The 49,674-nt window shown below is 63.2% G+C and carries 62 protein-coding genes and 1 pseudogene; 39 read left to right on the top strand and 24 right to left on the bottom strand.

Annotation, left to right across the window (positions count from 1 at the left end; translation table 11 throughout):
- Positions 1–68 precede the first annotated feature (68 nt).
- Together FV242_RS15915 and FV242_RS15920 are read right to left on the bottom strand one after the other, a co-directional pair.
- A complete protein-coding gene (locus FV242_RS15915) occupies positions 69–614 on the bottom strand; it encodes an alpha/beta fold hydrolase (RefSeq protein ID WP_246692725.1) in 546 nt (181 codons plus the stop codon).
- 356 nt (positions 615–970) lie between these two features.
- Positions 971–1,888 (bottom strand): LysR family transcriptional regulator, encoded by a 918-nt coding sequence (locus FV242_RS15920; RefSeq protein ID WP_147939581.1) that lies wholly within the window; start codon positions 1,886–1,888, stop codon positions 971–973.
- A 129-nt stretch (positions 1,889–2,017) separates the two neighbouring features.
- On the opposite strand from FV242_RS15920, the gene FV242_RS15925 reads away from it, so the two are divergent.
- Positions 2,018–2,872, top strand: coding sequence for an alpha/beta fold hydrolase (locus FV242_RS15925; RefSeq protein ID WP_147939582.1), 855 nt, complete (start codon positions 2,018–2,020; stop codon positions 2,870–2,872).
- 714 nt (positions 2,873–3,586) lie between these two features.
- On the opposite strand, the gene FV242_RS15930 is transcribed toward FV242_RS15925, so the two are convergent.
- Positions 3,587–4,492: a LysR family transcriptional regulator gene (locus FV242_RS15930; protein WP_147939583.1), complete on the bottom strand. Its 906-nt coding sequence runs from the start codon at positions 4,490–4,492 to the stop codon at positions 3,587–3,589.
- Between the two features lie 141 nt (positions 4,493–4,633).
- Between FV242_RS15930 and dctA the strand changes: the two genes are divergently transcribed.
- Entirely contained in the window at positions 4,634–5,971 is a 1,338-nt protein-coding gene (dctA, locus tag FV242_RS15935; RefSeq protein WP_147939584.1) for a C4-dicarboxylate transporter DctA, read from the top strand.
- Positions 5,972–6,044: 73 nt separating this feature from the next.
- Complete coding sequence (locus FV242_RS15940) at positions 6,045–7,208, top strand: mandelate racemase/muconate lactonizing enzyme family protein (protein WP_147939585.1); 1,164 nt, start codon at positions 6,045–6,047, stop codon at positions 7,206–7,208.
- A 105-nt stretch (positions 7,209–7,313) separates the two neighbouring features.
- On the opposite strand, the gene FV242_RS15945 is transcribed toward FV242_RS15940, so the two are convergent.
- Complete coding sequence (locus FV242_RS15945) at positions 7,314–8,153, bottom strand: hypothetical protein (protein ID WP_147939586.1); 840 nt, start codon at positions 8,151–8,153, stop codon at positions 7,314–7,316.
- Positions 8,154–8,342: 189 nt separating this feature from the next.
- Here FV242_RS15945 and FV242_RS15950 point away from each other — a divergent pair, with 189 nt between their 5' ends.
- Both FV242_RS15950 and FV242_RS15955 read left to right on the top strand, forming a co-directional pair.
- Positions 8,343–8,588, top strand: a complete 246-nt coding sequence (locus FV242_RS15950) for a hypothetical protein (protein ID WP_246692726.1) — start codon at positions 8,343–8,345, stop codon at positions 8,586–8,588.
- Between the two features lie 30 nt (positions 8,589–8,618).
- Positions 8,619–9,014, top strand: a complete 396-nt coding sequence (locus tag FV242_RS15955) for an NUDIX domain-containing protein (protein ID WP_147939587.1) — start codon at positions 8,619–8,621, stop codon at positions 9,012–9,014.
- A 67-nt stretch (positions 9,015–9,081) separates the two neighbouring features.
- On the opposite strand, the gene FV242_RS15960 is transcribed toward FV242_RS15955, so the two are convergent.
- A complete protein-coding gene (locus FV242_RS15960; RefSeq protein WP_147939588.1) occupies positions 9,082–9,381 on the bottom strand; it encodes a hypothetical protein in 300 nt (99 codons plus the stop codon).
- Between the two features lie 338 nt (positions 9,382–9,719).
- Between FV242_RS15960 and FV242_RS15965 the strand changes: the two genes are divergently transcribed.
- The 3 genes from FV242_RS15965 to FV242_RS36085 are packed head-to-tail and all read left to right on the top strand — an operon-like array spanning position 9,720 to position 11,362.
- Complete coding sequence (locus FV242_RS15965) at positions 9,720–10,745, top strand: hypothetical protein (protein WP_246692727.1); 1,026 nt, start codon at positions 9,720–9,722, stop codon at positions 10,743–10,745.
- A gap of 15 nt (positions 10,746–10,760) precedes the next feature.
- Positions 10,761–11,237, top strand: a complete 477-nt coding sequence (locus FV242_RS15970) for a molecular chaperone DnaJ (RefSeq protein WP_147939590.1) — start codon at positions 10,761–10,763, stop codon at positions 11,235–11,237.
- Positions 11,237–11,362 carry a hypothetical protein gene (locus FV242_RS36085; RefSeq protein ID WP_281407072.1) on the top strand — a complete coding sequence of 42 codons (126 nt, stop codon included), beginning with the start codon at positions 11,237–11,239 and terminating at the stop codon, positions 11,360–11,362. Before FV242_RS15970 ends, FV242_RS36085 begins: the two co-directional genes overlap by 1 nt.
- A gap of 58 nt (positions 11,363–11,420) precedes the next feature.
- Here the strand turns inward: FV242_RS36085 and FV242_RS15975 are convergent, their stop codons facing one another.
- Positions 11,421–12,674: an NAD(P)/FAD-dependent oxidoreductase gene (locus FV242_RS15975; RefSeq protein ID WP_306440308.1), complete on the bottom strand. Its 1,254-nt coding sequence runs from the start codon at positions 12,672–12,674 to the stop codon at positions 11,421–11,423.
- A 498-nt stretch (positions 12,675–13,172) separates the two neighbouring features.
- Between FV242_RS15975 and FV242_RS15980 the strand changes: the two genes are divergently transcribed.
- From FV242_RS15980 to FV242_RS15985, 3 genes and pseudogenes are all read left to right on the top strand, one after another.
- Positions 13,173–13,805 (top strand): recombinase family protein, encoded by a 633-nt coding sequence (locus FV242_RS15980; protein ID WP_147939591.1) that lies wholly within the window; start codon positions 13,173–13,175, stop codon positions 13,803–13,805.
- A gap of 565 nt (positions 13,806–14,370) precedes the next feature.
- Positions 14,371–14,688: a hypothetical protein gene (locus tag FV242_RS34585; protein WP_187278445.1), complete on the top strand. Its 318-nt coding sequence runs from the start codon at positions 14,371–14,373 to the stop codon at positions 14,686–14,688.
- Positions 14,689–14,731: 43 nt separating this feature from the next.
- Positions 14,732–14,893 (top strand): annotated as a pseudogene (locus tag FV242_RS15985) (helix-turn-helix domain-containing protein); the annotation flags it as partial.
- Between the two features lie 121 nt (positions 14,894–15,014).
- Here FV242_RS15985 and FV242_RS15990 read toward each other — a convergent pair.
- Positions 15,015–15,728 carry a GntR family transcriptional regulator gene (locus tag FV242_RS15990; protein ID WP_147939592.1) on the bottom strand — a complete coding sequence of 238 codons (714 nt, stop codon included), beginning with the start codon at positions 15,726–15,728 and terminating at the stop codon, positions 15,015–15,017.
- A gap of 154 nt (positions 15,729–15,882) precedes the next feature.
- Here FV242_RS15990 and FV242_RS15995 point away from each other — a divergent pair, with 154 nt between their 5' ends.
- Genes FV242_RS15995 through pyk form a run of 4 tightly spaced genes read left to right on the top strand, consistent with a single transcriptional unit; the run spans position 15,883 to position 19,998 of the window.
- Positions 15,883–17,181, top strand: coding sequence for an MFS transporter (locus FV242_RS15995; protein ID WP_147939593.1), 1,299 nt, complete (start codon positions 15,883–15,885; stop codon positions 17,179–17,181).
- Positions 17,182–17,225: 44 nt separating this feature from the next.
- On the top strand, positions 17,226–18,305 hold the full coding sequence (locus FV242_RS16000; RefSeq protein WP_147939594.1) for a tartrate dehydrogenase: 1,080 nt from the start codon (positions 17,226–17,228) through the stop codon (positions 18,303–18,305).
- A 39-nt stretch (positions 18,306–18,344) separates the two neighbouring features.
- Positions 18,345–18,533, top strand: a complete 189-nt coding sequence (locus FV242_RS36335; protein WP_368732196.1) for a hypothetical protein — start codon at positions 18,345–18,347, stop codon at positions 18,531–18,533.
- 52 nt (positions 18,534–18,585) lie between these two features.
- Positions 18,586–19,998, top strand: a complete 1,413-nt coding sequence (pyk, locus tag FV242_RS16010; RefSeq protein ID WP_147939595.1) for a pyruvate kinase — start codon at positions 18,586–18,588, stop codon at positions 19,996–19,998.
- A gap of 890 nt (positions 19,999–20,888) precedes the next feature.
- On the opposite strand, the gene FV242_RS16020 is transcribed toward pyk, so the two are convergent.
- A complete protein-coding gene (locus FV242_RS16020; protein WP_147939597.1) occupies positions 20,889–21,179 on the bottom strand; it encodes a GapR family DNA-binding domain-containing protein in 291 nt (96 codons plus the stop codon).
- A 188-nt stretch (positions 21,180–21,367) separates the two neighbouring features.
- Here FV242_RS16020 and FV242_RS16025 point away from each other — a divergent pair, with 188 nt between their 5' ends.
- Positions 21,368–21,769, top strand: a complete 402-nt coding sequence (locus FV242_RS16025; protein ID WP_187278439.1) for an STAS/SEC14 domain-containing protein — start codon at positions 21,368–21,370, stop codon at positions 21,767–21,769.
- 136 nt (positions 21,770–21,905) lie between these two features.
- Complete coding sequence (locus FV242_RS16030) at positions 21,906–22,199, top strand: hypothetical protein (protein ID WP_147939599.1); 294 nt, start codon at positions 21,906–21,908, stop codon at positions 22,197–22,199.
- 16 nt (positions 22,200–22,215) lie between these two features.
- Here FV242_RS16030 and FV242_RS16035 read toward each other — a convergent pair whose 3' ends face one another.
- Positions 22,216–22,398, bottom strand: a complete 183-nt coding sequence (locus FV242_RS16035) for a hypothetical protein (protein ID WP_147939600.1) — start codon at positions 22,396–22,398, stop codon at positions 22,216–22,218.
- Positions 22,399–22,693: 295 nt separating this feature from the next.
- On the opposite strand from FV242_RS16035, the gene FV242_RS16040 reads away from it, so the two are divergent.
- The 10 genes from FV242_RS16040 (at position 22,694) to FV242_RS16085 (ending at position 28,276) form a co-directional block, all read left to right on the top strand.
- Complete coding sequence (locus FV242_RS16040; RefSeq protein WP_147939601.1) at positions 22,694–23,416, top strand: cache domain-containing protein; 723 nt, start codon at positions 22,694–22,696, stop codon at positions 23,414–23,416.
- A gap of 39 nt (positions 23,417–23,455) precedes the next feature.
- Positions 23,456–23,698 (top strand): hypothetical protein, encoded by a 243-nt coding sequence (locus FV242_RS16045; RefSeq protein WP_147939602.1) that lies wholly within the window; start codon positions 23,456–23,458, stop codon positions 23,696–23,698.
- A 244-nt stretch (positions 23,699–23,942) separates the two neighbouring features.
- Positions 23,943–24,152, top strand: coding sequence for a hypothetical protein (locus FV242_RS16050; protein WP_147939603.1), 210 nt, complete (start codon positions 23,943–23,945; stop codon positions 24,150–24,152).
- 179 nt (positions 24,153–24,331) lie between these two features.
- A complete protein-coding gene (locus FV242_RS16055) occupies positions 24,332–25,663 on the top strand; it encodes an MFS transporter (RefSeq protein ID WP_187278444.1) in 1,332 nt (443 codons plus the stop codon).
- 136 nt (positions 25,664–25,799) lie between these two features.
- Complete coding sequence (locus tag FV242_RS16060) at positions 25,800–26,687, top strand: amidohydrolase (protein ID WP_147939604.1); 888 nt, start codon at positions 25,800–25,802, stop codon at positions 26,685–26,687.
- Between the two features lie 192 nt (positions 26,688–26,879).
- Positions 26,880–27,035, top strand: coding sequence for a hypothetical protein (locus tag FV242_RS16065; RefSeq protein WP_246692728.1), 156 nt, complete (start codon positions 26,880–26,882; stop codon positions 27,033–27,035).
- 4 nt (positions 27,036–27,039) lie between these two features.
- On the top strand, positions 27,040–27,225 hold the full coding sequence (locus FV242_RS16070) for a hypothetical protein (protein WP_147939605.1): 186 nt from the start codon (positions 27,040–27,042) through the stop codon (positions 27,223–27,225).
- Between the two features lie 6 nt (positions 27,226–27,231).
- Positions 27,232–27,432, top strand: a complete 201-nt coding sequence (locus FV242_RS16075) for a hypothetical protein (RefSeq protein ID WP_147939606.1) — start codon at positions 27,232–27,234, stop codon at positions 27,430–27,432.
- Between the two features lie 9 nt (positions 27,433–27,441).
- Complete coding sequence (locus tag FV242_RS16080) at positions 27,442–27,681, top strand: hypothetical protein (protein ID WP_147939607.1); 240 nt, start codon at positions 27,442–27,444, stop codon at positions 27,679–27,681.
- Positions 27,682–27,964: 283 nt separating this feature from the next.
- Positions 27,965–28,276, top strand: coding sequence for a hypothetical protein (locus FV242_RS16085; protein WP_147939608.1), 312 nt, complete (start codon positions 27,965–27,967; stop codon positions 28,274–28,276).
- A 170-nt stretch (positions 28,277–28,446) separates the two neighbouring features.
- Here FV242_RS16085 and FV242_RS16090 read toward each other — a convergent pair whose 3' ends face one another.
- Positions 28,447–28,725: a hypothetical protein gene (locus tag FV242_RS16090; RefSeq protein ID WP_147939609.1), complete on the bottom strand. Its 279-nt coding sequence runs from the start codon at positions 28,723–28,725 to the stop codon at positions 28,447–28,449.
- A 171-nt stretch (positions 28,726–28,896) separates the two neighbouring features.
- Here FV242_RS16090 and FV242_RS34590 point away from each other — a divergent pair, with 171 nt between their 5' ends.
- Positions 28,897–29,040 (top strand): hypothetical protein, encoded by a 144-nt coding sequence (locus FV242_RS34590; RefSeq protein WP_187278440.1) that lies wholly within the window; start codon positions 28,897–28,899, stop codon positions 29,038–29,040.
- A gap of 89 nt (positions 29,041–29,129) precedes the next feature.
- Here the strand turns inward: FV242_RS34590 and FV242_RS16095 are convergent, their stop codons facing one another.
- Complete coding sequence (locus FV242_RS16095; RefSeq protein ID WP_147939610.1) at positions 29,130–29,603, bottom strand: CYTH domain-containing protein; 474 nt, start codon at positions 29,601–29,603, stop codon at positions 29,130–29,132.
- A 174-nt stretch (positions 29,604–29,777) separates the two neighbouring features.
- Positions 29,778–29,921, bottom strand: a complete 144-nt coding sequence (locus tag FV242_RS34595) for a hypothetical protein (protein WP_187278441.1) — start codon at positions 29,919–29,921, stop codon at positions 29,778–29,780.
- Between the two features lie 706 nt (positions 29,922–30,627).
- Between FV242_RS34595 and FV242_RS16105 the strand changes: the two genes are divergently transcribed.
- Entirely contained in the window at positions 30,628–31,197 is a 570-nt protein-coding gene (locus tag FV242_RS16105) for a fasciclin domain-containing protein (protein ID WP_147939612.1), read from the top strand.
- 66 nt (positions 31,198–31,263) lie between these two features.
- Here FV242_RS16105 and FV242_RS16110 read toward each other — a convergent pair whose 3' ends face one another.
- Both FV242_RS16110 and FV242_RS16115 read right to left on the bottom strand, forming a co-directional pair.
- The gene (locus FV242_RS16110; protein ID WP_147939613.1) at positions 31,264–31,524 is read right to left on the bottom strand and encodes a hypothetical protein; all 261 of its coding nucleotides are present in this window, start codon (positions 31,522–31,524) and stop codon (positions 31,264–31,266) included.
- Between the two features lie 306 nt (positions 31,525–31,830).
- Positions 31,831–32,067: a hypothetical protein gene (locus tag FV242_RS16115; RefSeq protein WP_306440309.1), complete on the bottom strand. Its 237-nt coding sequence runs from the start codon at positions 32,065–32,067 to the stop codon at positions 31,831–31,833.
- 217 nt (positions 32,068–32,284) lie between these two features.
- Here FV242_RS16115 and FV242_RS16120 point away from each other — a divergent pair, with 217 nt between their 5' ends.
- The gene (locus FV242_RS16120) at positions 32,285–32,761 is read left to right on the top strand and encodes a heme utilization protein (RefSeq protein WP_246692729.1); all 477 of its coding nucleotides are present in this window, start codon (positions 32,285–32,287) and stop codon (positions 32,759–32,761) included.
- Between the two features lie 419 nt (positions 32,762–33,180).
- On the opposite strand, the gene FV242_RS16125 is transcribed toward FV242_RS16120, so the two are convergent.
- Together FV242_RS16125 and FV242_RS16130 are read right to left on the bottom strand one after the other, a co-directional pair.
- Positions 33,181–33,426, bottom strand: a complete 246-nt coding sequence (locus FV242_RS16125; RefSeq protein WP_147939614.1) for a hypothetical protein — start codon at positions 33,424–33,426, stop codon at positions 33,181–33,183.
- A 988-nt stretch (positions 33,427–34,414) separates the two neighbouring features.
- On the bottom strand, positions 34,415–35,344 hold the full coding sequence (locus FV242_RS16130) for a class I SAM-dependent methyltransferase (RefSeq protein WP_147939615.1): 930 nt from the start codon (positions 35,342–35,344) through the stop codon (positions 34,415–34,417).
- 459 nt (positions 35,345–35,803) lie between these two features.
- On the opposite strand from FV242_RS16130, the gene FV242_RS16135 reads away from it, so the two are divergent.
- The 4 genes from FV242_RS16135 (at position 35,804) to FV242_RS16155 (ending at position 39,267) form a co-directional block, all read left to right on the top strand.
- Positions 35,804–36,475: a class I SAM-dependent methyltransferase gene (locus tag FV242_RS16135; protein WP_147939616.1), complete on the top strand. Its 672-nt coding sequence runs from the start codon at positions 35,804–35,806 to the stop codon at positions 36,473–36,475.
- 936 nt (positions 36,476–37,411) lie between these two features.
- Positions 37,412–38,191 (top strand): Crp/Fnr family transcriptional regulator, encoded by a 780-nt coding sequence (locus FV242_RS16145; protein ID WP_147939618.1) that lies wholly within the window; start codon positions 37,412–37,414, stop codon positions 38,189–38,191.
- On the top strand, positions 38,188–38,448 hold the full coding sequence (locus tag FV242_RS16150) for a hypothetical protein (RefSeq protein ID WP_147939619.1): 261 nt from the start codon (positions 38,188–38,190) through the stop codon (positions 38,446–38,448). Before FV242_RS16145 ends, FV242_RS16150 begins: the two co-directional genes overlap by 4 nt.
- A 66-nt stretch (positions 38,449–38,514) precedes the next feature.
- Entirely contained in the window at positions 38,515–39,267 is a 753-nt protein-coding gene (locus FV242_RS16155) for a Crp/Fnr family transcriptional regulator (protein WP_147939620.1), read from the top strand.
- A gap of 100 nt (positions 39,268–39,367) precedes the next feature.
- On the opposite strand, the gene FV242_RS34600 is transcribed toward FV242_RS16155, so the two are convergent.
- Complete coding sequence (locus FV242_RS34600) at positions 39,368–39,511, bottom strand: hypothetical protein (protein ID WP_187278442.1); 144 nt, start codon at positions 39,509–39,511, stop codon at positions 39,368–39,370.
- Between the two features lie 103 nt (positions 39,512–39,614).
- Positions 39,615–40,286, bottom strand: a complete 672-nt coding sequence (locus tag FV242_RS16160) for an SOS response-associated peptidase (protein WP_147939621.1) — start codon at positions 40,284–40,286, stop codon at positions 39,615–39,617.
- Between the two features lie 806 nt (positions 40,287–41,092).
- On the opposite strand from FV242_RS16160, the gene FV242_RS16165 reads away from it, so the two are divergent.
- Complete coding sequence (locus tag FV242_RS16165) at positions 41,093–41,326, top strand: hypothetical protein (RefSeq protein ID WP_147939622.1); 234 nt, start codon at positions 41,093–41,095, stop codon at positions 41,324–41,326.
- 96 nt (positions 41,327–41,422) lie between these two features.
- Here the strand turns inward: FV242_RS16165 and FV242_RS16170 are convergent, their stop codons facing one another.
- Positions 41,423–41,641, bottom strand: a complete 219-nt coding sequence (locus tag FV242_RS16170) for a hypothetical protein (protein WP_187278443.1) — start codon at positions 41,639–41,641, stop codon at positions 41,423–41,425.
- A gap of 274 nt (positions 41,642–41,915) precedes the next feature.
- On the opposite strand from FV242_RS16170, the gene FV242_RS16175 reads away from it, so the two are divergent.
- The gene (locus FV242_RS16175) at positions 41,916–43,157 is read left to right on the top strand and encodes an ABC transporter substrate-binding protein (RefSeq protein ID WP_147939624.1); all 1,242 of its coding nucleotides are present in this window, start codon (positions 41,916–41,918) and stop codon (positions 43,155–43,157) included.
- 600 nt (positions 43,158–43,757) lie between these two features.
- On the opposite strand, the gene FV242_RS16180 is transcribed toward FV242_RS16175, so the two are convergent.
- From FV242_RS16180 to FV242_RS16190, 3 genes are all read right to left on the bottom strand, one after another.
- Positions 43,758–44,045, bottom strand: a complete 288-nt coding sequence (locus FV242_RS16180; RefSeq protein WP_246692730.1) for a hypothetical protein — start codon at positions 44,043–44,045, stop codon at positions 43,758–43,760.
- A gap of 123 nt (positions 44,046–44,168) precedes the next feature.
- Positions 44,169–44,414, bottom strand: a complete 246-nt coding sequence (locus FV242_RS16185; RefSeq protein WP_147939625.1) for a hypothetical protein — start codon at positions 44,412–44,414, stop codon at positions 44,169–44,171.
- A gap of 655 nt (positions 44,415–45,069) precedes the next feature.
- Complete coding sequence (locus tag FV242_RS16190; RefSeq protein ID WP_147939626.1) at positions 45,070–45,702, bottom strand: PAS domain-containing protein; 633 nt, start codon at positions 45,700–45,702, stop codon at positions 45,070–45,072.
- 111 nt (positions 45,703–45,813) lie between these two features.
- Between FV242_RS16190 and FV242_RS16195 the strand changes: the two genes are divergently transcribed.
- Positions 45,814–46,116, top strand: coding sequence for a hypothetical protein (locus FV242_RS16195; RefSeq protein WP_147939627.1), 303 nt, complete (start codon positions 45,814–45,816; stop codon positions 46,114–46,116).
- 272 nt (positions 46,117–46,388) lie between these two features.
- Entirely contained in the window at positions 46,389–46,814 is a 426-nt protein-coding gene (locus FV242_RS16200) for a VOC family protein (protein WP_147939628.1), read from the top strand.
- A 513-nt stretch (positions 46,815–47,327) separates the two neighbouring features.
- Here FV242_RS16200 and FV242_RS34605 read toward each other — a convergent pair.
- A complete protein-coding gene (locus FV242_RS34605) occupies positions 47,328–47,498 on the bottom strand; it encodes a hypothetical protein (protein WP_187277566.1) in 171 nt (56 codons plus the stop codon).
- An 18-nt stretch (positions 47,499–47,516) separates the two neighbouring features.
- Complete coding sequence (locus FV242_RS16205) at positions 47,517–47,696, bottom strand: hypothetical protein (protein ID WP_147939629.1); 180 nt, start codon at positions 47,694–47,696, stop codon at positions 47,517–47,519.
- Positions 47,697–47,930: 234 nt separating this feature from the next.
- Here FV242_RS16205 and FV242_RS16210 point away from each other — a divergent pair, with 234 nt between their 5' ends.
- Entirely contained in the window at positions 47,931–49,553 is a 1,623-nt protein-coding gene (locus FV242_RS16210; protein WP_147939630.1) for a hypothetical protein, read from the top strand.
- Positions 49,554–49,674 lie beyond the last annotated feature (121 nt).

Raw genomic sequence — 49,674 nt, forward strand, 5'->3', positions numbered from 1 at the left:
TCCCGGCGAAGCGGGCGGGCAGGTGCGGCATGGGGCGTCTCTGGCGAGGGACACCACCAGCCTATCCATCAAGCCCGCTTCGTCACCCAGCGCGTTCCACGGCCGGTCGAAATGGCCAAAGTCGAGCTGAGGGGCGCCCAGGTCGCCTCGCCGAGCCCCTCTAGATAGGCGTTGCCGTTCTGGGACACGATGCCGGCGATGCGGTCGGGATGCGCGAGCGCCAGGTTCCAACCCACCGGAGCCCCGTAGTCGAAAGTGTAGAGGCGGTAGCGCCGGAGGCCGAGGACGTCGACGAAGGCCTCGATCGTTCGCGATAGCGACGCGAAGTCGTAGACGTAGCCGCGGTCGTCCGGGACCACCGTGAAACCGAAGGACGGGAGATCCGGCGCGATCAGGCGAAACCGGTCCGCGAGCCTCGGCATGAGATGGCGGAAGTAGAAGGACGAATTCGCGAAGCCGTGCAGCAGCAGGAACACCGGGGCGTCGGGCCGGCCGGCCTCGCGATAGAAGACGTCCACGCCGTCGGCCCGGACCGTGCCGTGGCGGACCTCTGCGACCTCGGCGGGCCGCGTTTCCGCCGCGACGGCGCCGACCGGGCCTAAGCCTGCCGCCATGACGCTGCCGGCGAGAAGACTCCGCCGCGTCGCCCTGGAACGCCCGTCTTGGAATGCCGTGTCCTGTCTCATCGCTCCACTTGCATATGTGCGGGCCGGGGAACGTCCGGATTGCTCGCCTCGCGACCGCGAATGTCGCGCACGTCGAGGCGGATGCACCGGCCTTCGCCGCGAGCCCTCCGACCGTGCCGCGGCGTTCAGGCTCGGGACCGGACAGTGTGATCACGATGAACTCTCTCGGCACTCGCTAGAACACGGAGTTTGCGAAACTCAGCCTTACTTAATTCGAGAGGGATGTGGCCCGGCCTTTTCTTACCCGGCGGACGCTCGTCCCAAGCCGGCGCGCGCATCGGCCTTCATGGGGGTGGGATAACGGCACCCAGCGACGCGCGCATGCGCGGCGTCGCGAAGTCGAGGAATGCCCGCAGCTTGAGCGGGAGGCGGCCATGGCCGACATGGACAACGCTGACCGGGACGGGGGCGAGCTCGAACGACCGCAGCACGAGGACCTGCCGCCCGGCGGCGACCAGGGGTGCCGCTTGGTACGACAGCACCTGCGTGAGGCCCACGCCGGCCGCCGCCGCGTCGAGCGCCGCCTCGGCCGTGTTGACCTGCAGACGCGACCGCACCCGGACCACTTGGACGGCCTTCCGGTCGGACGTGGCGAAGTGCCAGGCCGGGCCGGCGGCCAGGTCGCTGAAGGTCACACACGGGATCTCGCCGAGGTCGGATAGCGTGTGGGGCGTCCCGTGGGCGGCGAGGAAGTCCGGACTGCCGCAGACCACGCGGGTGACCGTGCCAAGCCGCGCCGTCACCAAGTCGCTGTCCGGCAGGTGCGAGATGCGGACCGCTAGGTCCACGTGATCCTCCACGAGGTCCAAGGCCCGGTCGGTGAGGATCAGGCGCACGGTGATGTCCGGGAACCGGGACAGGAACGCCGAGACCACCGGCAGGACGTGCAGTCGCCCGAAAACCAGCGGGGCCGTCATCGTCAACGCGCCGCGGGGCTCGGTGTACTCGCCCTTGACCGCACGCTCGGTCTCCTCGACCTCGCCGAGCAAGCGTCGGCACGCCTCGATGTAAGCGGCCCCCGCGTCGGTCGGAGTCAGCTTCCGGGTGGTGCGGACGAGGAGCCTCGCGCCGAGATGGGCTTCCAGGTCCGCGATCTTGCGGCTGACGCTCGGCAGGGGGGTGCCGAGCCGGCGTCCGGCGGCCGACAGGCTCCCGGCCTCCACGGCAGCGACCAGCAGGCTCATGGCCTCCAACCGGTCCATCGCACCCTCTCGTTTTCAGCAGCGGTAACTCTCGGATAGGTCAGATTATCCCGCAGAGTGCAAGTCGGTATCCATGCCTCACCGACTGCGTGCAGCACGGGCTGCATCGCCGGCACCGGAGGGCGAACGATGACCCAGACCACCTACCGCACCGTCGACATCGACGGCCTCAAGGTCTTCTACCGGGAGGCCGGCGACCCTGCGAAGCCGACGCTCCTGCTGCTGCACGGCTTCCCCTCGTCCGGCCACATGTTCCGCGACCTGATCCCACTGCTCGCGGACCGCTTCCACCTCGTCGCCCCCGACCTGCCGGGATTCGGGCTGTCCGAGATCAAGCCGCGCGCCGCCTTCACCTACACCTTCGACGCGCTGGCGAAGGTCATCGGCCGCTTCACGGAGGTCATCGGATTGAAGACCTACGCGCTCTACGTCTTCGACTACGGCGCGCCCACCGGCTTCCGGATCGCCATGGCGCATCCCGAGCGAGTGACCGCCATCGTCTCGCAGAACGGCAACGCCTATGAGGAAGGGCTGAGCGAGGGCTGGAACCCGATTCAGCGTTACTGGCGGGACCAAAGCGACGCCAACCGGCAGGCGCTGCGCGAATTGCTGACCCCGGCCTCGATCCGCTGGCAATACGAGCACGGCGTTCCGGACACCTCGCTGGTCTCGCCCGACGGGAGCGCCCTCGACGCGTGGTACATCCAGCGGCCGGAGGTCGACGAGATCCAGCTCGACCTGTTCGGCAACTATGCCAGCAACGTGGCGCTCTACCCCGACTTCCAGGCCTATTTCCGCACGCACCGCCCGCGGCTTCTGGCGATCTGGGGGCGGAATGACCCGTTCTTCCTGCCGGCCGGTGCGGAGGCGTACCGGCGCGATATCCCGGATGCCCAGATCCGGTTCCTCGATACGGGGCATTTCGCCCTGGAAACGCATACCAACGAAATCGCCGAGGCCATCACGGAATTCCTCAAGGCCTGAAGTGGAGATTGCTAGGGGCCCGCGACAGCCTGAATGACGGAAGGTACAGAAGGACCGGCCGGCCCTGACAGGGCGGCCGTTCTTTCGAAATCTGCTTGATGCAGCAGGAAGCCATGAGAGACTTCCGCTTTCAAGCGACGTCCTATGGCCGGGGAATGTCCGGTGTGGGCGCATTGCGGAACGTCCGGTTTCGGGGGAAGCGTTTCGGGTTGGTGAGATCTCACTCTGACAGTGACGTGCCGGGTTGCCGCCGGGCCTTAAAAATTATCTCGCCACCTCAATGACATAGGTGTTCGCACTTTTATTCAGACTGGCGCGCCAATTTTCCAATATAAATCAATGACTTGGCTGAGGGGTGGTTAGCCCCTCAGGACCTTTTGGCGTCCGGTGTGCCAAAGGTGTGACAAAGTGATCGTGCCGACGCGGGGCACCGGGGGGGGGGCGTTTTAGCCCCGACTCGCTTGCGAAACTTGACACCTGCAATCGGCCAGCGGATTCGCGCAGCCTGGAATACCGCTTGGCTAAGCGTAGCTGTTCGAGCGGCGATCGAAATTCGCCCTCTACGTTTTCGGAGCCACCGCTGAAAAAACGCCACTCCACGACGCGATCGGGGCATGGGGCCGGAGGTGGCGGCCGACACGCGTGGTGCGGGGCGTGCGGTTTTCTTGAAGCTGGCCGTCGCCTCTAAGAACCACGGCCAGTCGTAACGTACGCTCAAATCTGGTTCGCGAGCAGATTGCTCCAGAGATCGTCAGCGGCCCGATTGCGCCTCTCACGCGACCGGAACAAGCGGATCTCGATCGCGATGTCGAAGTCGTCCGATCCGGCACGGATCAAGCGCCCCCGCGACAATTCATCCTCCGCCAGCGTGCGCGGCAACCACGCGACGCCTTGTCCCTGTCGGGCCATCGTCATCAGAGTCGCGGCCAGATGTGAGGTGATCACCGTCTCCATGTCGGCGGTCTGGCGTCTCCCGGCTGGGTGGGCCGCCAGGATGCGCCCGAGGCCCGACGCTTGACTGTAGGCGAGGTGGCGGATCGGCTTGGTGTCCCGTCCCGGCATCGGCCACAGGGGAGATCCATCCGCGCCGGGCGCGCAGAGGGGGATCAGCACATCCCGGCCCACTTGGAGACTCGGGTAGCGATCGGGATCTAAGCGCATCGGCGCGTCAGCGTGGTAGTGGCACAGCAGAAAGTGCGCCTCGCCGCTGAGCATGATTTGTTCGCAGGCTTGCAGGCTGTCGGAGCTTAAGCTCAGCCCGCCGAGCGCTTCGAACGACATGTGACGGCGTATCCAGCCGGGAAAGAACGTGAACGAGATCGCGTGGGTGGCTGCGATCGACAGATCTGTCGTCTCCTGATCGCCCGCTGCGCGCGCCCCACGTCGCGCCTGCTCCAGGTCGCGCGCGAGGTCCGCCGCGAGGGGCTGGAAATAGGAACCTGCCGGTGTGAGTGCCGCGCCTTGGCCCCCGCGCAGGAATAAAGGCGTACCGACCCAGTCCTCCAGCGCCCGAATTCGGCGGCTGAAAGCCGGTTGCGTAACGTTCCGGGCCTCCGCCGCGCGCGAGAAATTCTTCTGCTCGGCCAGGACCAGGAAGTCCTTGAGCCAGTCGAGGTCCATGCCAATGCCGTCCGCGCATAGCGTGATCCGAACATGGCATTGGCCGACTCGCGGTGTCCAGCCGTATGCCGCCTCCAAGCTCCCGAACGAGGAGCCGACCGCTCTGTGGTCCAGCGCGTGAATATCGGGAGGATTATTGCGATGAAAGAATGGCTCAGCCGCCTTTACATTCAGGTCTTCATCGCAATTATTCTGGGCGGTCTGATCGGTTTCTTCCTCCCCGATGTCGGTGTCACCCTGCAACCGCTCGCGGACGGCTTCATCAAGCTGATCAAGATGCTGCTTGCGCCGGTCATTTTCGGCACGATCGTCGTTGGCATCGCCAAGATGGGCAATCTCAAGGAGGTTGGCCGGATCGGCGTGCGAGCACTGATCTACTTCGAGGTCGTCTCGACGTTGGCTCTCGTGATCGGCCTCATCGTCGTCAACGTAATGCAGCCCGGCGTCGGCATGAACATCGACGCCTCGCATCTGAACGGTAGTTCGATAGCGGGGTACGCCAAGGCGGCCGAGGCTCAGCCCGGCCTCGTCGGCTTTCTGATGGACATCATCCCGACCACGATGGTGGACGCCTTCGCGAAGGGCGCCATGCTCCAGATCATCCTACTCTCGGTGCTGTTCGGCCTTGCTTTCATCCAGGCCGGTGAGCGCGGCAAGGCGGCGGTCGCCGTCATCGACAGCGTCCTCGACGGACTGTTCCGTATCGTCGCGATGGTCATGCGTCTTGCCCCGATCGGTGCTGGTGCGGGCGTCGCCTTCACCATCAGCAAATACGGTCTCAGCACGGTATGGTCGCTCGCCTACCTGATGTTGGCTGTGTACGTCACCTCGGCCATGTTCATCGCCGTGGTGATCGGCTCCGTCTGTCGCTGGACCGGCTTTTCGCTCGTCAAGGTACTTGGCTACTTCAAGGACGAGATACTGATAACCTTCGGGACTTGCTCGACCGAGGCCGTCATGCCCCGGATGATGGCCAAGCTGGAGCGCCTAGGCTGCGAGAAGTCCGTCGTCGGGCTGGTGCTGCCCACTGGTTACACCTTTAACGCGGACGGCACTTGCATCTATCTGACCATGGCGGCGATCTTCGTCGCCCAGGCGACTAACACCCCCCTCGGCATCGGCGACCAACTCGTGGTCCTCGGGGTGCTGCTCCTGACCTCGAAGGGGTCGGCGGGTGTGGCTGGTGCGGGCTTCGTGACACTCGCGGCGACGCTATCGAGCATCCACACCGTCCCTGTCGCCGGTCTCGTCCTTCTGCTTGGCGTCGATCGCTTCATGAATGAGGCGCGTGCGGTCACCAACCTAATCGGCAACGCCGTGGCGACGATCGCCGTGGCGAAGTGGGAGGGCGCCTTCGATCTCACCAAGGCCGAGAACGCTTACCGCAACCGGGCAGCCGTCGCCGCCGGAGACATCATCCTCAAGACGGAAGCCGAGCGCGCTGTGCCCGCTTCTAGGGGCGCCGTAGGCGCGCACTAACGCCGACCATCGGCACCGTTACGGGCGAACCACCCCCTACCCTCTCCAACCCACTCAACACAGGAGAACGACCATGCGCATCGTTGACGTTTGCGAAATCACCAAGCCGATCTCGTCGCCCATCCGCAACGCCTACATCGACTTCACGAAGATGACCGCCAGCCTCGTTGCGGTGGTCACCGATGTGGAGCGTGATGGCCGCCGGGTCGTGGGCTACGGCTTCAACTCCAACGGCCGCTATGGTCAGGGCGGCCTGATCCGTGAGCGGTTCAAGGGCCGCCTCTTGGAGGCCGACCCCAAGGGCGTTCTGAATGAGGCGGGCGACAACCTCTGCCCCCACAAGCTCTGGGCGGCGATGATGACCAACGAGAAGCCCGGCGGTCATGGGGAGCGCTCGGTGGCTGTCGGCACCCTCGACATGGCGATCTGGGATGCCACGGCCAAGATCGCGGGCAAGCCGCTGTTCCGGATGCTCGCCGAGCAGAAGGGCGTCGAGGCGAATCCGCGCGTCTTCGTCTACGCGGCGGGTGGGTACTACTACCCCGGCAAGGACTACAGCGCCCTGCGCAAGGAGATGCGCGGGTATCTCGACCGCGGCTACAGCGTGGTCAAAATGAAGATTGGCGGTGCGCCGATTGAGGAGGATCAGCACCGGATCGAAGAAGTTCTCAAGGAGATCGGCTCGCAAGCGCAGCTTGCGGTGGACGTAAACGGCCGCTTCGACCTGGAGACCGGCATCGCCTACGCGAAGATGCTGCGGCAGTATCCGCTGTTCTGGTACGAGGAGATCGGAGACCCGCTCGATTATGCGCTCCAGGCCGCCATCTCCGAGTTCTATCCCGGACCGATGGCGACCGGCGAGAACCTGTTCTCGCACCAAGACGCACGCAACCTTCTGCGCTACGGCGGCATGCGGCCGGACCGGGACTACCTCCAGTTCGACTGCGCCTTGTCCTACGGCTTGGTCGAGTATCTGCGCACCTTGGAAGTTCTTGCGCAGTTCGGCTGGTCGCCCTCGCGCTGTATCCCGCACGGTGGGCACCAGATGTCACTCAACATCGCCGCCGGGCTGGGGCTCGGCGGCAACGAGAGTTACCCAGACCTGTTCCAGCCCTACGGCGGGTTCCCGGACGGTGTGAAGGTCGAGAACGGGCACATCGTCATGCCGGAGCTTCCAGGCATCGGTTTTGAGGGGAAATCGGATCTGATCAAGGTGATGCGCGAACTGGCTGAGTGAGGGATGTAAGGCCGGGTTGGATCAAGCGACCTCGCCCGGCCCTTCGATGCGCCTTGTTGGGCGGCCATCTTTGCAATGAAGCGCCCGCACCATGAGCGCCACCGCTCAGTGCCTCGACCCGGTAGGTTGAGAGACCTCCGCCTCGAACGCGAGCGCCCGATCGAACAGCGGGGCCGTGCGGTACTCGCGCACATAGCTCCACGCGAAGGATCCCGGCTCACCGACCCTGCGCGTCTCCAGCAGGCCGAACCATGTCAACGGCCGCAGAATCCGGCCCTCGAAAGCGAAGGCGAGGAAGTCGGGTGCCGTCTCTTCCGCTGCCGCATCAAGCACGGTGCAGACCGGCAGCAGATCCCCGACGCTGCTCCATTCACGTGCCGCCGCCGACAGACACCAGAGCACGAGGCCAACGTGATCCTGCGGCCAGCCATTGATCGGCACGCGGTCCAGCGAGCCGAGGTCGAGCCGCCAGAACACCAGCGCGAACAACCGCCGGAAGAGTTCGACGCTCCGGTCCTCCAACGCGAGATCCTGCCCGACCTTGGTGGCGAGCAGTTTGCGCTCACGGCGGCGGAAGATTTTGGCCGCCTGTGCGATCAGGCGGGTGGTCTCGATCGGCATCACGTCGGCCTCGTTGAGGACCTTGTTGACGGCCAGCACTTCAGTCTTGTCGTAGTCTGGCCAGACGAGATTATCGAACAAGGCGCGTGTGTCGGCGCGCGATAGGGCACGTTTGGCAGTCAGCGTCAGCCCGCTGTTCGCCTGCGCGTGGGCGATCATCAAGCGCAGCGTCGCCAGCAACGGCATCTCGGCAGCGCTGATCGCGTCGAGATTCGGCCCCAACCGAATTGCAGGAGGTGGGCCGCCGTCAGGCCGCGCGAGCAGTCCCGCAACACCGGACCGCGTGAGAAGCGACCACGCGGGCAGAGGCTCGATTTTCATCATCGGCCAGCTTCTGTCACCGCGCCCCACCACAGACAAGATTCCGTCAACCACAAGTCGATATTGCGGGCGAAGACGCATGCCGGTCGGCCGTCGTCTCACGACAGGGCTCAGCCCTTAATCGTTCTTGCAATCAGGGTTCGTGAAGCGTGCCAACGGTCGCGTAGCGAACCCGCATCAGGATTATCGCCCGTGAACTTCACTGTCATCGCCCGCACACAGTCGAGCGAGACTATCTTCCACCACGCCTCACTCCTGAATGCGATCTCTCAGGGCATGAGCCTGAGCGCCTCAGGCAAGGCCGATGTGCGGATTGCAGATGGGGACGGCCTTTCGAGGACACCTGCGGAACTGTTCCGGCGCATGTTCGGCGGAAACAGCGTCGAGAGAGCTTGCGACCCTGTGACCTCGTCTATTGCTGAACCTATCGCCGCGTAGAACGTCTCCCGTTCGGCAGGGCGCCTGATCATGGGCAACTATGACAACACACCGACTGTCGTCGTTGTCCTCGTGCCGATCCGAGGCGGCCTACTGATGATCCGCCGCGGTGTTGCAGACGGGCATGGCGAACTCGCGTTGCCCGGCGGCTATCAGATGCGCGGAGAGACATGGCAGGAGGCAGGCGCGCGTGAGGTCTTCGAGGAAACCGGCGTGCGCATCGAGGCCGATCGCCTGAGGCTGCTTACAGTCGTAACGACACCAGATCGACGGCAGAATCTCCTGTTTGGGCAAGCGCCGCCCGTCGAACATGAAGGCTCGTTCGCCCACGATGGCGAAGTGCTGGAGGTGGTCATAATCCACGAGCCGGTGCGCACCGCCTTTCCTCTGCACGACGAGATGGTCGAACGCTTTTTCCAGCGTTAGCAGGCGGCGACAGCCGAAGACTTGAGCGGCTGACCCGCGGCGCAGTTTCCCGCTCACAGTTGTCCCATCACCGGTTTCTGAAGCTGTTCTGCAACGCCTGCTGCGCCAGAAGCGAGACCGCCATACGCCCTCCCCAACTTCCGCCGAATCGTTCGCCATGCTTGGCACGAAGCTGCGCCAAAACGGCTGCCCGGACGCGTTCGTGATTTAGTTCGACGTGGCGCCGCCAGAGCGCTTGCTCGACGGCCCGATGGTACTCAGCGCGAACATCTAACAGCGGCAAGCGTGCTTCACGACGTAGAACCTGCCGTCGTAGAAGATCCGAGAAGATCGCCCCGCGGTCGATCTTCGGCAGAGTGTTCTGCATGCCGCCGAACGCCTTTATCCTAACGGTCGATGTTCCCACTGAAGCGAATGAAATCTGAACCTCGTTCAGAGCAAGTACGTTGCCTGACAGCCGCAACAAGAGATCTACGCAATAGACCGCAGCGTCTCACCAAGGGGTATGTTCTCGATTTTAGTCCGATATCATGTTATCCAAAGGCAATGCTGCTATCCCAAGAAGCTGATCTGACGACTCGGGATAGAAGGCCGCCGGCCAGACCCTACACCGGCTGGGCACTCGATCGTGTAGTCGGTCTCGATCGAGATACGCCAAGTTTGCTGGCAGCGAGCTTCTGCTTCGGAGCACAGCGGCGGCAGGCGATGTTTCTCGTCTTGGCGCTCGTCGAGATCCTCGGCATCGATGAGATCGCCAGCCACCTGCGCTCCTCGGCGATCACGCCGAAATTTGGAGCCGCGACTTCCGCGACGGTCGTCGGTCAAACGATCCTCTCTGTCCGCCGACCTCGTGATCTGGTCAGGACGATACTTGCCGGTCCACCGGTTGGTCTGCTCGGAACCCTTCGGCGATTTGGGCCTGATCCGGTCGGAGAGCCTCGTGTCTACTACGACTGTGCTCGCATGTACCTCTCGAAGGATCCGGCCGACCGGCAGCGTGTAAAGGTCTTAGGCCAGATCGCCGGTAACCTTGTTGGTGCACAGATCCAGGTCGTCGATGCCCTTGACCCTGTTCTCCTTCACCCGGCACTGGTCGGGTGCCTCTACGAAGTTCGTCAAGTTACAGAGATTCAGGATGCGCTCTCGTACATCAGGGCGAGATGTTCCGGTGCCACCGACGATGCCATTCGGGCAAGCCTGTGTCGGCTTAAGCCGGGCGGTCATCGCGGTGATCTGATCCGGTACTGGGCCGCGCGCTTCGACATCCCCCCAGTTGAACTTGATCTCCATGACGACCCGACGCTGATCGCCCTCGACAGTGCCGCAGCGCTTGCTGACGCAGGACGGCGCTACAGAAATTGCTTGGCCACGAGGATCAACGAGGTCTTCCTCGGCTCCGCTGCCTACGTGGAGTTCAAGCCCGGACGGCGTGGTACTCCCGGCCTGATCGCCGAACTCCGCCACACCGACCAAGGCTTCTTGCTGGAGAAGATCTACGCGGCTGGTAACCGGCGCGTACACCCCGAACGGGCTCAGATCGTCCGGAGGAAGCTCTCCGCCTGCGGGATAGCCCTACTGGCGCACGCTCCGGGAGAACACGAGCCGGTCGTTGCGGCAGCGCGGCTGCTCAACGAGCACACCCTCGTCGAGCCAGACAATGACGCGGGCTGGGGTGTCGAAATGCTGGAGGTCGCACAGGACCTGGAGCAGTTTCTTGACGAGGCGGCTTGATATGGGCGTCCGATAATGGACTGGACCGACTGGAACGCCGATCTCGAAAATGATCGTCTCGAAGCACTCCGTCCCCTCCTGGAGGAGTATGCCATCAAGGCACGGTGCGTTCTGCGGCTGGTAGATGCTCTTCTTCACGAAGGAGACCAACATCCAGATATCGCGCACAAGTACGAACGCCTCCAAGCCGACTACCACGAGGCGGTCCTCCGGATCGAAGCGCTCCAGCACCAGCTTGAGACCGCCCGCGCCTGGATCTCCACGCTTCAGACCAGGATCGCCGAGGCTGAGGATATCGAGGAACGAGAAGCGGTGTACTCGGTCGTCGGGCTGACGGTGACGGCGGAAGATGTCGTGGTAGTCGCCGCCCGGCGCGCACTGCTGGCGCATCTGCATCCCGATCGTGCGGCGGAGCAGGACAAGATCAGGATGTCGGCTCGGTTCGCCACTGCGTCGGCGGCCTTCGACAGGATCGAGAGGCTTCGTCGTTGATGACGCTGATCTCGATGGTCGTGATCGCCTACGCCTGCTGTCGCCCGCTCGCCTGGATCTCGATGCGGATGATCGCGTTCGCGGTCGTGTTCTTCGTCGGCTGGAAGTTCATGGGGAGGCGCTGATGGATCTCACACTTCACCAGACCATTCTCTACCACTGCATCCGACTCGTAGTGGACACTCACGGAAGCATGGGCGCGAGCATCGCGACCACGCTGTGAGGTGCGCCAGCGCCGAAGAACTGCATGAGGTTCTGCGCAGACGCATCGGCGATCCGGGCGCTGCGGGGGAACAGGTCGTACTCGTATGCGGCGAGCGCCGTTTCGATGTCGTCGGGTGCTTCAACGATCGCCTTGGCGAGTTCCGCACCGTCGTAGAGGGCAAGGTTCGCCCCCTCGCCCGCGAACGGCGACATCAGGTGCGCCGCGTCACCCAGCAGAGTCAGGCCGGGCACACGGTCCCAGCGGTGGCCGACTGGAAGCGCGTGGATGGGACGAAGGATGGGATTGGCGTCGTGGGTCGTAATGAGGGCCGTCAGGTGCTGCGCCCACCCCACGAACTCCGCCGCAACGTGGGCCAGGGCAGCCTCCACGTTACAGAAGTCGATGACATCGAACCAAGACTCCGGCCTGTTCAGTGCTGTGTAGGTGCGCAGCCGTCCATCTGCATGCCTGTGAGCTAGGATGCCCTGGCCCGGTGCCACGGCCATGAGCGTGCCACCGCCAATCGCGTCCGCGCTGGCCTTGAGGCGCGTGTCGCCGTCGCGGACGGTCGTCTCGACGAACGAGACACCCGCGTAGGCGGGCCTCTCCCACGAGAGCAGGGGACGAACCTTCGACCACGCCCCGTCCGCGCCCACGAGCAGGTCGGCTGTGATCGTCGCGCCGTTCGTGAAGGCGACCGCATGCCGCCCATTCCCGCACGCGGTGACCGTGATCGCCATGTGGCCCCAGCGGATCGTCTCCGCGGGGAGCGAGGTGATCAGCATCCGCCGCAGGTCACCGCGATCGACTTCGGGCCGATGACCCACGAGGTCGCCGGGCAGGTCGAACAGGATATCGCCGCCGTGATCGACGACGCGCTTGGCGTTTTCGCCAGGGCGCACAAGGCGGAGGAAATCGTCGTGGAGACCCGCAGCCCTCAAGGCGATCTGTCCGGTGTGCTCGTGGATGTCGAGCAGGCCGCCCTGGGCTCTCGCATCGACCGATGGTTCGGCTTCGTAGATCGCCGCCGTGATCCCGTGGAGATGAAGGACGCGGGCCAGCACGAGGCCGCCGAGGCCCGCGCCGAGGATTATGATCGACTGTCGCATGGGTGCGCTCCTGCGACCGTATGCGATCAGCACCTCTGCGTGCCGATCACCACGGTTGCCCGAGGTCGTCGGGCGGTTGCTTTGGAGACGCTGGCCGACCCGCGCGAGGCGCGCGGATGACATGCATTCGACAGCCCTAGGCCGGGCGGTCGTTTTTCGCGACACCGCCGAAATTACTTCCGGTCATACGGTTCGGCAACTGCCCGATCCCACAGCCAGAAATGATTGCTTGTGGGATGCGCCCCGGCCTCCCGCCACTCAGATATCGGTGGCCTGCCCCGCATTGTCCCATTCGAGGTGCGGAACACCGGTCTCAGCGAAAATCACCATCGCCACAAGCGCGGTCGCGACGAGGCAGGCGCAGCATCCAACAACCACAACCATTCGCCCATGTCCCTCAACCTTCGGTTGAAATATCTCGGAACCTGGTTAGCGAATGGTTAAGTTGGATCGGCGGCGTAACGGCATCCTGGCCGCTCCCGCAACTTCATGCACGGTGTGCAGGTGCAATTTCGTATGCCGCTCCTGAACCAGCCGGGCGACGGCTAGAAATCATCAACTTGACCATTCAAATTGAACCGGTCATTATTGAACCATCCTAAGTGAACTGATGGATGGTAGATGCACGTCCGGGCCTACATGCGCGCGTCAGCCGTCCACCAGGATGCCGAGCGTGCCCGCGGTGCTCTCGAAGGTTTCGCCCACGAACGTGGCCTGCGCATTGCCGCATGGTATGTCGAGAACGAGTCGGGCGCGAAGCTCGCCCGGCCCGAAATCTTCCGCCTGTTGCGGGATGCGCATCCTGGCGATGTGTTGCTGATCGAGCAGGTGGACCGGCTGTCGCGTCTCACCACCGACGATTGGGAGACCTTGAAGGTCGAGATTTCGAACCGACACGTGCGGGTGGTAGCGCTCGACCTTCCGACATCCTGGTCGATGATCTCCCAGAATACGGACGAGTTCACCACCCGCATGTTCGCCGCCATCAACGCCATGCTTCTCGATATGTTGGCGGCGATCTCCCGCAAGGACTTCGAGGACCGGAGACGGCGTCAAGCTCAAGGACAAGCTAAGGCGAAGGCTGAGGGCCGCTACAAGGGCCGCGCCGAAGACGCGAAGCGCAACTCCAGCATCGCTACGATGCTGATGAAGAAGATGTCTTGGTCGGAAATTCAAGCCGCGACCGGATGCAGCCGGGCTACCGTTGCCAAGATCGCTAAGCGTGAGCGAGATCTTGGAGTTCAAGAAGATTGAGGAACTGCCTGATGCGTTCCCGCTGTCCGGCCTAACGGATGATGCCGCTTGAACCTCTCACGGCGCGGTCGTTCGGCTCGTCTCCGGATCGGGCGTAGCCGTTACCAGCTTTTACGATGTACCTGTGCCGTCATTTGTTGGTCTAAAACGCTCCGGTCCATCGTATTGGACGTATACTTGATCGTCGTGATCGGCGCTCATGTATAAGTACATGGAGGGATATCTCCGAGATCTCACCCAAGGAAATTTCCATGTACGGTTTTCAACTTTTACGTCTATTCGATGATATGAAGTCAGTAAGTTTGGTTTCGTCACACGAGCAATTCTCGCGATCCTGGTGCGATCGCGGTCCCGGATATCTTCATGACTATACCCGGCGTGATGGGGCGACGGCGAGGGTTTCGCCTCGGACAATCCAGCGTATCCGCATGCGGCTGGCCGAGGCCGGTACACTTCTCACCGGAGAACTTCGCGACCGCGTGCAGGCATATGATGCTGAAATCCTCCGCGATCTTCCCGTCGTCGATCTACTGTCACGTCGTTCGATCGATGCGCGGTGCTCGTGATGGCTATTCGAAATATCGAGAGCATCCGGCGCATGATCGCCCGCTTACGTTCTGATCCTCACTTCAAGGCGATGATCGCGCGTAACAACTTCGCCACCGCCGCCTCTACAGCGATGGTACTGGACCTAAATTCCCGGTCACAGAACGATCGCCACCACTACGCCGCGCAGTGGTGTGAAGCCGAGGCCAGGGGCAAATGGCGTCGGCTCATTGTCGAACGCGTGCGTCATGCCCGCCTCGACCGGGTGTACTTCGACTTCGAGTACGAGACCGACCAGAAGGCGTTCGACGACTGGCTGGCAGCACAAGGATGGTGAGCGCAACGCTCTTGTTCGCGATCGCTTTTGGCCGCGTAGTTTTCACGGTCGCATGAACGAGACCGAGTTGATGATCATGGACGTGTTCTTCTACAAGCTGCGGGAGAAGCTCGCCAACGCCAGCCAGGGCAAGAACTACATCGAGACCGTCTGGGGCCGCGGGTATGTCCTGCGCGAAGACGCACCCGCGATGCGAGTCCTGTAGAGTTGATCCATCCCCTTCGGCACTGAGACCGAGATTATCCCGGCAGGCTCTCGGCGAAGTCTCCGGGATTTCTCCCCACTGACCGAGAATCGTCACGCTTTCCGGTTCGCCGGTATCGTCCTCAAAGGTGCTTCAGTCCGTAATTCTTCAGGATCGGCAGTAGCTCGTCCCGTGCGCGGATACGGTGCAGGCGTGCGGCCTCCAGCGCTTCGACGGGTTTGCCTGCGCGAATGGCCACAACCAGCTTGCGGTGCTCAATGATCGAGGCATCAAGCCCCCTGCGGAGGTTGAGCGTTAGCATCCGGGCGCGGTGGGACTGGTCGTTCACCGCCTGGATGATCCGGCTTATCCGGCCGTTGCGCGCGTGCTCGATCAGCGCCGCGTGAAACGCTCCGTCCGCCTCGCCCCACGCTGGCAAGTCCCCACTCTTGTGCGCGCCCTCCATGGCGTCCGTGTGGACATCGAGGACACGCACGGCGGCAAGCCGCTCGACCACCGGCAGCGCAGCAACAAGTTCTGCCGCACGTCCTTCGATGCCGATGAGTACGTCGTAGATCTCGCGCACATCATCTGGCGCGAGCGCCAGGATCAGAATGCCCTTGCGCGGCAGCACACGCACCAGACCGTCCTCTTGCAGGCGGATCGCGGCCTCGTGCACGGGGGTGCGGCTCATGCCCAATCGCAACGCGATTTCCTGCTCTGACGCTTGGTAGCCCGGCGCGAAGCTGGCATCGCGTATCGCAGCACGCATGGCAGCATAGGCGTCATCGACGAGCGAGGTCTTTTTCTCGGTCTCTTCCGTGTCTGGCCGTACTTCGGCTCGCGCTCGCGCCATTCTTCGCCTCCCCCGTCGCAGCATGCCTATCATCTTCCATGCCTGCTGAGGAACAGGGATTGACACAGATACCTGACGCTCCTAACCGTATTCTAGCTTGCATGGAAGATGGCGCTCCAGGATCAACGGAGCAACCCGGCGGCAGGAGGAAACGATGGACGCGTCGCTTGAAAAGGCGACCATGCGCCGGGTCTCATGGCGCTTGGTCCCCTTCATCTGCCTGCTCTACTTCATCGCCTTCATCGATCGAGTGAACATCGGGTTCGCCGCACTGACGATGAACAAGGATCTCGGCTTCACGTCAGCCGTATTCGGCTTTGGAGCAGGGATATTTTTCTTCGGTTATTTCCTGTTCGAGGTTCCCTCGAACATGGTCCTCGACAAGGTCGGTGCGCGGCTCTGGATTGCCCGCGTGATGATCACTTGGGGGATCATCTCGTTTGCGTTTGCCTTCGTGCAGGGCGAGTACAGCTTCTACACCCTCCGGTTCCTGCTCGGCGCGGCGGAGGCGGGCTTCTTCCCCGGAATCATCCTTTACTTGAGCTACTGGTTCCCGATCCGCTACAGGGCGGGCGTCGTTTCCCTATTCATGGCCGCAGCACCGATCTCAGTTGTGCTCGGCTCGCCGCTGTCGAGCGCGCTACTAGAGATGGAGGGCATCCTCGGTCTGCACGGTTGGCAGTGGATGTTCATCATCGAGGCCGTTCCGGCCGTCATCCTCGGCGTGATCGTGCTTTTCTACATGACCGACCGGCCCGAGAAGGCGAAGTGGCTCCCGGACGATCAGCGCACGTGGCTGGTCTCCGAGATGAACGAGGAACATGCGCGCAAGAAGGTGGTCGCCAAGCACGGGATCGTAGCGGGTATGTGCGACCCCCGCGTCCTGGCGCTCGCGCTGATCTACTTCGGCACCTCGGCCGGTCTGTACACGCTCGGCATCTGGGCGCCGCAGATCATCAAGAGCTTCGGCTTGTCCACGATGGCGGTCGGCTTCCTCAACGGCGTTCCGCCAACCATCGCGATTATCGCCATGATCCTGTGGGCGCGGCACTCCGACAAGACACGCGAGCGCACGTGGCACGTGGTCATCGCTTGCCTCGTCGCGGCAGCGGGTCTGATGCTGGCCGGGGGAGCATCCTCGACCATTGCGGTCGTCGCGGCCCTCACCCTCGTCAACATCGGCATCAGTTCGGCCAAGCCACCGCTCTGGGCCATGCCGACGATGTTCCTGTCTGGTTCGGCCGCGGCGGTGGGCATCGCCACGATCAACTCAATCGGCAACCTCGGCGGCTTCGTCGGCCCCTGGGCGATCGGATGGATCAAGGATCGGACCGGCAGCTTCACGGGCGGCCTGATCTTCGTCGCCGGGCTGCTCGTCCTCTCCGCCGTCGTCACCCTCCTAGTTGCTCGCGCGGGGCGGCGTGCCGAACCCACGGGCGCCGTCGCCCGCTGAACCTTCCCCGTTCCTAGACCCTCTCAAACTCACGGAGACCCGTCATGACACAGACCTACAACATCGCCGCCATTCCCGCGGACGGCATCGGCATTGAGGTGATCGCGGCAGGCATCGAGGTACTCGATGCCCTGGCCGAGAAGAACGGAACGTTCAAGTTCAAGTTCGATCACTTCGACTGGGGCTCGGACTACTACAAGAAGCACGGTGTTATGATGCCTGCGGATGGACGCGAGCAGATCCGTAACCACGACGCGATCTTCTTCGGCGCAGTCGGCGCGCCGGACGTACCCGACCACATCACCCTGTGGGGTCTGCGGTTGGCCATCTGCCAACCGTTCGACCAGTACGCCAACGTCCGACCGACCCGCATCCTGCCGGGCATTACCAGCCCCCTGCGCCACGTCACCGGGCCGGAACTCGACTGGGTGATCGTCCGTGAGAACTCCGAGGGCGAGTACGCGGGCGTCGGCGGACGCGTTCACCAGGGTCACCCGAACGAGGTCGCCACCGACGTGTCTATGATGACCCGCTCGGGCGTCGATCGCATCATCCGCTACGCGTTCAAGCTCGCCCAGTCTCGCCCGCGCAAGCTACTCACGGTCGTGACCAAGTCGAACGCGCAGCGCCACGCCATGGTGATGTGGGATGAGATAGCCGCCGAGGTTGCTGCCGACTTCCCGGACGTGACCTGGGACAAGATGTTGGTCGATGCGATGACAATGCGCATGACGATGAAGCCCCAGACTCTCGATACGATCGTGGCGACGAACCTGCACGCCGACATCCTGTCGGATCTCGCGGCGGCTCTGGCGGGATCGCTTGGCATCGCGCCCACCGCCAACATCAATCCCGAGCGCACGTTCCCGTCGATGTTCGAGCCGATCCACGGCTCGGCCTTCGACATCACCGGCAAGGGCATCGCCAACCCGATCGCGACCTTCTGGACCGCATGCCAGATGCTGGAACACCTCGGCGAGAAGCCCGCGGCCGAACGGCTGATGCGCGCGGTTGAACGCGTCACTGCTGATCCGAGCCTGCACACACCCGATCTCGGCGGCACGGCCACCACCCGTCAGGTCACGGACGCGGTGATCGCCGCCGTGAAGGGCGACAACGAGTAGAACCGGATCGTCACCGAACCCGGCGATTTTCTCCGGCGGCTGTTTGCAGCCGCCGTGGCGGCGGCCGATCCCTCCGTTTGCCTCATCCGACATCTCCCGGAGATGTCGGATGATCGTATGGTTGTCGGTCGAGCCGGAAAATCTGCGGCATCGATGGCGAAAGCCATCGATGCCGCTCAGTGGGTGAGGTCTCCGGGCTCAGCGTCAACTACTTTCGCTCGCTCCTGATCGCCTGATACGCCCCCCGGAACAGAGGCGGCCGTTCTTGGCCGAACTGCCCATGCGCCGTCACCGCCACGCCAAGATCGTCGCTACTGTGGGTCCGGCCAGTTCCGCTCCTGACCGGCTGAAGTCCCTATTCCTGGCAGGTGTCGATACCTTCCGGCTGAACTTCAGCCACGGCACCCAGGATGACCATGCCAAGGTCCACGCCGCGATCCGCGCCCTGGAGAAGGAAGTCGGTCGGCCAATTGGCATTCTTCAGGATCTACAAGGACCGAAGATCCGCGTGGGTACGGTCAAGGACGGTCGCCTCGACCTGACGGTGGGCGAGAGCGTCCGCTTCGTGCTGAAGGGAGCGGATGGCGACAAGCAGGCGATCCCGCTCCACCACCCGGAGATCTTCGCCGCCCTCGTGCCGGGCCAGGAGCTTCTCATCGACGACGGGCGGGTGCGCGTGCGCGTCGTCGGGCTGGAGACTGCCACCATCACCGCTGAGGTCGTCACGGGCGGGGTGATCTCGAACCGCAAGGGCGTCAACCTGCCCGGCACCCTGCTCGATCTCTCGCCGCTGACGGCCAAGGATCGCGCGGACCTCGCCTTCGGGCTGGACCTCGGCATTGACTGGGTCGCCCTATCCTTCGTGCAGAAGCCCTCGGATGTAATTGAGGCGCGCGGCCTGATCGGCGATCGGGCCGGGATAATGTCGAAGATCGAGAAGCCGCAGGCGCTGAAGCGGATCGACGACATCATCCGGCTCTCCGACGCCGTCATGGTCGCCCGCGGTGATCTCGGCGTCGAGATCCCCCACGAGGACGTGCCGGGCCGTCAGAAGGAGTTGATCCGCGCCTGTCGGCTTGCGGTGAAGCCGGTGATCGTGGCCACGCAGATGCTGGACTCGATGGTCAATGCCCCTGCGCCGACGCGAGCGGAAGCTTCGGACGTGGCGACCGCGATCTACGACGGGGCGGACGCCGTGATGCTCTCGGCGGAGTCGGCCACGGGGAGCTACCCGGTCGAGGCCGTGTCGATGATGGACCGGATCATCCGCAGCGTGGAGGGGCACAAGCTCTACCACTCGATCATGGCGGCCACCGATCCCGGCGAGGAGGAGACGCCGCCGCACGCGGTGGCCACCGCGACCGCGACGCTCGCCGAGGCCGTGCACGCCAAGGCGATCGTGGCTTATACGGCGAGCGGCACCACCGCGGCGCGTGTGGCGCGCAAGCGCCCCGAACCGCCGATCCTGGCGCTGACCCCGAGCCTCGCGACCTCGCGGCGTCTATGCCTGCTGTGGGGCGCCCACAGCGTGCACACGGGCGATGTGGACTCCTACGAGGAGATGACGACGAAGGCGTGTCACCACGCTCAGGACGAGGGTTTCGCCAAGGCGAACGACATCATCGTCGTCACCGCAGGCATCCCGTTCCACGTCAGCGGCACCACCAACAACATCCGCCTGATGCAGGTCTGAAGCAGGCCCTGCAAATCCAGCCCCATGCATGACGGTGGATCGGCGCCCGAAGCGTGACCCCGGCATAGATGCAGCTAAATCTCAGTCAAAATTACAAGAACTGAGATTAAGGTAGGGTGAGAATCTGCGCCGATCGCGACCGCACCTTGTGATGCAATTCGAGTTTGATCGAATAACTTCAGCCCATTTGCGGAAGGGGTGGCGCTTCGACGCTGATCCACACCTTGTTCGGCGCGCTGCTCTCGGACTGCGCCTGTTCGTTGAGATCTTCCACGTCCGCTTCACGAGGAAGATCAACCGCGGCCGCGGTGCGATGCCTCGCGAAATTGGAGCGCTTAGGGTGGCGATCGAGACCTTCGACGATAGGGGAAGCCGACACACTGGCGATGGCTGCGAGCGGGCTTCTTAGCGCGCTTGGAGCATCATCAGCGCATCGACGTATCTGCCAATCAGCGGAACAGGATCAAGGCTTGCGGGATCGGGGTCGGGCGACCTTCGCGAATTTCCTAAAGGCGCGCTCGTCGCGATGGTCGAGCGCTTTCCAAATGCAACCAAGACCGTTCGACACCATTTCCCGATTTGCGTGATGGCAGCCTCGATCGCGGCCCAGCGCCAAGAGGACAAAAGGCATGGCCAACCCAGGTATTCCCGACCCCGGCGGCCCTGATCTCCCATACCCCGGCGAACCGCCTCCGACCGACCCAACGCCGGGTGATCCTCCGTCGCCGCAGCCACCGCCTGACCCTGTCCCCGGCGATCCTGCTGGACCCGATATCATGCCCGGTGACCCTGTAGGGCCGGGCACGATCATGTGAGCTTCGGGTGGCCCGCTGTTGCGCGGGAATAGGTAGGACGGCGCTTGATGCGCCGTCCTCATTCAGAACTAAGACTCAGGCCGCCTCGGCCAGGGGCGCGGACGACGGCGCGTCCATGGCGCGCAGGTACACGTCGAGCAGCGTCTCGTGCTCATCGCGCTCGTCCTTGTCCTGCTTCCGGATTTTTAGGATCTCCTTGAGAATTTTCACGTCCAGGCCCTCGCCCTTGGCCTCGGCGAAGATCTCCTTCTTGGCCTCCATGAGGTCCTTGATCTCTTCCTCGACCCGCTCGATCCGCTCGATGATGGAGCAGATGCGCTCGCCTGCTACGGCGACGGTATCGGTGATCTCGATCTTATCGGCCATGTGCTGATCCCTACGATGAGGGGAGTGACCGTGGCGGTTCAGGGTAACTGCGAAGTTAAACGGTGGCGAGCGGGGCGACGCCTTGCTCCGACACATGCCGCCCAACGACACGGTCGATGCTCTTCAGGATCAAACCCGAGCGACGTGCTGTTTCTGACCATCACATAGAGATGGCGATGGAGCCTTTCATGACCGCAGCACCAGACGGATCGGTGATCCAGCGCGAGGCGCCACGCGCCGATCTCCTGGCCTTCGAGATCAAGGACAGGATCACCAAGCCCGACATCGAGTGGATGTCCTCGATCGCCGACGAGGCGATGAAAATCTACGACAAGATCGACATGCTGCTGATCATGTCGAACTACGAAGGCTCGGACCTCGGGGCGAGGTTCGACGGCTACGCCAGCACGGTGATGGCCCGCTCGGTCGCGCACATCCGCAATTACGTCGTGGTCGGCGCGCCGCTGTTCGCCCGCGCGATGATCACCCTGTCGGGGACGGTCATGCCGGTCGAAACCAAGACGTTCGATCTAGCGGACGAAGCCGCGGCCTGGGCCTATCTCGATGAGGCCGGACCAGCCGCTGACTGACGAGCGGTAATGATATGGCCGACCAGCAGGAGCGGTCGATACCACAGCATCGATCCGGACGTTGCGCTTCTCGTCAAGCCAAGCTTAGGACTGCGCCGTGGTTTAAGGACTGCCACGTCGTAGGCTGGAGGATTGGTTGAGGGAACCCGAGCAAGGCAGCGCCGAGGCCGTCTATGTCTCTGCCATGGTGGGCGAGATGATGCGACGCGTTCTCGAAGACGCGCTCGTCGATCTCGCACGGACCAAGGGCGCCTCATATCTCGATATGTTCGCCGAGCGCGAGCTTGGGCGCTATGCCGATCTGTTCCGCGAGCGCACTGGCGACACGCCGGATATCTCGAACATGTTGCGAGTTTGGTTTGCGGTGGAAGGTAGCGCAGCTTTGCGAGAGGTCGTTGAACGCGCGAACGAAAAGGCGCGGCACGATTAGCTGCTGCACACTCACCTCATCGGAATAGCGGGAGGCCAGCGCCGATGAGGCCCAGCCCGGCCAAGAACAGGCCCCCTCTAACCATCTCCAGCAGAACGCGCCAGTTCGGGGCGAACAGCGACGCCGCGGCGGATTTGACGGCCACGAGGAGATAGATCGGGCTCAGAATGAGCATCGACGGCGCCTTCGCAGCCATCATCGGCGCCGCTCAGCAACGATCGGTGATCTCACGCAACCGAGTGCTACGCGCCATGGCCGGACTTCCAGTCTGGGATCTTGTCGCGCAGCGAGTCCCACACCTTGACCCAAGAGCACGTATCAAACGTCACGTTCTCAATCCACGCGAGTGATCGCACTGGCTGAGCTATGCGGTGCGGGTCCGCTGCCGGGCGGGATGACGAACGCGTGATGATTAATATTGACGCTTGCGATTTGAGTATAAGCATTATCTGATGGCGGGGTCTCTGATGACAAGTCAGTTTACGAGTCAGCCGATGATGTCACGGTTATTGCTCGTCGCCAGCATGATTGCCGCGGGCCTCGCCTGTACGGCGCCTGCATCGGCCTGCGGTGGTTTCGTCGAAGCTCCAGTAAGCTGTGACGACCCAAGCCCTAACGGCTTCGCATCATGGATGCTCGGCCGGGTCGATAAAGCCCTGAAGGCCGATAAAACCCAGGCGCTCGGCGCATTCACCAAGGGCACGGACGGCTTCCGTACAGCAGACAGTTACGTGTTCTGCGTTGGACCCGAAGGCGTTATGAGCGCCCACCCCAGCCCGATCCTACAGGGTCATGACGTGCGCGACCTCCACGACAAGACCGGTAACTACTTCATCAAGACCATGATGCAGGAGGCCAAGCCCGGACAGATCTCGGTGATCCGCTACCTGTTTCCAAAGCCCGGAAGCACCGTCGAGGAGCCGAAGACGACCTACTACACCAAGGCGGGTGATCAGATGTGTGCGGTCGGCGTCTACGACGCTGACGCAGCGGCACCACGAGCAGCAACTCCGGAGGCGCGGGTGGCGAGCCTACGGGCAAAGCTCGATGGAGAGATCCCAGCTTCGGCGCGGGCGGACTGGATCGCGTTTCTGGAGGCGCTGAACCAAGTCGGCGATACACGAGCCGCTACGATCGCCCGCGTCCGCGATGGGCTGAAGGCCGCAGAAGCCGCTCTGAACCCCACAGACGGGAAAACCACCACGGGCCAGGAATAGGTCCAGGAAGGCGGCCGGTCTGGGCTCGGGGAGGCCGTGATGGGGCTACCCATCGTCGTGCCCTTGGCGGAGGCGGCTACCTTCACCTTGGGGTGTGCCGTGTTGCACGCCCGTTGGCTCAACCCTGAGCGCGTCAGCATGGTGCTGGCAGGTGTCGCCACACTTCTGACTGTCGGGCTGCTGCTCACTCTGACATCTGAGAACGTGTGCATCGATGCCGGTGCTCTTGATCCGGCGGCGGTGTGGCCTTTAGCGGTGGAGGTTGACCTCCACGGCCCGTGATTTCGCTTGCCCGGATCGAGGGATCGAACGCGAGGGTGGCTTCAGGATCTCAGATCCACTCCCAGCGGATGTCCTTACCGCGACCGTCGAGACCATGTCGGCGTCGGTGATCACGACGATATCCCTGCTCAGATGACGACCACCGGTCTTCCGTACCATCCGGAGATGATCTTCGCCGTGCCGGTCACCGCACGCCACCATTCGTCGAAGAACATGTTGGTCACGGTGCGGACGACGATCCCGCTTGAAGGGCACCGGGTGGGCCAGCGCACCCAGTGGCGACGATCACCTTCTCCGACGCGACGAAGAAGATCGCATCGATTTCCAGCCGACCGGTCGATTGTCGTTGTACGAAAATGGTGACTGCGAGATCGAGGGCGCCCTCGTGTTGATCTTCTGGGACGGCCTGCCGTGCGTTTTTAGGTATACGATATTCGCGCCGATCACTTCCTGATTTATGATGATCTCGCTCATCTCACGAGCGTCGAACACATGCATCAATTGGCCTCCGCGGCGTAGGGCGTACAGATCGAAGCCGTTGATCCACGGACGCTGAATACGGTGTGCGGCGACCACTTAAATCTGAGGTACGGAAGGAGCCAAGAAACACGCGGACACAACGGGAGACGCAGGATGGCCGCCACTCAGGCTACGCCATATCGAACAGTCGATGGAGCCGTCGTCATGCGGCGAGTGGGATGGCGGATCGTGCCGTTCCTCGTGCTCTGCTACTTCATCGCCTACGTCGATCGGGTGAACGCGGGCTTCGCCGCCCTCACCATGAACAAGGACCTCGGCCTGTCGCAGGCGATGTTTGGCATCGGCGGCGGCTTGTTCTTCGTCGCCTACGTGCTGTTCGAGGTGCCGAGCAACATCGCGATGGAGAAGGTCGGCGCGCGGCTCTGGATCGCGCGCATCATGATCACCTGGGGCATGGTTGGTGTCGCGATGGCCTTCATCGTCGGCCCCTACAGCTTCTATCTCTGCCGGTTTCTACTGGGCGCGGCTGAGGCCGGGTTCTTCCCCGGCGCGCTCCTGTACCTGACCTATTGGTTCCCCAAGGCGTACCGCGCCCGCATCGTCGCCATGTTCATGGTCGCGATCCCGATCTCCAGCTTCCTCGGCTCGCCGATCTCGGCCTCCCTGCTACAGCTTGAGGGCGCCGCCGGGCTTCACGGGTGGCAGTGGCTGTTCATCGTTGAGGCGATCCCGGCTGTGCTGCTTGGGCTTGCTGCTTTGTTCATGCTGCCGAGCCGACCGGCGGAGGCCACGTGGCTGGCGCCCGAGGAGCGGGCGTGGCTGGAAGATCAACTCGCGGCTGATCGCTCCGGGATCTCCCCGGTTGCGCACCACCTGCCGCTGCATAAAGTCCTGACAAACAAGTACATTTGGGCACTGGCGCTGATCTACTCGGGCTCGTCGGCAACCAGTAACGCGCTCTCGCTGTGGCAGCCGCAGATCCTCAAGGCGTTCGGCTTGTCCAACCTAGAGACGGGCCTGCTGAACATGATCCCGTTTGGCATCGCCTCGGTGTTCATGATCTTCTGGGGGTTGCGTGCCGACCGAACGGGCGAGCGGGTGTGGAGCACAACGTTGCCGCTGGCCGCGACCTGCATGTGCCTGTTCGCCACCAATCTCACCTCCTCGCTCCCGGTGACGATGGTGCTGCTGAGCCTAGTGCTGATGGGCAACTACGCAATCAAGGGTCCGTTCTGGGCGATGGCGACCGAATGGCTCTCGGTAGGCACGGCCGCGGCCGGTATCGCAGCGATCAACACGCTGTCGCATCTGGGCACCGGCATCGCCTCGTGGCTGCTCGGTGTGATTAAGGACCAGACCGGCAGCTTCCCTCTCGCGCTGCTGCCGCTCGTGTTCCTGACCGGCTCGGGCGCGATCATGACCCTGATCCTCGGACGCGGCTCGCGTGCGCGGGCCGCCGCCCCCGCTCCGGCCGCTGCGGAATAGTCCCGATCGTCGAAGCCGCCGTGCTTGAGCGGCTTCGACGAGGTGTTGGACCTTCTCCTCAATGAATGCCCTTCCCGATGCGTTTTCGAACGCAGCAGGGTCGTCTCACTGAAGCAGTGATCGCAAGGAAGCGGCGATGATGTCACGACGCATGTTCCATGGGACCATTGTGGGCTTGGCTGCGGCAAGTGCTTGGCCGCAACGCAGCGTGGCGCAGGATGCGTCCGGGACAGCCATCGACTCCCACGCGCATGTCTTCAAGCGTGGCCTGCCGTTGGCTGCCAACATCCGGTACGCGCCCGACTACGATGCGACGCCTGAGGATTACATCAGGAACTTGGACGCCAACGGCATGTCGAACGGCGTCCTCGTTCAACCGAGTTTCCTCGGGACCGACAACAGCTACATGCTGGAGGCCCTGAAACGTTACCCGGACCGTTTCCGTGGCATCGCCGTGGTGCAGCCCGACATTCAGCAGGACGCTCTGCGAGAACTCGCTGCTGCTGGGGTCGTCGGCATCCGCCTCAACCTGATCGGTGCGCAGAACCCGCAGTTCGATGCCGATCCCTGGCCGATGCTGCTGAAGCGCCTCGCCGACCTCAACTGGCAGGTCGAGATCCAGGCGGAGGCCCGTCGATGGCCGGAGTTGCTCCCCCGCCTGCTGAAGAGTGGTGTGAAGGTCGTGGCGGACCATTTCGGCAAGCCCGACCCCAAGCTCGGCATCGATGATCCTGGTTTCCGGCAATTGCTGACTGCGGGGAGCACGGGTCGTGTCTGGGTCAAGATATCCGGCTCGTACCGCAACGGCGCTGACTTACCGGCGGCTGCGATACCGCTGCTGCGTGAGAATTTCGGTCTCGATCACCTCGTCTGGGGAAGCGACTGGCCGAACACTCAATTCGAGAAGGTGACGAACTACGCTCAAGTTCGGGGCGAACTCGACGCGTGGTTGCCCGACCCAGGGGATCGCCGCGTCGTCCTCGTGGATGCGCCGCGCAAGCTATTCTGGATGCCCCGTACCTAATGTTTATCAGGGTTCCGACGCCTCGTGGATCTCGGCAAGATCGCTCGATTGAGAGCGCTCGCGTATCTTCCTGGGCGCGGATATCTCAGCGCGGATCCGCGTCGATGTCGTTCCCAGCCGTGGGGGAGTGAAATCCTTGGTCCAACGATGAGTGAGCCATTGAACTAATCTGATAAGGCTGCGGTGCATCGGATGATGGCACGTCTCGACGGGTTCGCCCGTGGCCTTGGTCTGGACGAGGGGACCACGCGCACGATCGTTGAGACGGTGGTCGCCGACATGCCTGATCAGTCCGACGAGGAGCGCCTTGCCGAGGCGCGCCGCCGGATGATCGTGGCATCCGCGTAGCCGCATGTTCGAGGACTCGGATCCGATCGTGGAGGCCGTGACGGTGATCACGTCCCGCGGTTACACCGTCGAGCCCGACGCCGACTTCGATCGATGGCGCGTCGATGGGGGCGAATGGCTCACGGTCGGCGAACTGCTAACGCTCGCCATGCACCTTGGTCTGAACGCCGGGGTCGGCCGGTTGCAGTAGTTCGCCATGCCACAGACCTTGACCGGCTGGATCCTACTCGCGGCCATTATGGCTTCCGCAATGGGGTCGGTGATCACGACCACCAAGCTTATCCTCGTGCTGCGCGGGAGGGTGGCTTTGGACCGCAGGGACATCCACGCCGCCTATGCGTTCGGGGTGCTGCTGGCGCTCTCGACCCTGTTGTTCCTCTTCGTCGAGGGGCGGTAATTCGACGGCATGCCCACCGAGATCCGCGCCCCTCTCCGCGGCCTTCAGCTAGAAGCTCTCCGCGCCTGCGCCCTGTACCCACAGGGCATGCGGCACGGCGCGCACCCGAGCGTCATGCCGGTGCTGCGAGATCTCGGGCTCGTCGAGGAGCGGCTGATACGCGGACCGTCCGAGCGGAAGCTGTGGTTCCTGACGCAGGCCGGACGCGATCTGCTGACCGAGATCGGGATGGGCGAGCCCCAGGATTGAACGAGCAGGCAAGATAGGCGCGCCACAGCGCGGCAGCGCGCCTGAGCAGGTTCCGGTCTCGGGAAGGAACGTCGGCGGAATATGGTTGTATGCGCGCCTAGACAAGCCGCAACGATCAATAAGCCGAAGGTGTGGCTGTGTCATAGAATTGTAATCTGGGTTAGAAAGTCCCTTCGCGCTCCCGAGTGCAGCGTGGGCCTCCCGCCTTCTTCCGTGCGGTGCCAACGAACTCGGGGTCTAACGCAGGCGAGCCGGGGTTATGGTCATCGGCTGAGGGGGCAACATGGCTACGATCGAGGAACTCGCTGGGACGTTGCAGGGGCTGGCTGGACCGGGGATCAAGCGGAAGGAACTGGTCTCCGCGGTGCGTGAGAAGCACCCCAAGGCGTCCAAGAAGGACATCGTGCGGGCCGCCTTCTACGCCCTCACGAGCGCCGTGGACGGCGATCTGGAACGCGCGCAGCGGCTCCACGACTTCGCGCTCACTGAGCGGGCCTCCGAGGACGGGGAGACCCCACTTCCGGTTACGCGTCGGAAGAAGGATCGGCGTGGAGATGCCCATCGGAACCGACAGAAGGCTCACCGAGCGGCCTGAACAGGCCGAAGGGGCGGGTCATTCGATCGTCGCGGCGCGGCGCGACACGTGCCGCGCCGCTTCACTGGCTTGCCGTGAATGAACCATGCCCGAGCGCTTATGCCTCGCTCCTGTTGTAGCTCAGCGGCTTGGGAGCGGAAGGCTGAAGCAGGTGACGCCTTAGCGGGGGGTCAGTCGCCGCTCTTGTCGTTCCCCTCCCGCCTGGGGGCTGAGAACTCCTCCAGGTGGTTCGCGGCGTCGGCATACAACTCGAAGCGCCGAAGCAGAACGGCCCGCTTGGCTTCCTTCTTCGTGTCGTTCAGCTTCTCTTTTGCCCTGTCGGCCTTATCTCGAAACTTCTTAGCCAGCTTATCAAATTTTTCGTCGATTTTACCCGTGATCTCGTCGGCCTCCTGCTTCAGGATTTCTGAATAATCCTTTTTCTCGGGCTTATTATCTGGCTGCTTCATGCTCTTTTTCCTCATTCACAACTGCTCGTGATGAGGGGCGTATACCGAAGCTTGGATACCGTGTCGCCTGCCGTACAATTTGGGCCGTCCTGACACGGCCAAGGTCATCTCATCGTCGTGGCACGGGCATAGAGGACGCCCCCTCTTAACTGTGCAACCCGATGGGGACCCGTGGTCGATTGGTCTGACTACCTCGACGAGAACCGCCCGGTGACCGCCGATCAAAGCTGGATGCGGATGTACATCGCCGCGGGGCTGATCGGCATGGGGACACTCAGCGTGATCGGCGGGATGCTCCACATCCTTCCGGCCTGATGATCAGCGTGACGCAATCTGGAAGGCACCACTTCCCAGTCCGTATCCGGGGTCAGCAGAGCCAACGCGTTCCAGTCGGATCGAGCGTGTCAGGCCGCCAGCCGGTCCGGTCTCGCCCAGGCGGCCAACCGCGAATTACGGTAGCGCTGATCGGCCGTCACCTCACAGCCAACCCAGGGCGGCAGCACGACGAATTGGTCCTCGTGCTCCATCTCAATCTCAGCCAGGATCAGCCCGTCGTAGGCACCGCCGAACACGTCCAGGTCCCAGACCGCACCAGCGTGCTCGATCCGGTAACGGGTCTTCTGGATGCGGGCGTGCATCGGCACGTCGGCGAGCAGCGCCTCGCCCATCGACAACGGCACCTCGGTCTCGATCTCTTCCCGGCTGGCACCGCTCTTCGGCCCCTTCCACGTCAGGAATGCTCGGTCGCCCGCGCGGCGGACCCGGAGGGTGTTGTTGGCGTCGGTGTAGAGGTAGCCCTGGACGAGGAGCGTGCCGGATTGGCAGAGGGGCAGAACGGCAGGCGTGCAGAGAAACTTGCGCTCGATTTCGAGTGGCATGCGGTGCAGGGGCTCGTGCCGTTGCGGTCGCGTCCTTTAACTCATGTAAAGGTAGACTCGAAACAGGGCAGATGGCTCCCCCCATGGCGTCCTGTGCATGGCTTGGGGAATTGCCGATTGTGCTCGTCGGCAAGTTGCCCGCTCGGCCATCCCTGAACGAGAGGGGCTGCCGGTTTAGCCGACCGTCACTTGGGCTGGCTTGCGTCGGTGTCGGAACAGGCCACGCAGCGCCCGGAATGGCAGTAGCATCAGCTTGGCCACGCCGTGGGCGGCCATGACGACGACGACGGCCAACAGGGCCAGCAGAGTGTTCCGCATGCGGGGTACTCCTGGCGGCGTGATACCGGCGGACCGCCCCCGCCATTGTCTTCAGGAGGCGCGCCGATCGCGGCGGGACTGTGTTGCAGATACCTGTGTCCCAGGCGCATTCCTCAGTGACGCGCGAGCCTGAGGCTCGTACGCCGGATTGATGTCGCATTCGCCGAAGCGCCATGCCTATCTCGTAGCCGTGTCGCAGGAGTGCGAAGCGGTCTGTGTGTATGCGGTGTTGGCTGGGACATCGGAAGAGGCGTTGGAAGCTGTGGCTTTAGTCGCTCCGCCCGCATCGAAGCCGGAGGTCGTCGGAAGCCTGTCGCGCGCCTTGGTGAAGCGCATCCGGCTCAAGCCGGGGGAGCTACGATTGGTGTGACAGAGTCCGACCTGCTCACCGCCGATGAAGCGGCAAAGCTGCTGCGGGCCGGTCAGTGATGAAGGGGCTGGGTCTGACGTTGGTGCGCATCAAACTGTCGATGGCCGCTGTGGCCCTCGTAGTCGCAAGCATCATTGCCGTGGCCCGAGGGATCGGGCGTCTGCCGTGAACAAGTCGGGGGCCGCGAGACGGATCAAGCTCGTCCCGGCAGCGCTGACGGGCTCACGCTCACCGATCAGTGATCAGGTCGGAGAGCCTACGATCCGAAACCTTTCCGCAGATGGCTCCGTATGAGCCATCATTGCCCCCAGCGAAGGGGGAACGGAAGGAACTATGATGTTCAACACCAGCACAGGCCGCCGCGCGGCCCGGACGTTCGCCCTGACCCTCGCCCTCGGCCTGGGTGCGACCGGTGCAGCCTACGCCAAGAACCCGATGGTCGGCGGTGCGCCGATGTACGCCAGCAAGACCATCGTCGAGAACGCGGTCAACTCCAAGGACCATACCACGCTGGTCGCTGCCGTTAAAGCTGCGGGTCTCGTCGAGACGCTGAGCGGTCCCGGCCCGTTCACGGTGTTCGCACCCACGAACGCTGCCTTCGCTAAGCTACCGGCGGGCACCGTCGAGAACCTCGTCCAGCCGCAGAACAAGGCGACGCTGACCAAGATCCTGACCTACCACGTGGTTTCGGGCGTCTACACCGCCAAGGATCTGATGGCGCTGGCCAAGAAGGGCAGTGGACAGAACCAACTCACCACGGTCGAGGGCGAGCCGCTCGCCGTGGCTGTGCAGGGCAAGAAGGTCCTGATCACCGACGTGAAGGGCGGCACCGCCGTGGTGACCATCCCGAACGTGATGCAGTCGAACGGCGTGATCCACGTCGTCAACGCCGTGCTGATGCCCTGATCGCGACGGCGGCGCGGCATTTGTCGCGCCGCCCTTTTTTCTACTCAGGTCGCTTCCCGCAGGCTGTCACTCGGAGCGTTCAGGCAGCGCTTTCAACAGCGCCGCGTGTAAATTCCACTGTGGCGCCACTGGGGGGATCGCGTCGAGTAGGGGTGCCAACCACCGCTCCCAGACCCGTATCTGGTCGGCCATTCGCGCATCGGTTGTAGCTTGACGCGTCACCTCTGCGCGGTCCCAAGCGTCGAGGCTGCCGAGCACGTATTCGGCGGCGCGTAGGTCAGGATCGACGCTGGCTTCTAAACTGAGGCCGCTTCCGTCTTCGATCACCGGACCTCCTCCATCGGGTATGCAGAGATCCCCGGTCTCCCATCAAATTTGATCGCCCCTGAGATCTGCCATCCGGATCCGGCCCACGATCAGGGCGGAGCCCCTGGTCGCGTAGGGATAAGCCGATCGCTCGGAGAAGAGGCCGTCAGAGGACGACACGATCCAGCGGTAGCAGCCCCGGTACACAGGGCAGGGCATCACCGCGAGCCTGTAGGAGTGGGACAAGGCGTCAGCCTCGTAATCGGGCGGAACGACAGAGGGTGAGAGGGCTCCACCGGAGCCCGCCCGATGCTGGCAGTGAGCCTCTCACATGCGATGCATGATCCGCTTGCGCAGCATGCGGCGGTGCATCATCCGCTTAAGCATCACGCGCTTCTTCATCATCATGCGGTCGCCGTGCATCATACGGACCTGCGTGACATCCGACTGGCCGGTCTGAAGACCGCTTACCGGAACTGGAGCCGCCGACACGGTGCCGACACTGAGGGTGAAGCTGCCGAGCAGGGTTGCAGCAGCGAGAGCGAAGGTCGTCTTCCTCAGCATGATCTTCTGATTTCGGCGGGCGCGTCGGCCCAGAGCCAGGAAGGTTGGGGAACCGCACGCCCCGGCACGACGCCGAAGTATGGCGTCAGCAGTCCCCTACGATCGTGATCGCGCCAGAGTTTCACCGCACGAACCGATGATTGGGGCTGCGTCGGGGGCTTCATGATGAGGGAAGCTTAAGCTTACTCATAGGCTTGGTCACGTAAGAAAATTGATTTTGGCCGCAGCGGAAACTGTTGAGCGGCTGCGTTCGTATGATCGCAAATGTGTCCAATCATCGAGGTTGATGGTGAAGCAAAATTTGAAGTTATCGATGGCCCGTATTTCCGTGCCTATCCTCGCGACCGCCATCTCGGCGGGCCTCCTCTGTCCGGCTGATGCCGCTGTGAAGATACCGAACCAGTACGACGGCTCGTGGACGATCATTGCCGCGACGGCCCAGGGGCCATGCTCAGCCAGCACGAGCTATCAGGTGCAAATCAGGGGCAGCGACGCATCGATCCCCGGCGACGAGATCGACATCGCTGGCGGTGTATCTGCTCGAGGTGCGGTGAAGGCGACGATCACCAAGGGAGCTAACAGGGTGCCGATTGCCGGGAGCCTCAGCACAAAGGGCAGTGGTAGCGGCACCTGGAGCACATCCGGCGGGCTGATCGAGTGTAGCGGCAGTTGGAGCGCTAAACGGACAGGGTAGCGGAAGCTGCCCCGCACCGACTCGCGACAAAGTCAGTCAGACCGTCTTTCGCCTCGGCGCATTCTTGCTCGGCGTTGATCGCTGCCGTCCAGCGCGCAGGTTGTGAACGTCGCGGGGAGCCCTTCCGTCGTGAGCAGGTTGCTGATCCATGGCCATAGATCCTCCGCCCTGCCTCTCTGAGACAGGCCCGTTCGGCGGGGCCAACAGCCTCGAAGGTTCTCTCGCCGACGACCTCGCGTTCTGCGCTTCGTGGCTTGCAGACGAGCGGTACGTTGTCGAGGCTACCTTCGTCTTGGCTGAGGCGCGGAGGGTTCAAATGGAAGTGCTGCGGGGCGTCGCCGATGCCACTGGTGATCGGCTGGGCACGCTCCTGGATGAGCCGCTGGCCGTTGGGACGCCTCAACCCATGAAGGCACCCGTCACTCAGCCAGGAGGCTCTCAATTAGCTCCTGATGCATGCGGCTGAGCACGATGGTGCGATTGATCTCGCTCCGGACGTGCTCGGCATAGACACGCGCAGGCGCGCCTTGGGCGAGACCTGACAGGATGCGCATCTGCTGCTCGCGCCGCTCTTCCGCCTCGGCAACCTGCCGCCCTGCTTGAAAGAGCGGGTCATGCGGCAGCGCATCGGAACGGGAGAGCATAGCAGTCACGAAAGCATCCATAGCGCTGCCCCGCCGCCCATCGTCTCAGGGCTGGCGGGGCGTCGTGCCGTTCCTCACGGCGATGGGTCCGGGTACGCGACGCGGCCCAAGGTTCACAGTGGTCGAGGACGGTTATCGGATACAGAACGGCTACGCTTGAAGGGGTCTCAGATCGGGATGCCAGTCGGCAGTGCCAGTCCGTAATGCTGGGATTGGATTGGGCAAGCCATGACGATGTAGCTGCCGTGGTAATCTGGCAGTGATCTCGAATGGAAACAGGCTGCCCTCCCCGATCACGAGGCAGCCCGCCGTTCGGCGTCAACGCACAAGGCCCATCAGCCCACCCCATGCTCGGGGGCGTACTTGAACCGGGCCGATGGGTGTCCCTTGTGAGGACGTGCCATGGTGCCGTGCTGTGGCCAATTGATCAAAGCCTGAAACGAGCAAGGCCCGCCCAGGGGGACCGGGCGGGCCTAGAGCGACTTCACCGGCTAGGCCGCGCCGTGACCGACCGTGTAACGGCCCCGGCGCTACTCTTTCGATGCTCAGCCTGCAGGCCGATCGCTGCGGTCATCCTGCGCCCTCATGGTTAACGATCTATCACCGAGACCCGCTCTGTTCACAGATGCCGGTGACACACGGACGGCACCTGCGGATGTTCACGGTCACCCGCATCACCGCGTTCCAGTTTCGTTCTACATCCGGCCAAGCTCGGAGGACATCTCCGACGAAAAGACGCGCGACAGCGTCCTGTCGATGGTGAAGGCGGCAGCCAGCCTGCGACAGGGGCTTGCCAAGAACTGACTGCGTCCGCCCTCACAGATCGGCCGTGATGACCCGCGCCGTGATCACGCTGTCGGGGACGGTCATGCTGGTCGAGATCGAGGCGTTCGATCTGGATGCGGAGGCAGCGGCCTGGACATACCTCTTGTAGGCCGGACCAGCCGCGGTCTGAAGCTAGGACGGAGAAGCGAACATCGGCATGGAGCATAAGCCGACGATTGATGGCTCAAGCCGGTTTGCCGGTCATCTCGAACCAGAATGAGGCGCCCGGCGTGCCAGAGTCGTTCGGGTAGAGAAACGGAATATCGGGTCCCGTTCCGCGGGCCGCGAAGACGCTCTTCACCCGCGCGCTCATCGAGGAGTCTTGGCATATGTACATGACGGGGGCCGTCACGCGGAACGGCGGAGCGCCACACATCAGCATCGCGGCAAGCAGGTACTGCTCGTTGTACAGCCGAAAATTCCAAGCCGCGGGATAGTCGTCCGGGATGAAGATGTCGTGGATCTGTACAATCACGCCGTTGGCCAGACGCGGCATCACTTCAAGGAAAAACACCGTCACATCCGAATTTGCGAATGAACGGTGTGACCCATCGAAAAACACAATGTCTCCGGCCTTCAGTTCATCGAAGATCCTCAGGTCGCAGGCTTCGAGTGGGCTGCGCACCGTCCAGTCGCAAATGGCATCGACCTCCCGGCGGGGCATCGGGTCGATCGATGTGATCCGCGTCGGGAGTTGCAGAGCGTTGATGGTGTAGCGAGCAAAGCAGGTTGAGCTACCGGAGCCGATTTCCAGGTAGCGGGCCGGTCGCTTCCAGGCGAGCATCGTCATCAGCGCCGCAGCGACGAGCGCGGTAAACCATGTGTTGTTCCAGTGCGGTGTTACCGGATCTGCGACGTTGGCTTCGTGCGGCACCGTGTGGAGCAGGTCGGCGTGCTGCTCCAGGGCATCAAGAAAAGCATCATAGGCCGCGGTATCTCGGGCCAGAACCGAACGAAGATGCCCATGCGGCGCGCTACCCCGCTCCCATCGAGAGGATGGCGCTACCGGGTGGTAGTCATGGACAGTGTGGCTCCAGCGAAATGGCTCTGTGCTCGCTTTGAAGATGTCTACGCCTGCACGGCGTCCGGCACTTCTGACGGCTTGCTTCAGCATGACTCCCCCCCCTCCAATCGGGAGAGGAAAATGCCGGGATTGCAACTTAAAGTCGAGATCGTCAGACTGTCTACGCACTCTTTGGCGGGATCGCGGTTAAGGGTAGCTTCCTCGTTTTCTGCGACACGCTTGGCGTCTCAGCCCTGATTTCGCCTATGCATTGCACCACACGCTCCCGGAACCAGATACGCCGCGCCAGCCGGTTGCTCCGAAGTGGATCGTCAGGTCGCCCACGGTCGTGGTGATACGGCCGCTGAGGCTTTGAAACGAAGGTCTGAAGACGGAAAAGCTGGTGGAGACCGGGCGCAGGGCGTCGAGCTTCTCTGGACGGTGTTCGGGCGGGGCCGCTCCCGCCGGGACCGTTATGACTTGCTGATGCGAACGGGGCTGCCTTCTTCGTGAGCCTCGCTCAACCTTTCACCTTCACCTCACGGCCATCGTCGGTCCGACAGGAATGCCATGACACGTGACGATATCCTCGCCGTCCTCTGGTACGGGCGAGACCCGTTCGCGAATCCGCCCGCCGAACTTCGACCGCTCGATCTCCAAGGATGGCGCAGCCAGCATGTCTTCCTCGACGACGCAGTTCGCGAATGGCGGCCGAGCGTCATCGTGGAGGTTGGCGCATGGAAGGGCGCGAGCGCCCTCTACATGGCCAAGGCGATGGTTGAGTACGAGATCGCGGGCACGGTGATCGCGGTCGATACGTGGCTTGGCGCCGTCGATCATTGGGCCGACCCCAGCCTCTTCGCGGAACTCGCGACGGACCATGGCTACCCGAGTTTGTACCGAACGTTCCTAGCAAACGTGTTACGCGAAGGACTGGCCGATCGCGTGGTGCCCCTGCCCCTCGACTCGGTGAATGCGGCCGAGTTGATGCGCCTTCGCGGGGTGCAGGCTGACGTGATCCACCTCGACGCGGGCCATGAGCAGGCTTTCGTCGCCGCCGATCTCGCGGCGTGGTGGCAGGTGCTACGTCCCGGCGGCCTGTTCATCGTCGATGACTATGACCCAACGGGCGGGAGTTTTCCCGGTGTCCAGCGGGCAGTTGACGCGTTCTGCGCCGAGCACGCGATCAAGGGGCCGTGGCCGTTGCGGGGGAAGTGCAAATTCTTGAAGCCCGCAATCTGACGCCGTCACGATCTTGCACGGCGTGGCGGTCACCCGCGGGCGTTCTCGTAGGGCATGCACTCTGAGAACAGCTTCAGCGCATCGAAGCGCTGGTTCTAGCCCACTCTGTGGCGATGATTGCCCGTCGTGCGTCTGCGTAGGCTGGTGATAGTTCTCCGATCTTCCGGAGGACGGTCCGCATCATGTCAGAGCCTCCCGAAGATGCGAGCGCTCGGCCATGTCGCCGGATCGCGGTCCGATAATGACTGGCCTCGGGGGCACTCGGCGTGCGCTCGATGGCCAGGACCAAAGCTGCGAGAGCACCGACCGCGGCATCGACCTCGGAGAGGTCCGGTCGGATACGTGGCGTCTCCTTCAACGGCATGGTGTTCCTCGGAGTGGCGGTGTGATGTCCGAGGACGTAGAGGCAGAGTTCGTGCCGGGGGCGCCGAGATGTCGGGCCGCCCTTAGAACGTGTTCATCGTTTGGAGCGATCCGATACCTACGCCGCTTTAAGCTGCTGCGCGGGTTCCACGTCCTCGCAAGAGGGGACGTAGGCGCACCAGCCGCACACGCCCTTATCGGCAGCCTTCGGAGCGTTCCTCTGCGAGCACTCCGGGCAGACCTTCAACACGATTTGGGTGCCGTGGACGAACGCTCGGCCGCGACCACGGAAGGTTGCGGCGCCTTGAGGGAGCTTTTTCAACATAGGTAGTCCCTGCGTGCTACCGCAGGTTGATGTCAACGGGCGTTTAAGGGGTCCAGCCCTGCTCTTCCAGCAGGTCTATGAACGGGGACGACCTATGACGCGAAACCAACCGCTGTGAATTGGCGGGTGCGGCGCTCTCAAGCCTTGGAACTGATTGCCCGCGATCTAAGTCCCACGCGCTGATGACCCACGTGTGGCGTGCCAAACGCATCGGCCCCCAGCACTCTTGTGAACCCGGTTGAGAGGCGATGCAGGATAGCAACAAACAGGACGACGAACGCGACGCATCGCGTCCACATATTGAGACGACCAACCCTCTGATCCTTAAACTTGATAGCCTCGCCAAGCTGACCGATTCCGACCGGGATGTGCTGGGGTGCATCAGCGCCAACCCGCAGGCCGTTGGGGCGGGGACCGACTTGATCCGCGTCGGCGACAAGCCCGACGGTGTCTACCTGATCCTGGACGGCATCGCCTGCCGCTACACGATGCGGGCGAACGGCGCCCGCCAGATCATGGCCTACCTCATCCCCGGCGACTATTGTGACCTCGACGTGGCGATGCTCGCGCGCATGGATCATTCGATCGGCACGCTGTCGGCGTGCAAGGTGGTGCGCATCGATCTTGCAACCATCCAGGACCTGCTCCGGCATCATCCCGACATCACCCACGCCCTGCGGCTCGCCACCCTCGTGGACGAAGCGACCCTGCGCGAATGGGTCGTGAACCTCGGGCGCCGGAATGCCGAGGAGCGCATCGCGCATTTGATGTGCGAGTTGCTGCTGCGGCTGCGTGCAGTCGGCCGGGCGACCGAGGATGGTTTCGCCCTGCCGGTCACGCAGGCGGATCTGGCCGACACCACCGGTCAGAACACCGTGCAGGTGAACCGCGCTTTGGCGAGCCTGCAAAAGCAGGGGCTGATCGCGTTCTCGGAGAGTCGGGTGGAGATCTTGGATCTGGCTCGGCTGGAAGCCCTGGCCGAGTTCAGGCCGGATTACCTCCACCTCGGAGCGAGGGTCGCAGCATGAGCTTGCGCCTCCAACCTGTGCAGGTTGCCACCGGCAGCGACGATCAGGAGAGCCAACTGGTCTTCCACGAGGGCTTCCTGGTGGCGGTGCTCGTCCGGCTCTCGGACATGCACGAGACCGACGCGGGCAAGTGGTATCTGGAGGTGGGCTTCGGGCGGGTCGCCGATCTGAGCCCGCCGCTGTTCGTAGACCTCGATCACGCACGGGGCTGGATCGCCGACAAGCTCGGATTGATCGCCTCCAGAACCGCGACGTAGACACATGCATATGTTAGGAATTGGTGACCGGGGTCATTGCACTCTTGCTCGTAGGACGAGACTGCGATGACCGATTTACCCCATCCGTCTGATGCCAATCCGATCCTGCGAAAGGTGGAGAGCATCGCGCTCTTCAAACTGTCTGAGGAGGAGCGGGCGGCACTCATCGCCTTGCCGATGCAGGAGGCGCAGTTCGACGCTTACCAGGACATCGTTCGCGAGGGGGATCGCCCGTCCCGCTGCTTTGCGGTGCTGGATGGCTTCGTTTCCACGTACAAGACCACTCTCTCGGGCAAACGGCAGATCGCGGCCTACCACGTCCCCGGCGATGTACCCGACATCCAGAGCCTGCACTTGAAGGTGCTCGACAACAGCATCTCTGCTGTTGGTCCGTGCAGGCTCGGCTTCGTCCAACACGACTCCTTGCGGGCGCTGTTTCAGGCCCATCCTCGCATCGGCGCCGCGTTCTGGCGGATCTCACTGATCGATGCCGCGTTCGTTCGCGAATGGATGCTCAACACCGGCAGGCGCGAAGCCTATGCCCGCATGGCGCATTTGTTCGTCGAGTTAGTTACGCGCTTGGACGTAGTCGGGCTGGCTCCGGACCGAAGCTGCCCGTTGCCGATGACGCAGCCCGAACTCGCTGATGCCCTCGGGATCACGCCAGTCCACGTCAACCGAACCCTTGGCGATCTAAGGGACGCTGGGCTGGTCACCGTGCGCAACAGGCGCCTGACGGTCCTTAACTGGGATGGTCTGGTAGCCGCCGGGGAGTTCGATCCGACCTACCTGCACCTGGGTAGCCAGGACGAAGAGTAAATCTCTCGCGACTGACTCGGCCCCGTCGCCCGATCTGATCACGGGCTGACTGGGGAGGTCGTCTATCTCACCTGCGTCCCGATAAGGTGCCGGGATCTGGTTAGCGCACCGTGATCGGCGATGGCTTTGCGCTGTGTTGGAACAGGCCACGCAGCGCACGGAACGGCAGCAACACCAGCTTGGCCACGCCGTGGGCGGCCATGACGACGACGACGGCCAACAGGGCCAGCAGAGTGTTCCGCATGCGGGGTACTCCTGGCGGCGTGATACCGGCGGACCGCCCCCGCCATTGCCTTCAGGAGGCGCGCCGATCGCGGCGGGACTGTGATGAAGCTAGGCGGTTGTCCTTAATCCAAATCGTCGGCTCGACCATCCCGGCGAGCGCCGCGGGCGACGACGACCAGGGCATCATCGGCCAAGGGCCGCTGAAGATCCTTCGCTTCCGGCCAGGGCGCCGACAGCCACGTCGCCCACTGCTCCGGCTTCGTAAGAATCACCGGCATCGCCTTCGGATGCACGGCGCCAACCTCGGCGTTCGGCTCGGTGGTCAGGAAGGCGTAGAGGTCGTCCGTTGTCTCGCCGTCCTTGACCTTACGCACGCTCTGCCAGCCCTCGGTCAGGATGCCCGCGAAGCAGGTGAGAGGCCGATCCTCCGTCAGAGCGAACCATACCGGCGGGTGCGAGCCGTCTGCGGCCTTCTCGTTCTCGGAAAAGCTCGTGAACGGCACGAGGCAGCGGTGCTCGGGCGAGAGCCAGCGGCGCCAGTGCGGCGAGGCCGTGTTGCGCACATTGGTGATGCCGGGATCGACCTTCTTCCCCTTCAACGCGAAGGCCGGGGAGGGCATGCCCCAGCGCATCATCGACAAGGCACGGGCGGCGTCGCGCATGCGGATCACGGGAGCCGAGGTGTTGGGGAATATACCCGGCAGCGGGGGCAGGTTGCCGGTGTCATCGCGCTCGGCGCCGAACACCCGGCCGATCTCCGACTGCCCACGGACCAAGCTGTACAGGTTGCACATTCGGCTCGCTCGCCAACGCCGCGGTGGAGATTGGGACCCCGAGACGACGATCGCTGCCCCGCCGCCCATCGTTTCAGGGCTGGCGGGGCTCGATGCCGTTCCTCACGGCGATGGGGCCGAGTACGCGACGTGGCCCAAGCTGCACAGTGATCGAGGACGGTTATCGGAGACAGAACGGCTGCGCTTGAGGCGATCCCGGAACGGGAATGACGGTCGGAAGCGGCAGTTGGTCCAGCCCGAGATTGGACGGACTGCCACTTGCCATAGTTCTACATCCTAGCCGTTCCACCGGGAGCGGCAGCATGGTGCTCAAGCGGCAGATTGCCGTGGCGTTCGGGGGACAGGGGCGGTAGCGGACGAGCAGCGAGTTGCGTCGAGGCGTGCTTCCGGTGCCAATTCGCGCAGTGAGTTATGCCGCTGATTTCAATCGTTCCGGTCAGGAAGACGAGCGCCCCGGCGCCTACCATGGTGCCGACGAAGCCGAGCCAAAGCGCTTCGTGGACGCCCTCCTTCCGCGCTGAGGCACGTTCCCACTGCGCGGGTACGAACGCCTGTTCGGCGACGAGGATCAGGCAGGACCAAAGCATGGCAGTTCGCTAAATGCTCGGCGCGGGGGCCTGTTCCGCAGGTTGGCATGTAGCGGTAAACCGTCTGTATGCGGTCGGACCTACCGCCCGTTAAGTGGCGCCCAGTGGATCGCAGCGGTATCCTAGTTGAAGGCTACCGAGTGCCATGACACGGTAACCGCATGAGGCTCGAACCGGCGTCATTCATCCTGACGGCCGCGTGAGCGCAGGGCATGTCACATGACTTGGGAGCCCGAACCAATCACCGTCACGGACCTCGGCAACGAACGCTTGCGCATCCGGGTCCAGGCGTCATCGCGCGATGGCGTAGAGTTCAGCGCGGTGCTCGGCCTTTCGGTGAAGGTGAGTGAACATCTCTACCGCGTATCCCTGGTGGCGGCAGTCCCTGGCTCCGGGCGAGCCAACGTCCCGGAGCTTCTCGACCTGACGCTCAGGCTCGTGGACGACGATTAGGCATCTGAAAGGCCAGCTTCGTCCGCCGTATCGTGGCCCACCGGCTCGGCGGCATGCAATGACGGGGGGCGTTCCCAGAACGAGAACTTCTGGTATTCATGCATCGGTCGGAACGTCGGCCAAGAGGCTATCTCGGTGAGCCCGGACCAGGATGAGGCTAATCTTGTACGACCCGAGCAGCATCTCGTCCTCCGCCGCGTCCTGCCCGTTCGCTGCTTTCTCCACGACCTTGGCGCACTGAGCTTGGAAGCGCCGTTCGCAGGCAACGATCTCTTCGTTGATGGCGATGAGCGCCTCTATCCACGCCATTGGCACGAACCGCGCCCTCCTTTTCTGAGGGGCGTACCTAAAGGCGTGGTTGAGCTTTTGTAGTGGTTGCAACTGGCGCAGGCGGCAGGTTTGCCCATTCAAGCCGGAGACGTACAGCGGTCAACGAACGAGTACTCGGTCACCTCGCCGCCGAGGTTGGGAGAACCGGCTCGCTGCTTGCAACGGCGGGCATCCCGGCTTCCCGCGATTGAGCCGGGATGACGAGGTTCGACCTGCCGAATGCAGGTTCATCCTGGACACTGCCGTAGAGAAAACGCGTATGCCGGGTAAGCTGAAGACCCATCTGCGGGCGCTGATCGGCGGACTGCTCATCACGACCGCCGGAGCCTCTGTCGCGGTCGGCGCTGAGATCTCCGGCGGCGTGGTTCGGATCGGCGTCGTCAACGATCAGACCGGGTTCCTGTCCGATCCGACCGGAAAAGGGTCGGTGATCGCCACGCAAATGGCAGTCGAGGATTTCAAGCCGGAGGCACACGGCCTGAAGGTCGAGGTCGTCTCGGCCGATCACCAGAACAAGCCGGATGTCGGCGCCACGATCGTGCGCAAATGGATCGACGTGGACGGCGTGGATCTCATCGCCGATGTCGGCAATTCGGTCGTGGCCTTGGCGATCCAATCGATCATCCGGGAGAAGAACCGGATAGCAGTCTACTCGGCGGTCGCCACCACAGAGGTGACCGGCAGGCAATGCGTCCCGACCGGGCTGTCATGGCTGCACGACGCCTACAACCTCGTGGCTGGACCGATCCGTGGTCTGGTCCCTAAGGGCCAGAAGACGTGGTTCTTCATCGGCGCGGACTACGCCTTCGGCCGCAACATGGTCTCCGTCTCCCAGACGCTTCTCGCGGCGGCAGGCGGCAAGTCCCTGGGCGAGGTGTTCCACCCTTCGGCGGAGACCGACTACACCTCGTATCTTTTGCAGGCACAGGCGTCGGGGGCCGACACGATCGGCTTCGCCAGCACGGGGTCGCAACTGGTCACCGAGATGAAGCAGTGGACAGAATTCGGCATGACCGGCGGACCCCAGAAGCCCGTGGCCGGTTTACTCTTCCTCACCGACACGCACAGCATGGGCTTGAGTATCGCCGCCGGGCTGCGCGCGGTGACGGCGTGGTACTGGGACCTCAACGACGAGACGCGGGCGTTCGCGCAGCGGTTCTACAAGCTGCACGGCGCCATACCGAGCGAGGCGCAAGCGTCGATGTACTCGGCGGTCGGCCACTACCTCAAGGGCGTGGCGGCCACCGGGACGGATGATACGGACAAGGTGCTCGCCTGGATGCGCGCGAACCCGGTGGAGGACTTTTACGCCCCCGGCGCGACGTTGCGCGGGGATAGCAGACTCGTCCACGACTTCTACCTCGTCGAGGTGAAGACCCCTGCGGAGTCGAAGGGGCCGTGGGACGTGTACAAGGTCCTCAGCACGATCAAGCCGAAGGACGCTTACCCCTCGCTCGCCGAGAGCGAGTGCCCGCTGGTGAAGACGGCGGCGGCTCGCTGAGGCTTCGTTTGTGCAGGTCGTGTCCGGCTCAACCGATGAGGCTTAGGAATGATCTCGCCCACCGCGATCTTTTGCGTGGGCAACTCGACCGGCAGGCCGAAAAAGTCGTCTCGGCGGAGAAGCGCAGCCAATCATATTGCCCCCGTCGTCTTCAGGGCCTTCGTAGAGAGATATGTTCTTCGACGCCGGGAGTCCGGAGACGGTGGCAAGAGGCCATACGCCGCCTGCTCGCCGACAAGGATGCGACGCCGGACTGCGACGGCCCGATCTCCGGCGCCGTGGGTGATGCCCATCGGTCTTCCGCATCTTCGCGACATGCTCTTCGCCGCGCCGCTCACCATTCGTCGAAGAACATGCCGATGACGGTGCCGCCGACAATCCGGCTATGAGCGCATCTGCACGCAGTTCTTCGGCGTGCGGATTACCGGCGACCGCCCTCAGCCCGTCGAGCCGCACTGGGTGGCGTTCGAACGAGGTCGAAGCGCCGCGATAAAATGGGTCAGGTCTGGGGCGTGCCGGTCTGGGCGTTCAAGGCGAAGGGCGAATAATCGTCGTTCGGCGCAGAATTCTTATCTCAGTCGCGCTGCCGGATCTCCTCCTCTAACGCCACTGTTCCTTCATGCAGGCCAGCACATAGACGGTCCGCATGCACCGCTCTGTCTCGACCTGAGAGCGCGCACTGCTCATGCAGGCGTCCACCCCCGACGAGAGCAGCAAGCGATCAACGTCTTTCGCGCTGGCGCAGGAGAAGATAGGCTGAAAGCCTTCGAACCTGCTCATTTGCCAGAAGATCGCAACGACCGACAGCAGGCAGAACGAGCAGACCATCAGCCTGCTATCGTAGAACCAGTGCCTGCCATTGGTGGTCATGGTCGTCAGCTCGCTCACTCCCTCACCGGGTGCGCGACCAGGATCGCGCATTTGATCGCCGCCCGCTTGATACCGGCTTTGGCAGTTGGCTCTTTAAGAATGGCTGATGCGTGTCGATCTGCTCGCGCAGCCACGGTGAGGTCACAGCCCAGCCTTCCTGCCAAGGATCTCGCTGAACGGGATCCGCCACAGGATGCGCCCTGCCTCATCCGCAATCTCGAAAGCGTAGCCCTGGGGAATACCGCCCGCGTGCACGAGTTCGGTCGTTAATTCAGGGATGGCTCTGCAAGCCTCGATATACGCGATCTCAGCGCTCGCGAACTCAAGCCCAGTGTCGTCAGGCATCAGCCCACGTCGCGACCGCAAATCGAAGAAAAACAGCGGCATCGGCGCCATCCCAGGTGCGCCCCTTCAGAAAAACCTGAATTGGCTGATCTGGTCACGAGAACGTGACGAAATGTACGGAGGCAGTCGCAGGTTGATGCGGCTTCAAGCGGATTACCTGACTAACCCCTGAGATCCGCCGCGTCTTCCTCGTCCGCACCGGTCTTCCAGGCGGCGTAGAGAGGGGGCAACTCGGATGGCACAACGCGATGATGCCTTTGAGGGTAAATGTAATTTTTGATGGAGTTCTTCCACGACGAAGGTCGTCGTAGATTGCGGATTCACTGGCCGCAGGCGTCCTCAGTGCGACCTTCGAGAGGTCCAAGGATTTTCTATGCTGCGATACGACGCCGCATCGCTGGAGCCCGAGAAAGCAACACTCCGCGCGGCATGCTCCGCAGGACACAGTAGGCATTGCGGGCCTGCCCGATGCTCCTTGTGGCGTCGAGGACGAGTGCGTGCTGCTCCTGCATCCATTCAGGTGCATCCAGGACCCCGCTTAAGCCGCGTCAGCTTCTAATTCTGGTGCGGGAGACGGCTGATCGCGGCTGAGGCAAAACCCTGATCCGCAGGCCCGACCCGCTCGTATCTTCGGGCAAAGGTGTCGATAAGCAAAGGGCAGCACCGCTCGCACATCGCCGTTGGTGTCGTGTATCGCTCAGTGCATCGTTTGGTCTGACGGCCGCTCGGGTGTCGGGTCCTCTGCCAGTGATGCAGAGATTTGCCGACCAAGCTCGTACAGCAGACCCTCGATCAAAGGGCGAACCTGCCTCGCGGTTTCGTCATCAAGGCCACGACCCATCTCCTCAATCTCCAGAGCGCGCTCGGCTATGGACTCCAGGAGCGGACCAGATACCTCGGGGGTGGTTAGGAACCGGGCTGGCCCGTCAGTGTGCCCGTCACGTCGGCTGTCGGTTACGTCGATGACGATGCCCCGCCCGAACATCCGGCCATTCGCATCTCGCCAGAACTGACCGCGTGCCAGCACCCAGCGCACGACCCCCGGCGCTGGTACGACGCGGTGCTCCCAGACGAAAACACCCCCCTCCTCGCGTATGCGGCGGCGACGTTCCTGACCCTGGGCCAGATCATCCGGGTGGATGGCCGACAGAAAGCGTGAGATCGGAACGCCTTCCTCAGCCTCTGCCTCTGACCAGCCGAAGAGACGGGCTACTACCGCATCACCACGCGTCAGGTCGGCTTCGAGATCAGTCTCCCAGACGCCGATGCTGGGCGCAGCGAGCGTCAGAGAGCGTGACCACAGGGCGCTTTCAGGTGACTTACGCGGCATGCACGATCCGACGCTTTCGCAATTCGACCAACGAACAGCATCATAATCTTGCGTCGCTTCGCAACAAGGGTATCTAAATCCTGCGCACCTGCAACTGGCGGCGGAACTGAAATGGCGAAGCACGACGACGGATGTGGGCGTGCGTTCAGCTTCGCCCCGGAGGATCAAGCCGCGGCAGAGCGTGCCCGCAAGATGCGACTGCTGAAGCGCATTGCCGACGTGTTGCAACTACCGCAGGCCACGCTGCACGGCACGTCTGACCCGCTGGTCGGATCTGAAGCCGACCCTCCCAGCGGAAAGGCTGATCTCGACGAAGCCTGCGCAGCACTGCTGCTGGCCTACCGGCGCATCAGCGATCCAGAGATACGGCGCCGCATTCTGATCCTCGCACAAGCGGCGGCCAAGCGAGATTGATCCATGTTCGTGGGCGGCGAGTCCGCGATTAAGCGGCATAGCGTCCCGAGATGATCTTCGCCGTGCCGATCACCGCACGCACCATTCGTCGAAGAACATGTTGGTCACGATGCCGACGACGACCGGGCCTTCACCATCGCCCGATCTGGGTCTGATTTCCTCGACACCGCGTCCTAGTGGTCCAAGTCAGACACTTGGCACTCACCGCGAGGGGGGGCTTCCAACGCTGTGTTATCCTTGATAACAGCCACGTAATTGAGCCGATCGCAGCTATGGAACCACGCCTCAGTCTCGTGACCCTGGGTGTCGCCGATCTCGTTCGCGCCACGACCTTCTACGAAGGGTTGGGATGGCCCAGGAAAATTATCGCGGCTGAAGGCGTCGCCTTCTTCCAACTCAACGGCATCGGCCTTTCGCTGTATCCTCGCGCCGACTTGGTCGCCGATGCCGGGGTTCCCTTGCAAACCGCACCATCACAGGGCCTGACCCTGGCCTACAATACGCGAAACCGGGACGAGGTGGACACCGTGCTCGTCCAGGCGGAGGCGCTGGGGGGATGCGTCACGTGTCCTGCACGGGAAGCGGCCTGGGGCGGCTATCATGGCCACTTTGCCGATCTCGATGGCTTCCTGTGGGAGGTCGCATGGAACCCAAGCTTTGCCCTCGCGGCCGATGGCGGTCTCAGCCTACCGGAATAGCGGCTTGGGTGTATCGCTGCCGATGCAGGCTCATCACCCTAAGCCAATCTCACGAGTGGGTGCCAAGTGTCAGATTGTGTCCGCTAGAAGCCCTTCGAGATGCGCTTCTTTAAGACGATCTTTGAGGCAAAAACGAATTCGGTCTTCTCGGCCGTGTCTTCCGCATCAAGGTGGTCCTTCAAACCCTACTCCGTCACGACGATCTCGTCCTGACCGATCGGCACGTCGAAGACGACCCCGTGATCTTCTTCCACTCGGGCGGACCGAGCGAAATCCGGTGCGTGGGGAGGGTTTCACCGGCTTTGGCGATCAGAAGGCAGCCCTGACCCAACGGCCGCCCATGGGGCTTCTGATCGTATCTGTTGGCCATTCTTCGACATCTCGATCTCGCCCATGTCCGCGAGAAGATCGAGACGACTTCGTGCGGTCGGGAGGTCGTGGGCGATCCCGTCGAGGTGCGTGATCGCCCGGTGTATCGCGGCTGCCATGCCGTAGAGCGACCGTAAACCGGTCCTACTCACCCATGAGCCCCAACCGCCGCGCCTCGTCGAGGAGTTCGGCGCCGGTCATCACCTCACCGTTCACCCGCCATAGCGTGGGATCCTCGTCGAAGCGCTCGACCATGAAGTCGGCCGCAACGAGAACCTCCACCGCCTTCAGGGTAGGATCGTCGCCTTCGATCATGCCGCGAGGCTACCTCGATCACGGGAGGTGCGCGATCCCTTGATCGTGCCCAAGGGGCAGTACTGGATCGTCATCACCACGATGATCTTCGTGCGTATCGAGGGGTAGGCGCGGCAGGCGCGCCCACCCGCTCGCGACGGCGTGGTAGAGCAGCCCGAGATCCTCGGGCTGCTCTACCACGCCGTCGGGCTGCGCCACGAAGTCTTCGGCTCGAAGGTCACGCGCGATCTGCCCGAGGAAATTGACCGGACAAGATCGCGCACGTCATGTTTATTGTGCCTGCGGCTCCGGTAGACGGACTGGGGCGGATCCAAGACTTCAAATTCTGTTACGAAATACCTTTCATATATAGGTACTTTCGTAACGCATTTTCTTCATCCCCACGCCCCGTCTGAGCTACGAAGGGCGCATATTCGAGACGAGACATACTTCGTGCAGCAAATCGATTTCGTGAACGCGCCCGGCGGCGCGGGCAAGACCTACGGCGCAACCGACGACATGAAGGCGCGCGTTGTCCGGGGCGAGAAGATCATCCTCGTCCAGTTGCTCAACCGGCTGATCTGCGAGACCGTCGAGACCACGTTCACGCGCCTCGGCATCGACCCAAGCCACGTCACCGAGATCTCCGAGCGGACGCGGCTGAACGGCGGCATCACCAAGGCCGTGATCGACCACATCAACAACGCGGTCGAGGGCCGCGGCGAGATCCTGGTGATCACTCACGCCGCTTTCGTCCGCCTCGCCGAGACGTACGCCTCGTTCCGAGATGGCTGGACCGAGATCATCGACGAGGCCCTGGACGTGCAGGAAGCGTTCTCCTTCAAACTGCCGGACACGCACGCCTTCGTGACGGAGCACTTGGAGATCACGCGTTCGACCGACCCGAGCTATTGGGCGATCGGTAAGAAGATCGGTTCGCGCAAGCTCGACGACATCGCGCGCAACCGCGGCGGGGACGAGGTCTACGAGCGCATGCAGCCGTTCGCGTCGGCCGTCGTGTCGAAACACCGGATCGTCTACGTCCAGGCGGCCCGGTACAACGCCCTCATCACCGAAGCCGATGTGCACGGCGTCCCGCGCCGGTTGGATGCCTTCTCGGTCCTCAACCCTTCCGTGCTCAAGGGTTGGCGACAGGTCATCGTCATGGCGGCGAACTTCACCGACACCTTGATGTACCTCCTGTGGTCACGCATGTTTGCCAAGCACGTGGTGTTCCGCGACATCACCTCGACCTTCTCGCTGCGCTACACCGAGCACGGCAACGGCCACCTGCTCGACATCGACTTCGCCTACGACGGGCGCTGGTCGAAGACGTTCGCGAACAAAGAGATCGCGGGTGATGCGGCCGGGCGCACACATCGTGATGCATTCGTGGACGCGGTGCTCGAGCGGGTCGGGGATCAACCGATCGCGGTCTTGGCCAACAACGGCCACGTCGGCGTCGAGAAGTGCTTCGTGGGCGGCGTGCGTTTGCCCCCCTTCGCGCACGGGCTCAACACGTTCCAGCACCTCGACGCCGCCGTCCTGCTCCTGGCAGCCAACCCGAAGCCCGACCTCATCGCCTTCCTGAAGCACATCGCCGACTTGAGCGATGACGAGGTCTTCACCGCCTTTCACCAGCAGGTGATCTACCAGGGCGCCCTGCGCATCAGCCTGCGCGACCCTGACAGCATGACCCGGAAGACCCTGTACGTGCCGGATCGCTCGACGGCCGAGTACCTCCACATTCTCTTCCCCGGCTCCCGGCTTCACCGGCTCGAACTTGGCCTGCCCGAGCACGCGGTCCGTCAATCGCAGACCGGGCGGCCCAAGATCTATGCTTCGGGTCCGGACCGTCAGCGCGCCTACCGCGAACGCCAGGACTACGAGAAGGCCGTCCGGCTGGAGCGCGAACTGCGCCTGAAGCTCGTCAACGGGTGCGGCATCGCAGATCGGGACGTGGCTCAGGCCACCCTCATCGCCGAGACGATGGAGGAGACCCTGAACATCGCGGACACCACGATCGACTGCGAGAAGTTCCACGGCACGTACTTCGACGCCGACCTTCACGAGTAATTACCCACGCCATTGATGGCTGGTTTCAGGCGCCGATGGTCTTGAGAATGGTGCCGAAGGGACTGCGGCCTGCGAGGCGCGCGGTATCGACGACGGTGCGGATGTCGGCCTCGCCCTCGGC

The sequence above is a fragment of the Methylobacterium sp. WL64 genome (genome assembly GCF_008039945.1).
In the GTDB taxonomy this organism is placed as follows: domain Bacteria; phylum Pseudomonadota; class Alphaproteobacteria; order Rhizobiales; family Beijerinckiaceae; genus Methylobacterium.

What these genes read in the sequence shown, in the direction of transcription:
- FV242_RS34585 (WP_187278445.1), top strand. Translation starts at nt 14,371, where the DNA reads ATGGCTATTCGAAATATCGAGAGCATCCGGCGCATGATCGCCCGCTTA.
- FV242_RS34595 (WP_187278441.1), bottom strand. Translation starts at nt 29,921, where the DNA reads ATGCGGAACACTCTGCTGGCCCTGTTGGCCGTCGTCGTCGTCATGGCC.
- FV242_RS16090 (WP_147939609.1), bottom strand. Translation starts at nt 28,725, where the DNA reads ATGAAGCAGCCAGATAATAAGCCCGAGAAAAAGGATTATTCAGAAATC.
- FV242_RS16095 (WP_147939610.1), bottom strand. Translation starts at nt 29,603, where the DNA reads ATGCCACTCGAAATCGAGCGCAAGTTTCTCTGCACGCCTGCCGTTCTG.
- FV242_RS16035 (WP_147939600.1), bottom strand. Translation starts at nt 22,398, where the DNA reads ATGATGGCTGCGAAGGCGCCGTCGATGCTCATTCTGAGCCCGATCTAT.
- FV242_RS15920 (WP_147939581.1), bottom strand. Translation starts at nt 1,888, where the DNA reads ATGGACCGGTTGGAGGCCATGAGCCTGCTGGTCGCTGCCGTGGAGGCC.
- FV242_RS15970 (WP_147939590.1), top strand. Translation starts at nt 10,761, where the DNA reads ATGGACTGGACCGACTGGAACGCCGATCTCGAAAATGATCGTCTCGAA.
- FV242_RS16065 (WP_246692728.1), top strand. Translation starts at nt 26,880, where the DNA reads ATGATGGCACGTCTCGACGGGTTCGCCCGTGGCCTTGGTCTGGACGAG.
- FV242_RS16080 (WP_147939607.1), top strand. Translation starts at nt 27,442, where the DNA reads ATGCCCACCGAGATCCGCGCCCCTCTCCGCGGCCTTCAGCTAGAAGCT.
- FV242_RS16055 (WP_187278444.1), top strand. Translation starts at nt 24,332, where the DNA reads ATGGCCGCCACTCAGGCTACGCCATATCGAACAGTCGATGGAGCCGTC.
- FV242_RS16060 (WP_147939604.1), top strand. Translation starts at nt 25,800, where the DNA reads ATGATGTCACGACGCATGTTCCATGGGACCATTGTGGGCTTGGCTGCG.
- FV242_RS16125 (WP_147939614.1), bottom strand. Translation starts at nt 33,426, where the DNA reads ATGGATGCTTTCGTGACTGCTATGCTCTCCCGTTCCGATGCGCTGCCG.
- FV242_RS16175 (WP_147939624.1), top strand. Translation starts at nt 41,916, where the DNA reads ATGCCGGGTAAGCTGAAGACCCATCTGCGGGCGCTGATCGGCGGACTG.
- FV242_RS16070 (WP_147939605.1), top strand. Translation starts at nt 27,040, where the DNA reads ATGTTCGAGGACTCGGATCCGATCGTGGAGGCCGTGACGGTGATCACG.
- FV242_RS15940 (WP_147939585.1), top strand. Translation starts at nt 6,045, where the DNA reads ATGCGCATCGTTGACGTTTGCGAAATCACCAAGCCGATCTCGTCGCCC.
- FV242_RS16025 (WP_187278439.1), top strand. Translation starts at nt 21,368, where the DNA reads ATGACCGCAGCACCAGACGGATCGGTGATCCAGCGCGAGGCGCCACGC.
- FV242_RS15965 (WP_246692727.1), top strand. Translation starts at nt 9,720, where the DNA reads ATGTTTCTCGTCTTGGCGCTCGTCGAGATCCTCGGCATCGATGAGATC.
- FV242_RS16150 (WP_147939619.1), top strand. Translation starts at nt 38,188, where the DNA reads ATGAGCTTGCGCCTCCAACCTGTGCAGGTTGCCACCGGCAGCGACGAT.
- FV242_RS15955 (WP_147939587.1), top strand. Translation starts at nt 8,619, where the DNA reads ATGGGCAACTATGACAACACACCGACTGTCGTCGTTGTCCTCGTGCCG.
- FV242_RS15930 (WP_147939583.1), bottom strand. Translation starts at nt 4,492, where the DNA reads ATGGACCTCGACTGGCTCAAGGACTTCCTGGTCCTGGCCGAGCAGAAG.
- FV242_RS15980 (WP_147939591.1), top strand. Translation starts at nt 13,173, where the DNA reads ATGCACGTCCGGGCCTACATGCGCGCGTCAGCCGTCCACCAGGATGCC.
- FV242_RS15975 (WP_306440308.1), bottom strand. Translation starts at nt 12,674, where the DNA reads ATGTCATCCGCGCGCCTCGCGCGGGTCGGCCAGCGTCTCCAAAGCAAC.
- FV242_RS16195 (WP_147939627.1), top strand. Translation starts at nt 45,814, where the DNA reads ATGGCGAAGCACGACGACGGATGTGGGCGTGCGTTCAGCTTCGCCCCG.
- FV242_RS16130 (WP_147939615.1), bottom strand. Translation starts at nt 35,344, where the DNA reads ATGCTGAAGCAAGCCGTCAGAAGTGCCGGACGCCGTGCAGGCGTAGAC.
- FV242_RS16155 (WP_147939620.1), top strand. Translation starts at nt 38,515, where the DNA reads ATGACCGATTTACCCCATCCGTCTGATGCCAATCCGATCCTGCGAAAG.
- FV242_RS16190 (WP_147939626.1), bottom strand. Translation starts at nt 45,702, where the DNA reads ATGCCGCGTAAGTCACCTGAAAGCGCCCTGTGGTCACGCTCTCTGACG.
- FV242_RS16045 (WP_147939602.1), top strand. Translation starts at nt 23,456, where the DNA reads ATGGGGCTACCCATCGTCGTGCCCTTGGCGGAGGCGGCTACCTTCACC.
- FV242_RS15995 (WP_147939593.1), top strand. Translation starts at nt 15,883, where the DNA reads ATGGACGCGTCGCTTGAAAAGGCGACCATGCGCCGGGTCTCATGGCGC.
- FV242_RS15960 (WP_147939588.1), bottom strand. Translation starts at nt 9,381, where the DNA reads ATGCAGAACACTCTGCCGAAGATCGACCGCGGGGCGATCTTCTCGGAT.
- FV242_RS16160 (WP_147939621.1), bottom strand. Translation starts at nt 40,286, where the DNA reads ATGTGCAACCTGTACAGCTTGGTCCGTGGGCAGTCGGAGATCGGCCGG.
- FV242_RS34605 (WP_187277566.1), bottom strand. Translation starts at nt 47,498, where the DNA reads ATGATCGAAGGCGACGATCCTACCCTGAAGGCGGTGGAGGTTCTCGTT.
- FV242_RS16075 (WP_147939606.1), top strand. Translation starts at nt 27,232, where the DNA reads ATGCCACAGACCTTGACCGGCTGGATCCTACTCGCGGCCATTATGGCT.
- FV242_RS34600 (WP_187278442.1), bottom strand. Translation starts at nt 39,511, where the DNA reads ATGCGGAACACTCTGCTGGCCCTGTTGGCCGTCGTCGTCGTCATGGCC.
- FV242_RS16145 (WP_147939618.1), top strand. Translation starts at nt 37,412, where the DNA reads ATGCAGGATAGCAACAAACAGGACGACGAACGCGACGCATCGCGTCCA.
- FV242_RS16105 (WP_147939612.1), top strand. Translation starts at nt 30,628, where the DNA reads ATGTTCAACACCAGCACAGGCCGCCGCGCGGCCCGGACGTTCGCCCTG.
- FV242_RS16200 (WP_147939628.1), top strand. Translation starts at nt 46,389, where the DNA reads ATGGAACCACGCCTCAGTCTCGTGACCCTGGGTGTCGCCGATCTCGTT.
- FV242_RS15915 (WP_246692725.1), bottom strand. Translation starts at nt 614, where the DNA reads ATGGCGGCAGGCTTAGGCCCGGTCGGCGCCGTCGCGGCGGAAACGCGG.
- FV242_RS16020 (WP_147939597.1), bottom strand. Translation starts at nt 21,179, where the DNA reads ATGGCCGATAAGATCGAGATCACCGATACCGTCGCCGTAGCAGGCGAG.
- FV242_RS16040 (WP_147939601.1), top strand. Translation starts at nt 22,694, where the DNA reads ATGATGTCACGGTTATTGCTCGTCGCCAGCATGATTGCCGCGGGCCTC.
- FV242_RS16165 (WP_147939622.1), top strand. Translation starts at nt 41,093, where the DNA reads ATGACTTGGGAGCCCGAACCAATCACCGTCACGGACCTCGGCAACGAA.
- FV242_RS16185 (WP_147939625.1), bottom strand. Translation starts at nt 44,414, where the DNA reads ATGCCGCTGTTTTTCTTCGATTTGCGGTCGCGACGTGGGCTGATGCCT.
- pyk (WP_147939595.1), top strand. Translation starts at nt 18,586, where the DNA reads ATGCGCCGTCACCGCCACGCCAAGATCGTCGCTACTGTGGGTCCGGCC.
- FV242_RS16085 (WP_147939608.1), top strand. Translation starts at nt 27,965, where the DNA reads ATGGCTACGATCGAGGAACTCGCTGGGACGTTGCAGGGGCTGGCTGGA.
- dctA (WP_147939584.1), top strand. Translation starts at nt 4,634, where the DNA reads ATGAAAGAATGGCTCAGCCGCCTTTACATTCAGGTCTTCATCGCAATT.
- FV242_RS15990 (WP_147939592.1), bottom strand. Translation starts at nt 15,728, where the DNA reads ATGGCGCGAGCGCGAGCCGAAGTACGGCCAGACACGGAAGAGACCGAG.
- FV242_RS15945 (WP_147939586.1), bottom strand. Translation starts at nt 8,153, where the DNA reads ATGATGAAAATCGAGCCTCTGCCCGCGTGGTCGCTTCTCACGCGGTCC.
- FV242_RS16115 (WP_306440309.1), bottom strand. Translation starts at nt 32,067, where the DNA reads ATGCTGAGGAAGACGACCTTCGCTCTCGCTGCTGCAACCCTGCTCGGC.
- FV242_RS16135 (WP_147939616.1), top strand. Translation starts at nt 35,804, where the DNA reads ATGACACGTGACGATATCCTCGCCGTCCTCTGGTACGGGCGAGACCCG.
- FV242_RS15925 (WP_147939582.1), top strand. Translation starts at nt 2,018, where the DNA reads ATGACCCAGACCACCTACCGCACCGTCGACATCGACGGCCTCAAGGTC.
- FV242_RS16000 (WP_147939594.1), top strand. Translation starts at nt 17,226, where the DNA reads ATGACACAGACCTACAACATCGCCGCCATTCCCGCGGACGGCATCGGC.
- FV242_RS36085 (WP_281407072.1), top strand. Translation starts at nt 11,237, where the DNA reads ATGACGCTGATCTCGATGGTCGTGATCGCCTACGCCTGCTGTCGCCCG.